Below are 53,989 nucleotides of genomic sequence, written 5' to 3'. Positions count from 1 at the left end.
AGAGGCCGGCGACCGCCCAGGTGGCGAACGCGGCTGGCGCGGCCGCCGCGAAGGCCGTCCGGGCCGAGGACGGTACGGCGACCTGCGGACGCAGGCTGCGGATCAGGCCGGGCTGAGTCGCGGTCGGGTGCAGCAGGGTGATGACGCCGACGGCCTGGAGCGCGAGCACGGCGCTGAGGCCCAGGTAGATCAGGTGCGTGGGCCAGGGCAGGTAGCTGACCGCGATGCCGGCGGTGAGTGCGCCGAGACCCGTACCGGCGAACGGCGCCGCCGAGCTGGCGATCGTCCCGTGCGACTGGTGGGCCTCGATCATCGCCGCACCGAGGGTGCCGAGGGCGGCGCCGGCGGCGAACCCCTGCAGAACCCGGCCGATGAAGAGCGGCTCGTAGGAACCAGCAGTGGCGAAGAGCAGGAGAGAAGCGATCTGGAGCGCGATCGCGGCCAGCAGGACCGGGCGACGACCGACGTGCGTGGCCGCGCTGCCGAACACGAGCAGGCCGCCGAGCACGGCGATCGCGTAGACGCCGAAGGCCTCGGTGGTGGTCAGCGCGGTGCCGTGCCAGACGAGGTCGTAGTGCTGGTAGAGCGGTGTGGGCGCGGCGCTCGCGGCGAGGAAGGAGATCGCGATCGAGGCGAGCAGCGCGAGACGTACGAGTGAGCCGGGCGCGGGTGCCTCGTGGGCGGCGCTCGACCGGATGGTGCCGGGTGCCGCAGCGGTGGTGACGGACATCGGAGCCTCCGAAATGATAGACAGACCTGTCTGTTCGCAACCGGTGAACAGATCTGTCTATTCCAAGGAAGATTCGCAACCTCGCAGACGTTGTGGAAGATGTGACTGTGACCAGAGTTGAGCCCGTCCGAGAGAGCGCCCGCGAGCGCCTCCTCGACACCGCCGAGCGGCTGTTCTACGCCGAGGGCGTGCACACCGTCGGCATCGACCGGGTGCTGGCCGAATCGGGCGTCGCCAAGGCGACGCTCTACAAGAACTTCGGCAACAAGGACGGCCTCGTCACGGCTTACCTCGATCGTCGCCACGAGCGGCAGGTCGCGCGCATCACCGCCGCGCTCGACGCGGTCGCCGAGGGCAGCCCGCGCGAGCGGATCCTGGCCGTCTTCGACTCCCAGCGGATCCTCTTCGCCCGCCCGGACTACCGCGGCTGCGCGTTCGCGGCCGCCACGGCGGAGGGCCCCCACGGCGGCCCGTACGAGGAGTCGAGCAGGACCTACCGCAACTACGTCCGCACGGTCTTCGCCGAGATCCTGGCGGCGGCGGGCGTCGCTGAGGCCGAGCGGATCGCCTCGCAGCTCCACCTGATCTACGACGGCGCCCAGATGGCGGCCCGGATGGACAGCGACCCGACCAACCCGGAGCTCGCCGCGAACACCCGGATGCTCGCCGAGTCGGTGCTGAGCGCCGCCGGCCTCTGAGCGCGCCTAGGATCGTTACTCGTGTCGCCACTCACCGAGCCTCAGATCCGGACGGCGTTCGTGAACCTCACGGGCGGCGAGGCCAAGCGGGCGAACCTGCCGCTCGACCTCGCGACCCAGGACTGGGAGGGCCTCGACTACCTCGGCTGGCGTGATCCCAGGTCGCCGCAGCGCGCGTATCTCGTCGCGGAGCACGACGGCGTCCTGCGTGGCATCGGGATGCGGCTGGCCACCAACACCGCCGGCCCCCGCAAGACGATGTGCTCGCTGTGCATGACCGTCGGTGACGTGTCGCTGATGGTGGCGCCGCGGGCCGGCCGCGCGGGCCAGGCCGGCAACACCGTGGGCACGTACATCTGCTCCGATCTGGTCTGCTCGCTCTATGCGCGCGACAAGATGCGGCCGCGGGGCGAGATCGCGCGCGAGACGCTGGGCGTGGAGCAGAAGATCCAACGTCTGCGCGCCAACCTCGACGACTTCATCGTCCGGGTGCTGAAGCCGGTCTGAGGCCGACGCCGGCCCTCAGGGCTGGATGAGCTCGAGGTCCGCGAGCAGCGTGCCGTGGGTGGGCTCCCAGCCGAGCGTCTCGCGGGTGTGCGTGCTCGTGGAGGGCTGGTCCATCGCGAAGATCGCCCCGACCGGCCCGTACGACTCCGCCGGGACCGCCTCGACCGGAAGGCCGAGGCGACGGCCGATCACCGTGGCGATGTCGCGGACCTGGTCGCCCTCGTCGGTGACCGCGTGCCATGACGTGCCGGCCGGCGCCTTCTCCAGGGCGAGCCGGAAGAGCGAGGCGGCGTCGGCCGAGTGCACCGCGGGCCAGCGCTGGGTGCCGTCGCCCGGGTAGCCCGAGACCCCGCGCTGGCGCGCGATCTGGGTGAGGATCCCGGCGAAGCCGCCGTCGCCGTTCTGATGGACGGTCCGCGGGAGCCGTACGGCCGAGGTCCGCACGCCCTGCGAGGCCAGCTCGAGGGTGCGGGTGACCGTGACGGCGCGACCGCCGACCGGCCCCTCCGTGGGCAGCGGGTCGGACTCGGTCGACGCCCGGCCGGGGATCCACGGCGTGCCGGAGCAGACCACGAAGGGCTTGTCGCTGCCGATCAGCGCCTCGCCGATCGCGGCGATGGCGGCGGTCTCCTCCGCCACGCCGGCGGCGAGCGCCTCGGGGCTGGAGAAGTCGTTGCTGAAGGCGAGGTGGATGACGCCGTCGGCGGCGCGTGCCGCCGCGCGGATGACGTCGAGGTCGGCGAGGCCTCCGCGTACGGCATCCGCGCCGGCCGCCCTGAGCTTGCTGACCGATGCGTCGGAGCGGGCGAGGCCGGTGACCGTGTGGTCGTGGGCGAGGAGCTCGGCGACGACCGCCGACCCGATGTTGCCGGTGGCGCCGGTGACGAAGACCTGCATGATGGACTCCTTGGAAGTGATGCGACCTTTGTCCCATCACCGTAGCAGGTGATGGGACAAAGGTGCCATCACTATGATGGGCGCATGGCACGCTGGGAACCCGGAGCACGCGAGCGGATGGTCGTCGCGGCCGTCGAGCTCTTCGCCGAGCAGGGGTACGACGCGACCACCGTCGCCGAGATCGCCGAGCGTGCCGGCGTCACCAAGAGCACCTTCTTCCGGCACTTCCCCGACAAGCGCGAGCTGCTCGCCGCCGGCCAGGGGGCACTGAGCGAGCTGCTCGCCGAGGGGATCGCGAGCGCGCCCGCCGACGCGACCCCGCTCGGCGCCGTGAGGAACGGGTTGGAGCGCGCCGGTGAGATGTTCGGCCTGGTGAACCGCGAGATGGCGCCCCAGATGAAGGCGGCGATCGCCTCCAGCACCGAGCTGCAGGAGCGCGAGGCGCTCAAGCGGATCGGTCTCGCGGTGGCGATGACCGACGCGCTCATCGCGCGCGGCGTCGCGGAGCCGGTCGCCCACCTCGCCGCTGAGATGGGCGTGCTCGCGTTCAAGCAGGGGTACGCCGCCTGGACCGACGCCGAGGACGCGACCGGCTTCGGCCCGTACGCCGTGGCCGCGCTCGACGCGCTGCGCGAGGCGAGCGCCGCACTGTGAGAGGCCCCGGTGGAGGCGCGGTGAAACCGCGCTGAAACCCGGCTGAAGGCGGCAGGCCCGAAGGTAGCCTCACCGCCGATCAGAGGAGCCGCCGATGAGCACCGCCACCCCGGAAGTCACCGCACCGACCACCGCCGCCACCCGCACGTACGCCTCGCTGGGCGCCGCCTGGATCCCGATGCTCGCGCTGTGCATGGCGTTCTTCGTGGAGATGGTGGACAACACCCTGCTCTCGATCGCGATCCCCACGATCGGGCGCGACCTGCACGGCACCACGACCTCGCTGCAGTGGATCACCGGCGCGTACTCCCTGACCTTCGGCGGGCTGCTGCTCACCGCCGGCTCGCTGGCCGACCGCTTCGGCCGCCGCCGCGTGCTCCAGATCGGGCTGGCGATCTTCGGGTCGCTGAGCCTGCTGGTGGTGTTCGTGGACCGTACGAACGAGCTCATCGCGCTGCGCGCCGCACTGGGCGTCGCCGCCGCGATGATGGCACCGATCACCAACTCGCTGGTCTTCCGGCTCTTCGACGACGACAAGCTCCGGATGCGCGCCATGACGGTGATGATCATCGTCGGGATGAGCGGCTTCATCCTCGGACCGCTGCTCGGAGGCAGCGCGCTCGCACACTTCAGCTGGGAGTGGCTGCTCGTGGTCAACGCCCCGATCGCGCTCATCGCCTTCATCGGCGTGCGGGTCGGCGTGGCCCCCGACGAGGCCGACGGCCTCACCAACGACAGGCTCGACCTGCCCGGCGCGGTGCTCAGCATCAGCACCATCGGGCTGGCCTCCTATGCCCTGACCAGCGGCGTCGAGCACGGCTGGACCGCGCTGCTCACCCTCGGCTGCGCCGTCGGCGCGGTGCTCGCGGCATCGATCTTCGTGTGGCACGAGCGCCGTACGGCCGAGCCGATGCTCGACCTGTCGCTGTTCACCGGCCGTCATGGTGGCACCGTGCGCGGCGCCACCATCGCCCAGCTCGGCACCGCGATCGCGATGGCCGGCGTGATGTTCGGGCTCATCCTGCACTTCCAGTACGCGTACGGCTGGAGCCCGATGCGCGCGGGCCTGGCCAACCTCCCGCTGATCGTCACCATGATCCTGGCGACGCCGGTCTCCGAGGGCCTCGGCAAGCGCTTCGGCCACCGGATCGCCTGCCTGATCGGCGCAGGCTTCCTCGCCGCCTCGCTCGCCGGGATGGCCTGGGGCGTGCACCACGGCTACGCCGTGATCGCGGTCTGCATGGTGCTGATGACGGTCGGCCTGCGCACCGTCATGACGATCTGCGCGGTGGCCCTGGTCGCGGCGATGCCGGAGAATCGCACCTCGCTCGGCGCCGCGCTCAACGACACCGCCCAGGAGGTCGGCACCAGCATCGGCACCGCCGTGATCGGCACCCTGATCGCCGCCCGGGTGACGGTCAACCTCCCGGCCGGGGCCTGGAGCAGTGACCTCGTCCAGTCCTTCTTCGACGGCGAGCGCGTGGCGTACGGCGTCCTGGCCGTGGTCGTCGGTCTGATCGCCGGACTGGGCGCGCTCACGCTCAGCAACTCGCGCGATGTCGAGGAAGTGCACTGACCCCACCGGCCTGGTGCGGGGGATGATCGGATCATGGCGAGCATCGAGGACGTCCTGCCGCTGGGCAGCGAGCTCGAGCGCTCCTATCCCGTCCACGTCCGCGGCCGGCTGAAGTTCCGGGTCAAGCAGATCGTGTACGTCGCCTTCTCCCTCGACGAGCGGGTGATGGGCTTCGCCTACCCCAAGGAGGAGCGAGCCGCCCTGGTCGCGAGCGATCCAGGGCGGTTCGCCATGCCGGCGGCGTCCGACCTGCGCTTCAACTGGGTCCCCGCGAGCTCGTCGTGGACGCGTGGCGGATGGTGGTGCCGCAGAAGCTCAGCCGCGCGTACGACCTGCTGCACCCGCACGGACCCGGGGCCGCAGGGCGGTGACCGCGGCGAGAGCGAGGGTGCTGCCCGCCAGCCAGACGAGGCTGTGCTCGAAGGCCACGTCGATGCCGCGCTCGCTCGCGCCGTAGAACACCAGGCCGATCAGTGCCACGCCGAGGGCGTTGCCGAGCTGCTGGACCATCGAGAGGGTGCCGCTGACGGTCGCGGCGTGCTGCGGCTCGACGCCCGCCATCACCGAGCCGACCAGCGAGCTGAGGCACACGCCCATGCCCAGGCCGGAGACCGCCAGACCAGGGGCGAGCCACCAGACGGAGCCGGTCACGCCGATCTCGCCGACCGCGGCCAGCACGAGCAGGTGGCCGAGGGTGAACACCAGCGCGGCGCCGGGCACGACCCGCGTGCCGAAGCGGACGGCGAGACCCGCCGCGCGCCGGGTGCCGACCATGTAGCTCGACGCCATCACGGTGAAGACCAGTCCCGAGCGCAACGGGCCCAGGCCGTGGCCGATCTGCAGGTAGAGGGCCAGCACCAGGAAGTACGACGCCATCCCGCAGAACAGCAGCGCCTGGGCGATCAGGGCGCGGCGTACGGCCGGAGCGTGGAGGGCGGCGGGGTCGAGGATCGGCGCGCGGCCGGAGGTGGCGCGGGACAGGGTGCGGCGGACGAGTCCCGCGGCGAGCGCGAGGCCGAGGCCGAGGCTGGCCCAGGTCCACTCCGGCCAGCCGAGCCGGCGACCCTCGAGCAGCGGGAGCAGGACCGCGGTCGTGCTGACGACCACCAGCAGGAGGCCGGCGACGTCGAGGGGAGCGCGCTGACGCAGCGCCGGGGCGGGGAGCAGCCGGCGGGCGGTCAGGAGGATCGCGACGCCGACCGGGATGTTCACCAGGAAGACGGTGCGCCAGCCCAGGCCGTCGATGTCGGCGCGGATGAGGATCCCGCCGATGAGCTGGCCCAGGGCGGCGGCGACGCCCATCACGGTGGCGTATCCGCTCATCGCCTTGAGCCGGGCCGGCCCCTCGTACACGTCGCCGATCAGGGCGAGCACCATCGGCGCGAGCAGCGCGGCGCCCACGCCCTGCGCCAGTCGCGCCGCGATCAGCGTCCCCACGTCGGGCGCGATCCCGCACAGCGTGGACGCGAGCACGAAGACGAGCACGCCGAGGACGTAGGTGCGGCGCCGGCCCCACCGCTGGCTGAGTGGACCGGCTGCCATCAGCAGGCCGCCGAAGGTGAGGCCGTACCCGGCGACCAGCCACTCGACGGCGGAGTCGCCGGCGCCGAGGTCGCGCTGGATCGAGGGCAGCGCCACGTTGACGATGAAGAAGTCGAGCACCACCAGGAAGGTGCCGCTCAGCAGGGCGGCGAGGGGGAGCCAGCCCGGTGCGGTGCGCGCTGCGGTCGGCAGCGCTCGGGGAGTGGAGAGAGTGGTCATGTGACTGTTCTCGAGCCTCCGGCAACGGGAGAGTCAACAGCCGATATCTCCCATTGACCCTCCCCCTGGGGGAGACAGCAGACTGACCGGCATGGACGGCCTGCTCACCATCGGCGACTTCTCCCGGATGACGTTCCTGTCGGTGAAGACCCTGCGGCACTATCACGACGTCGGGCTGCTCGCGCCGGCCTACATCGACGACGCCACGAGCTATCGCTACTACCGCGCCGATCAGGTCGGCACCGCGCAGCTGATCCGGCGCTTCCGCTCGCTCGACCTGCCCGTCGAGCAGGTCAAGCAGGTGCTGGCCGCGCCCGACGAGGAGTCGCGCAACCGGGTCATCGTGGAGCACCTCGAGCGGATGAGCGCCCAGCTGCGCGAGACGCAGGAGACCGTCAGCTCGCTGCAGCGGATGCTGACCTCCCCGCTGCGGCTGCCGGTGAGCTATCGCGACGAGGCCCCGATGACCGTGCTCGCGATCACCGAGACGGTCGACGCCTCGGAGTGGATGGCCTGGTGGCTGGGCGCCTTCACCGAGCTGCACGCGGTCCTGCGCGCCTCCGGGCTCGAGCGGGCCGGCGCCGACGGCGCGATCTTCCCCACCGAGGCCTTCGCCGACGAGCGGGGCGAGCTGGTGGCGTTCGTGCCGATCCCCCGTGGCACCGCCGCCAAGCTGGGCGGCCGCGTGGAGATCACCTCACTGCCCGGCGCCCGGTACGCGGTCACCACGTACGACGGGCCGCTGATCGACCTGGACCAGGCCTACAGCGCCGTCGGCACCTGGGTGTGGGAGCAGGCGCGCTCGTCCGACGGCCCGGTCCGCGAGCGCTACCTGCCGACCGGCGCGGCCGACGACCTGCTCGCCCACGTGACCGAGGTGTGCTGGCCGGTCGGCTGAGTCGCTCGGGTCAGTCGGCCCGGTCGCCGAGCAGGATGAGGACCCGTACGAACGCCTCGCGATCCGCCGGCGTGATCCCCGCAAGGAGGTCGTCCTCCATCGCCCGGATGTCCTTGCGGCACCGTGCCAGCACGCGCCGGCCCGTCGGGGTCAGGCTGACGACCTTGTTGCGCCGGTCCGCGGGATCGGGCGCCCGGGCGACGAGCCCCGTGGCCTCGAGGCGGTCGAGGTTGCCGATCAGCCGGGTCTTGTCACGCCCGGAGGCAGCGGCGAGGTCGCGCTGGGTCGCGGCGTCGCCCTCGCTCAGCGCGACGAGGATGACGTAGTCCCACATCTCCAGTCCGGCGCGCTCCAGGATCGGCGCCTCGCGGCGGATGACCTCTCGCACCAGGGCGGCGGTCAGCTTGCCGAGATCGGGGCGCTCCATGGGCGCGATCCTACGGCGTTGCAAATAATCTACGTACGCGTACGATCTACTCATGATGACTTCGATGCAGGCATGCTTCGAGGAGGCGCTGGACGACGCCGACGGACTGGTCCGCCGCGCGGCGGAGGCGTCGCTGGGGTTGGCGACGCCGTGTGAGGGCTGGGATCTGGGCGCGCTGCTCGGCCACATGATCGGACAGAACCGGGGCTTCGCGATCGCCGTGCGCGCCGGGGATGCACCCCTCGCCGCGTACGCCGCACCCGTGCTGACGCCGGGCGAGGTGCTGCCACGTTGGAGCGACTCGGCCTCCCGGCTGCGCGAGGCGTTCCGGACGGCACCGGCGGATCGGACCGTACGGCTGGCGGAGTTCGCCGGGCGGGAGGTGCCGGTCGAGGTGGCACTCGGGATGCAGGTCGTCGACTGCGCCGTGCACGCGTGGGACGCGGCGACCGCTCTCGGACAGGCCTACCGGCCGAGTGCGGCGGTCGTCGAGGTGGTGCTCGCCAGTGCGCGGATGATCGCCGCTCGCCCGGGCGGAACGCCGGGGGTCTTCGCGCCGCCGCGTGAGGTCGCGGGCGACGACCCATGGGCCGAGGCGCTCGCCCTCCTCGGCCGCTGAGCGCGGACGGTCCGGGGCGTGCTGGCTGTCCTCGGGTCCCCCGACCCACCAGCACGTCCCGGACCATCGCGAGATCAGGCCAGGGCGTCCTTCAAGAAGGCGACGGCCTGGGCGACGGCGGCCTTCGCGGCGTACGTGTCGTGCAGGGAGTTCACCATCACGAAGTCGTGCACGATGCCCTGGTAGCGGACAGCGGTGACCGGGACGCCGGCCTGGCGCAGCTTGGCGGCGTACGCCTCGCCCTCGTCGCGCAGGACGTCGGCCTCGCCGGTGATGACCAGCGCCTGCGGCAGGCCCGAGAGCTGCTCCACGGTGGCGCGCAGCGGCGAGGCGGTGATCTGGGCCCGGTCCTCCGCCGAGGTGGTGTACTGGTCCCAGAACCACTTCATGCCATCGCGGGTGACGAAGTAGCCGTCGGCGAACTCGTGGTAGCTGGCGGTGTCGAACGACGCGTCGGTGAGCGGGTAGAAGAGCACCTGGCCGGTGAACGTCACGTCGCCGCGCTCCTTGGCCAGCAGCGTCAGGGCCGCCGACATGTTGCCACCGACCGAGTCGCCCGCGACCGCGATCCGCGAGGGGTCGAGATCCTTGTCTCCGCCCTTCGCGGTGACCCACTGGGCGACCGCGTAGGCCTGCTCGATGGCGTGGGGGTAGCGGACCTCCGGCGAGCGGTCGTACTCGGGGAAGACCACCGCGGCGCCGGCGCCGACCGGCTTCACGATCTTGACCCTGACGGTGCCGCTGGGGCCGCCCGCGACCTCGATCCACTCCTCGTCGACCCCGGGCTTGAAGATATCGGCGTCCTGGACGCCGTCCACTGCGGCGCGGCCCTCGGCGACGGGGAGCTGGTAGAGGTACGGCGGCCCACTGGTGGCGTCGACGAACGCCTGGGCGGCGGGCTCGAGGGCGATGTTGCGCGGGTTGCCGGTCATGTTCTGTATGTGTGGGGGAGGGCGTCTAGAGAACGTACGTTCTCCAGACGATCGAAACAGTAGGGAACGCTCGTTCTCCTTATCAAGTAGGATGTCTCCCATGACTGAGGAAGCCCGGTCCCGGATCGTCGACGCCGCCGATGCGCTCTTCTACGCGCGCGGGTTCGGGCAGGTCGGGATGGACGCCGTCCGCGATGCCGCCGGCGTGTCGCTCAAGGCGATCTACAAGCAGTTCCCGTCCAAGGAGGACCTCATCATCGCGGTGCTGGAGAAGCGCCACGGGATGTGGACCTCGGGCGTGGAGGGCCGCGTCAACGCGATCGCCGACCCCGTCGAGCGCCTCATCGCGGTCTACGACTTCCTGGCCGACTGGTTCTGCGAGGCCGACTTCCGCGGGTGCGGCTTCATCAACGCGTTCGGCGAGCTCGGTGCCGCCAGCCCGCGGGTCGCCGAGGCCGTCCGGGTGCACAAGGCCGGCTTCCAGGCGTACGTCGCGCGACTGGCCGAGGAGGCCGGGGCACCCGCGAGCCTCGCGCCGCAGCTCGCGATCCTCGCCGAGGGTGCGCAGGTCACCGCCGCGATCGCCGGCACCTCCGAGGCGGCTGCCCAGGCGCGCGCCGCCGCAGAATATCTGATTGCGGGAGCACTCGCCGCGGCCCGAGGCTTGCCCGCATGAGCATCGTGGAGCGCACCGTCGGGATCCTCGCCTTCGACGACATGGAGGTCCTGGACTACGCCGGCCCGTACGAGGTCTTCAACGTCGCCGGCGAGGTGTCGGGAGGCGCGTTCCGGACGTACGCGATCGGCGTCGATGCCGGGTCGCAGGTCGGGCGCGGCGGGTTCACGGTGGTGCCGCCGGCCTCGATCGCGGACACCGAGCTGCCGACCATCCTGGTCGTGCCCGGTGGGGCGGGGACGCGGCCGCTGTTGCGCCGTCCGGAGGTGCTCGCCTGGGTCACACGGGCCGCCGAGCACGCGGAGCTGGTGCTCTCGGTGTGCACCGGGGCGCTCGTGCTCGCCGGGGCCGGCGTCCTCGCCGCCACCCGCGCGACCACCCACCACGGCGCCTTCGATGAGCTCGGCGCACTGATGCCCGAGGTCGAGGTCGTGAGCGGCGAGCGCTTCGTGCAGAACAGCCAGCGGGTGTGGACCTCCGGTGGCATCTCGGCCGGCATCGACCTGTCCCTCCACATCGTCGGCCTGCTCGCGGGCGAGGACACCAGGGCCGCGGTCGTCGAGGAGATGGAATGGCTCTGGTGAGCCGCTGACCCGAGCACGGCTCAGCGCCAGGCCGCGACGGTCGCCTTCGTGCCGACCTCCAGGGGCGTCGGGGCGAGACCGAGGCGGGCCTCGCTGGCGCTCGAGTCGAGCACGTACGGCCGCTCGAACTGGTAGGTCATCTCCGCCAGCTCGCGGGTGCCGCGGTGGACGACGCCGATGGCGCGCATCAGCCAGCCCGGGATCCCGCCGATCTTCGGCGCTGCGAGTCCGGCGGCCTCGGCGAAGAGCCCGGCCATCTCCCGCTGGGTGGCGGGCGCGGCGGTCGGCGCGTGCAGCACGGTGTTCCACAGCGACTCGTCATCGGCGGCGCGGATCATCGCCGCCGCCAGGTCGGGGACGTAGGTCCAGGAGTGGGGCAGGTCAACCCTGCCGATGGTGTTCACCCGCTTCCCCGCCAGGATCGGATCGAGCATGGTGTCGCCGGCGATCGCGGTGTGCGCGCCGGGGCCGTAGAAGTCGGCGGCGATCACGCTGACGGTCGGGGTGCCGGATGCTGCGCGCGCGGCGAGGAGCTCGGTGCGGACGGCGGGCTTGCCGAAGGACGCGGCGCGCGGCAGGTCCTCGGTCATCGCGCCGTGGACCGGGCCGTAGGAGTAGACGCTCTCGGGGAAGACCACGACCGCGCCCACGTGGCCGGCGGCCTCGAGGACCGCGGCCTCGGCCGGGATCAGCTCGCGGCGCCAGACCTTCGCGTCGTAGGCGCTGGCATGCATGCAGTCGAAGACCGCGGCCGCGCCGGAGAAGACCTCCGCGAGGACGGAGGCGTCGCAGGCGTCGCCGCTGACGCGCTCGACGAGGGCGTGCTCGGGGCCGCTGCCGGAGCGGGTGAGGAGCCGGACGGGGCGTCCGGCGTCGGCGAGCCGGCGGGCGATGGTGGTGCCGACCGGGCCGGCGCCGATGATGACGCTGGTGGAGTGCTGGGGCTGCTGGTTCATGACCTGTCCTTCGATCGCGGGTGATCGAGAGCAGTGCTCTCTGTTAGGAGTGTGGGCCGCGTCGGGAGCAAATGCAAGAGCAGTGCTCACATTTGTTTCCAGCGCTCTCCGAACGTGCGATGATCGGACCATGGCCGGCACCCCTCGAGACCGCGCCCGCGCCCGGACGATGGCCGACATCGTGCGGATCGGGCGTCAGCACCTCGCCACCGACGGCGCCGCGGCGCTCTCCCTCCGCGCCGTCGCTCGCGACCTCGGCGTCGTGTCCTCGGCGGTCTACCGTTACGTGAAAAGCCGCGATGAGCTGCTCACCCTGCTCGTCGTCGACGGGTACGACGAGCTCGGTGATGCCGTCGATCGGGCGCTCGACGAGGTCGCGGCCGACGACTTCGTCGGTCGGCAGAGCGCGATCGCCCGCGCGGTCCGGGCGTGGGGCCTGGCTGAGCCGGCCACGTACGCGCTGCTCTTCGGTGGTCCTGTCCCGGGCTACCGGGCTCCGGCCGAGCAGACCACCGTGCCCGGCACGCGCGTCGTGCTTGCGCTCGTAAGGGTGTGGAGCGAGGCGTACGCCGCCGGCCGGCTCGCGCCCCCGCCGGCGGAGGTCGCCTCGCCCGGGCTGCTGGCCGGCTTCGCGGCGGTGCGCGAGGAGATCGGCGCTGACGTCCCCGACGACGTCGTCGCCGCTGCGCTCTTCGCCTGGGCCGCGCTCTTCGGCTGCATCAGCTGGGAGATCTTCGGCCAGTACGGACCCGATGGGGTCGGGGATCCGGAGGCGCTCTTCGAGCTCCACCTCGTGCGCCTCTCCGCGGCCGTCGGCCTCATCGACTGAGGCAGGCGGACGCACCGCCCCTCTGCTCCCGGCAGTGCCAGGGCGCGCCTCGTCGTCGTGGCGTCAGTCGGTCAGACCGCTGAGGCCGTCGATCTGGAACGCGCGGTCACCGACCAGGCGCGCGAGGTCGGCGTGCAGCCGGTCGAGGTGTGCGACGCCGATCGCCTCGGCCCACTCGGCCTGGATGTCGTCGAAGAGCGCGGCGCTGCGGCGCAGCATGTCCCGGCCGTGCTCGGTCGGGGTGGCGATCTTGCGCCGCGCGTCGGCCGGATCCGGCTCCTGGGTGACGTAGCCGAGCTCGACCAGGCGCTCGATGGTCTTGGCGGCCGCCTGCTTGCTCACGCCGAGGCGCCGTCCCACGTCGGTGGCCGTGGCGCCGACGCCGATCGCCTGCATCGCGAAGCCGTGCGCCGGGCGCGCTTCAGGGTGGCCGAGTGCAGCCAGGCGGCGATGGGTCTCGTCGACGATCTCGCGGAACCCCGCGAGCAGCAGCAGGGGCAGCTCGAAGCCGGGTCGGGCAGCCACGGCACCTCCAGTTCGTCAACGTACTTGACGGTCAAGGACGTTGTCCGTAGTGTAGCCGGAGGAATAGACAACCCTATTGACGATAGGACGACAGATGACCTTCCCGCTGCACACCCTGGAGACCGCGCCGGTCGATGCCCGGCCGGCGATGGCCGCCGTCCGTACGAAGTTCGGCGCCGTCCCGGAGGCCGTCGCCAAGATGGCCACCTCGCCCGCCCTGCTCAACGGCTTCCTCGGCACGAGCGCCGCCTTCGAGCAGACGACGCTGTCCGCGCCCGTGCGGGAGGTCGTGGTGATGACCGTCGCGGTGCGTAACGACTGCCGGACCTGCATCGGCATCCACAGCGCCGTGCTCCGGCGGCTCGGCCGCGAGGACCTCGTCGCGCCCCTGCGCGACGACCGGCAGCTGGCGGACCCCGAGCTCGAGGCGGTGCGGCTCCTCGTCCACCGGATCATGGATCACGCCGGCGAGGTGCCCGAGAAGGACATCGCGGAGTTCCTGGCGGCCGGCTTCACCCCGCAGAACGCGCTGGAGATCGTCTTCGGCATCGGCGTCTACACGATGTCGACGTACGCGAACCGCCTGCTGCGCGCCTGAGCACCGGCCTCCCTGCTAGGCGAGCACGCCGATCGGCTTCACCGTGTGCCCGGGGAAGAGCGCGCTCAGGCTGCGACCCGGGAAGCGCTTGGCGACCAGCTCGCCGATGACGTCGCGGTAGTCGGTGGTCACGGCCAGGTCGTCGTCGACGTACGGATTGCTCGCGGTGAGGCCGGGCCAGGTGCCGTGGTACTGCCCGCCCTTCACGCCCGCGCCGAGGAGCAGCATCATGTTGCCCCACCCGTGGTCGAGTCCGCCGGCGCCGTTCTCCGTCAGCCGCCGCCCGAACTCGCTGATCGTCAGCACCGTCACGCGGCTCAGGTCGGGCCCGAGGTCGGTGAGGAAGGCCGCGATGCTCGAGGCGAGTGCGCCGACCATGGTCGTCATCCGACCGCCGTCGGCGCTGCCATAGTCGGCGTGGTGGTCCCAGGAGCCGAAGTCGATCGAGACCACCTCGGTGCCGACGTCGGCGCGGATCAGCTTGGCGGTGTCCTGCAGCGCGGCGGCCAGGTCGGTGGCCGGCCACGAGGTCGGGTACGAGGCGCCGTTGCGCGGCTGGTCGCTCACCACCGATGACCGCGCGAGCTGGTCGGTGACGGCCAGCGCGCTGCGAGCGGCCTCACCGAGGGGTCCGGGCGTACCGCTCCACGCGGTCGCGACGCTCTGCCGTCGCCGGCTCCGCCACTCGGCGTCGTCCTGACGTGGGTTGGCGCCGATGAGGGAGACGTCCTGGATCCGGTCTGCGGCCAGCATCGGGGCGGGGCCGCTCAGCAGGGTCGGCGCCATCGGCGAGGACAGGTGGACCGCCTCGGTCGGGCTGGTGGTGCTGTCGAGCCCGATCATCCGGTTGACCCACCCGCGCCGCATCGAGCTGGACGGGTCGGCCTCCTCGATCTCCTCCATCGCGGAGAAGTGCGACCGGTTGGGCATCGGCAGCCCGACCGCCTGCACCGCCGCGAACTGACCGCGCTGCCACCACGGCAGCAGCGGGGCCATCGCGGGATGCAGGCCGAACATCGAGTCGGCCGCCACCAGCGTCGAGGCCGGGATCGCGATGTGCGGCCGTGCCGGCGCGTACGCCGGGTCGCCGTGCGGCACGACCACGCCGAGACCGTCGATCGCCCCGCGCAGGGAGAGGACGACCAGCACGTTCTGCGGCGCGGTCGCGGCGAGCGGGTCGACGGTGGGGTCGGGCTCGGCGTACGCCACCTGACGGACCGCGTCCCCGAAGACGCTGAGCGCGATGCCGCCGAGCGAGGCGGCGCCGAGGCCGGCGAGGAAGCCGCGTCGCGAGAGCGTGGCGGCGCGGTGCTCGGAGCAGCAGGGGTCGGTCATCGGCGGTCCATGGTGGTCGTCATCGGGTCAGGTGGCGAGGGTGGTCGAGGACCGTGCCGAGGGCGCGGACCCCGAGCCAATCGGACAGCATCCGGCGCAGGTCACGGCCCTCGGGCGTGGCGGGGTCGACGACCCGGGTGGCCGGGTAGCCGAGGGCCTGGGCGACGGCCCGGGTGGTGGTGGCGTCGGCGCCGGTGTGGTGCACGAGCCGGGACAGGTGGTCGGCGTACTGGGCGATGGTGAACCGCCCGGCCGGCATGAAGGCGCTCGGCTGCCGGTACGTGACGCCGCGGGTCGGCCAGTAGCCGCCGGCGAGGTCCCAGTGCATGATGAAGCTCTGCAGCATCCGGCCCGCGGAGGCGTACGCGCCGGCCGTGTCGGGCGGGCCGTCCGGGCGCGGCCAGGTGTACGGCTGCACGCCGCCGTGCGTGTAGACGATCGTGTGCGCGGCGCTGTCGCGGTCGATCGGGGGCTGGACGTCGACGCCCAGCACCCGCATGGTCGCGACCAGGTCGGCGACGGGCGTACGGACCTTCCGCTTCGCGGCGGCCGCGAACTCGGGGTGGCGGACCAGCGCGCGCAGCACCGGGCGGATGTCGGTGTCGTTGGCCAGGTAGACCTTCGCCAGCGAGCTGACCAGCCCGGACGAGGGCGTGTCGCTGACGAAGCGGGTGGCCAGCTTGGTGGCGATGCGCTGCGCGGTGGCGGGATGGTGCGCCAGGTAGGTCAGGTAGTCCTTCGCGGTCTGGCCGCCGCGGCCGTCGCCGTTGCTGCTGAAGCCGAGCACCGTCGCGGGGGCGGTGGCGTGCCGCTTGGGGTTGTACCAGCCGGCCCAGGTGGCGATCTCGGGGTGCGAGGTGTCCCAGGGCCACTTCACGGTCCAGCCCGACAGGATCCGCGCGGAGGCCTTGACCTCGTCCTCGCCGTAGTGGCCGCGGCCGACGGTGTGCAGCTCGAGCAGCTCGCGGGCCTGGTTCTCGTCCGGGTGCGCGGCGGTCGACTCGGCGTTGTTGAGGAAGACCAGCATCGCCGGATGCAGCGACGCCTCGACCAGGAGGGTGGAGAACTTCCCGAGTGCGCGGGTCCGGATGAGGCTGTCGTACTGCTGACGCCAGTACCAGCCGTCGGAGCCGGTCGGGACGTGCAGGTGGTCGGACCAGAACTCCACCATCGACTCGAGCACACCACGCTCGCTGTGCACCCGGCGCAGGATCGTCCACGCGGCGAGATCGATGCCGTGCTCCCAGGAACCGCCGGTCATCGCGCGCTGGGAGTCCCACCGCTGCTGCGGGGTGTGCGCGAGCAGCGGGAACCATGACCACAGGGCGGCGGCCCGGGCGCTCTCGGGCACCGATGCGGGAGCCAGCTGCTTGTCGAACCACGCCAGCGCGCCGCCGGCACGGACGATCGCCGCGCCCTGGGCGGCGGTGTAGCCGCCGGTGAAGCGGTCGGCGAGATGGACGATCCCGGGGTCGGCCGGCTTAGCGTTCGCGACATGCCGCTTCTTGTGGTGGTGCTTCTTGTGGTGGTGCCTCTTCTTGTGGTGGTGCCGCTTCGGGCGCGCGCGGGCCCGGGCGAGCGGGAGCAGCGGCACCGAGAGCATGTCTACCGATCGGCCGGATCAGAGCTCGACTGAGGCGGTCTGTCGATCCTGACGTGCTGTGTCGGCGTGGGCGTGGGCCGGCGCCGGACCACGCGTCGTGAGCTCGCCGCCGCGGGCGCGCGCTGCGAGGAGCAGCACGACGAGGCCGGCGGCGGTGACGGCTGCGCCGGCCCACAGCGGCGAGGTGTAGCCCAGGCCGGCGGCGAGGGTGAGGCCGCCGAGCCAGGCGCCGAAGGCGTTGCCGACGTTGAATGCGGCGATGTTGGCTCCTGAGGCCAGTGTCGGGGCGTGGTCCGCGTACGCCAACGGCCGACGCCGCCGGTGACCGACGTTCCGGCGTTCTGTCAGGCCGACGTCACCCCCACCCACGACGGCACCGACCGCGAGCTCATCCAGACCTGACTGCCGAAGACGGGGTGGACCGGTCGCTTCGAGGCCCTCGGCGGCAGCGGCTACCTGGCCGGCGGCGGCGACCAGCTCATCCGGTCGCCGACACGATCGAGTACTACGGCCAGGTGAAGCAGGAGCTCGGCAACGTCGACGTGTGCTGCGTCTCCTGCGTCAGTGTCGCTAATGTCTAGCGACAGACATAGTTATAGGGATGGTGGCGCGGGTCGTCCACAATGGGTCCGTGAGCCCAGAGTCGGAGCGAGCACCCGAGCCCACCCGCACACTGATCGCCGTCGCTGCCGAGGAGCGCCCGCGGCGCGTACGACGTACGGCCCGCGTCCTGCTCGTCGACGACCGGGACCGGCTGCTGCTCTTCCGCGACACCGACCCGGGGCTGGATGACGCCTACTGGTGGATCACCCCGGGCGGCGGCATCGACCCCGGCGAGACCGATCGGGCCGCCGCCGTGCGCGAGCTCTTCGAGGAGTCCGGCGTCGTGGTCGCCGAGGCGGATCTGCTCGGACCGGTGATGACGCGGCGCGTCGTGCACGGCTACACCGACGTGGTCATCGACCAGGAGGACGTGTTCTTCGCGTGCTGGGTGCCGGGCTTCGAGGTCTCGAGCGCCGGCCACACGACCGAGGAGAAGATCCTCATGACGGCGCACCGCTGGTGGACGCGCGAGGAGCTGGGGGCGACGGGGGAGATCGTCTGGCCGGCCGAGATCCTCAGCGTCTGGGAGGACGCCGACGCGCGCCGCGCCTCGGCCGAGGAGCGGGCGCCGCTGGACGGGGGAGCGGTCGAGGAGTCGACCGTCCCCGACCACCGCAGGTGATCAGACCCGGGTGAGATGGACGACCGGGATCACCCGGATGCCCTCGGTCTTCTCCTCGTACTCCGCGAAGCCCGGCATCCGCGTGACCTGCTCGGCGTAGAGCGCGTCGCGCTCGGCACCGGTCACCTCGGCGACCTCGACCTCGAAGGTCTCGGTACCGACCTCCACGGTGGCCCGGCCCGCCGCGGTGAGGTTGCGGTACCAGTCCGGATCGGTGGGGGCGCCCGCCTTGGAGGCGAAGACGTACAGCTCGTCGGACGACATACCGGGCAGATAGACCAGCGGCGTCACCCGCTCGGTGCCGCTCTTGCGCCCGACGTGGTGCAGCAGCACCATCGGCGCGCCCTCGAAGGGTCCGCCGACGCGACCCTCGTTGGCACGGAACTCCTCGATGATGCCTGCGTTCCAGTCGCTCATGCCTGCCATCCTGGCACTCTGGAGCCATGTCCGCATCAGCCACCGGCCCGCGGGTCCAGGACGTCGAGGATCTCGTCCGCCGCTGGCTCCGGATCGCCGCCGATCAGCCGACCCACCCATCAGCCCGTCGGCTGGCCGGCGTGTTGTCCGATCCCGCCGGTCTGCCCTTCACCGTGGGCTTCGTAGACGGGGTGATCCGGCCCGAGGACGTCCGGGTGGCCGCGCGCCGCCTGCGGGAGCTGGCCGTGCCTCCACCGCGCTTCCTGCCATGGCACCAGCGGCTCGGGCTGCGCCTCGCCGCCGCGGCGGCCGCGATCGCGCCGGGCCCGGTCATCGGGGCCGTGCGCCTCGTTCTCCGCCACCTTGTCGGCCACCTGCTCATCGACGCCGGCGATCGCCGCCTGGCCCGGTCGCTGCGCCGGCTGCGGGCCGACGGCGTACGGCTCAACGTCAACCTGCTCGGCGAGGCCGTCCTCGGCGAGCGCGAGGCCGCACGCCGCCTCGCCGGGGTGCGTCGTCTCGTCGAGCGCCCCGACGTCGACTACGTGTCGGTGAAGGTCTCCGCGATGGTCGCGCCGCACGCGCCGTGGGCCTTCGACGAGGCGGTCGACGACATCGAGGAGCGGCTGGCTCCGCTCTTCGCCCTCGCCCGCGAGCGCCGCACCTTCCTCAACCTCGACATGGAGGAGTACCGCGACCTCGACCTCACCGTCGCCGTCTTCACTCGGCTCCTGGATCGCCCCGAGCTGCTCGACTACGAGGCCGGGATCGTGCTCCAGGCCTATCTGCCTGACGCCCTGCCCGTGCTGCGACGGCTCGAGGCATGGGCAGCCGCCCGCCACGAGCGGGGCGGCGCCGGGATCAAGGTGCGGCTGGTCAAGGGCGCCAACCTGCCGATGGAGCGGGTCGACGCCGAGCTGCACGGCTGGCCCCAGGCGCCCTGGCCGACGAAGCAGGAGACCGACGCCCACTACAAGCGGATCCTGCGCCACGCGCTCACCCCCGAGGGCACCCGGCACATCCGGTACGGCATCGCGGGGCACAACCTCTTCGACGTCGCGTACGCCTGGCTACTCGGCGGGGAGCACGGCGTCCGCGACCGGATCGAGCTCGAGATGCTGCTCGGCATGGCCACCGGCCAGGCGGCCGCCGTCCGCGAGACGATCGGGGCCGAGGGCGTCGGGCTGCTGCTCTACGTGCCGGTCGTGCACCCGCGCGAGTTCGACGTCGCCATCGCCTACCTCGTCCGCCGGCTCGAGGAGGGCGCCAGTCAGGAGAACTTCCTCTCCGCCCTCACCGGTCTGGCGGACGACGGGGCGCTCTTCGCCCGCGAGCGCGACCGCTTCGCCGCCTCCTTGGCGCTGCTCGAGGACGACGCCGACGTGTCGCCGCGGCGGCACCAGGACCGCGGGACCGACGAGCCCGAGGCGCCCGTACGGGGCTTCGGCAACGCCCCCGACACCGACCCGTCGCTGGGCGCCAACCGCGCCTGGGCGGCCGGTGTCCTCGCCCGTGTCCCCGGCTCGAGCCTCGGCCGGGACCTGGTCGAGGCCCACACCGTCACCTCCGCCGAGCGCCTCGAGGAGGTGGTCGCCGGTGCTGTCGCCACCACCCACTGGGGGGCGCGCGGCGGCGTCGGGCGCGCGGCGGTCCTGCGGGCGGCCGCCGCCGAGCTGGAGCGCCGGCGCGGCGAGCTGATCGAGGTGATGGCCGCCGAGTGCGGCAAGACCCTGGACCAGGCCGACCCGGAGGTCTCCGAGGCGATCGACTTCGCCGCCTACTACGCCGAGCGGGCCGAGGAGCTCGACGACCTCGACGCCGTCGCCCGCCCGGTGCGCCTCACCGTCGTCACACCGCCGTGGAACTTCCCGGTCGCCATCGCGGCCGGCTCCACCCTCGCCGCGCTCGCGGCCGGCTCCCCGGTGATCATCAAGCCCGCACCGCAGGCGGCCCGTTGCGGCTCGGTGATGGTGGCCGCGCTCTGGGCGGCCGGGGTGCCGCGCGATGCGCTGCAGCTCGTGCACTGCGCCGAGGACGACCTCGGCCGCCGCCTGGTCGCGCACCCCGCGGTCGAACGGCTCATCCTCACCGGCGCGTACGAGACCGCCGAGCTCTTCCGCAGCTTCCGGCCCGACCTGCCGCTGCTCGCTGAGACCAGCGGCAAGAACGCCCTGGTCATCACGCCCAGCGCCGACGTCGACCTGGCGGTGCGGGACCTGGTCGCCAGCGCCTTCGGCCATGCCGGACAGAAGTGCTCCGCCGCCTCGCTGGCGATCCTGGTCGGCCCGGTCGCACGCTCGCGCCGGTTGCGCGATCAGCTCGTCGACGCGGTCGCCTCGCTGGTCGTCGGGCCGCCGCACGATCCGCGTTCGCAGGTCGGCCCGCTCATCGAGCCGGCGCACGGCAAGCTGCTCGACGCGCTCACCCGGCTTCAGCCCGGCGAGGAGTGGCTGGTCGAGCCGCGGCGCCTCGACGCCGGGGGCCGGCTCTGGCGACCCGGCGTCAAGACCGGGGTCCGCCCCGGGTCTGCGTACCACCGCACGGAGTGCTTCGGACCGGTCCTCGGGCTGATGACCGCGGCGACGCTGGACGAGGCGATCGCGCTGCAGAACGGCGTCGACTTCGGTCTCACCGCCGGCCTCCACAGCCTCGACCAGGACGAGATCCGGCACTGGATCGCCCGGGTCGAGGCCGGCAACCTCTACGTCAACCGGGGGATCACCGGCGCGATCGTGCAGCGCCAGCCCTTCGGCGGCTGGAAGCGCTCGGTCGTCGGCCCCGGGACGAAGGCCGGCGGCCCCAGCTACCTGCTGGGCCTCACCGACTGGGCGCCGGCCGAGCCCGACGAGCGCTTCCTCGAGCGGGCGGAGCGCTCGGACGCTGAGGCCTGGGAGCGTCTGTACGGCACGCCGCGCGATCGGTCCGCTCTGGCCGCGGAGCGCAACTGGCTGCGTCACCTGCCGGTGCCGGTGACGGTGCGGTGGGAGGGTGGCGACGCGGGTCCCGGCGCGGTGCTGCTGCGCCGCGTGCTGCTGGCCGGGCGCCGGGCCGGCGCGCCCGTGACGCTGTCCACGGCGCGCGACCTCGACCCCGGAACGAGGCCGCTCGCGGCGCTCGCCGGCGCGCACGTCGTCGAGGACGCTCCCGCCTGGGAGCGGCGGCTCCGGGGTCCGGAGGCGCCCGAGCGAGTGCGGCTCGTCGGTGGGGATCGCGCGGCGTTCGCCGCCGCCTCCGGCGGTCGCGCCGACATCGCCCTGTACGACCAGCCGGTGACCGCGTCGGGTCGTCTCGAGCTGCTGCCGTTCCTGCGCGAGCAGGCCGTCTCGGCGACCGCCCACCGATTCGGCTCACAGGTCGATCTCAAGGACCTCCTCTAGGGTCGGTCGACATGTCGCGCCTTCATGCTGCCCTCCTCGGACTGACGCTGGCGGCGTCGCTGCTCACGCCCGCGAGCGCGCTCGCGGCCGGCGGCGATCCGGCACCCGCGTCCGCGCACGCCCGCACGGGCCTGCCGTCGAAGGCTCAGTGGCTCGCCGACGTGGGCGTCGCCCTGCACGGCGCCAACCGCTACCTCGACGCCCGGGCCGCGAAGGCCGACCCGCGCACGCTGGCGATCGTCCTGGACATCGACAACACGTCGATCCAGACGCACTACGACTGGGCCAGGCCGGTCTACCGGACCCGCCGGGTCGCGGCCCACGCCGCGGCCCTGGGCATGCACGTCTTCTTCGTGACCGGCCGTTTCAAGCGCGATCTCGCCATGATCGACCCCGTCCTCCGCAAGGGCGGCTTCCGCTACGACAAGGTGTTCGGCCGCCGGGCGGGGGAGGGCCTGGTGCACGAGAAGTCGCGGCACCGCACCCGGATCACCCGCACGCTCGGCCTGACGATCGTCGCCGACATCGGCAACAACACCAGCGACCTCACGGGCCCGTACACCGGTCGGACGTACAAGCTGCCTGACTATGGCGGTCGGCTGGCCTGATCAGGCTCGCGGCGCCAGCAGCGCGCTGACCGCGTCACTGGCCGCCTCGACGAGCGTCTCGGGCTCGCGACCCTCCTCGAGCGCGGTCGCGATCAGCTCGCGCAGACCACCGAAGACGATGATGCCGAGCTCGCGGGTCGGCGGTCGTACGCCCGCGCGCTGCAGGTCGGGCGTGTCCGCGAGTGCCTGCATCAGGTCGACGAAGACCGCCATCCCGGCCCGGACGAGCTCACGGCCCTCGTCGCCCAGCGCGGGCACGGCGCGGAACCAGTTGAGGAACAGGTGCGGCTCGGCCTGCACCAGGCTCAGCAGCGCGCCGACGCCCTGGCGGATCTGGTCCTGCCACGGCGCCGCGGGGTCGACGGCTGCCGCGATGCTGCTGCTCAGCTCCTCGTTGGAGAGCCGCAGCAGCGCGACGAAGCAGTCGTGCTTGTCGGCGAACTGCTCGTAGAAGGTCCGCTTGGACGTGTGCGCGTGCCGGACCACGTCGGCGACCGTCAGCTCCGCGTACGAGCGCTCGCGCAGTGCCTCCGACAGCCCGGCGAGGAGCCGGGTCCGGTTGTCGACTGCGGTGACGGTCACGCGCTCACCTTAGGCGGCGCAAGCCCAGGCCGCCGAGCCTGAACCGGCGTGCCGAGCGAGCAGGCCGGGAGCGCGCAGCGTGCAGGCGGGTCGTCTTCGCGCGCACCCCTGGCCAGATCCCCACGAGGGGGGTAGTTTCGACAGAAGCACTGGTACGGCCGCGTACCACCCCTCAGGAGGAGCCACCATGTCTCTGCTCGATCCCGTCGTGAAGCCGGTCGTGGACCGGGTGAAGAAGCCGGTGCGCTGGGGCGCCGGCCACGTGCTGCCGCGGGCGTACTTCCGCTCCGCCGCCAAGCGGGGCGACCTCCAGGGCATCCTCATCGCCAAGGCGCCCGGCGCGCACACCTTCGAGCTGCTCGACCTCTTCGAGGAGGCCCGTGCGCACGGCCCGATCTATCGCGGCCGGCTCACCCAGATGGCGGTCGACCACGCGGCGGTCAAGGAGGTCCTGACCAGCGCCGACTTCCACACCGGCATGCCGAGCGCGGCCGCCGGCGCGCTGGCGAAGATCGCGCGCTGGTCCGCGATCGAGGTGATCAGCCCGGTCGAACCGCCCTCGCTGCTGGTCACCGACCCGCCGGACCACACCCGCTACCGCAAGCTCGTCACCCGGGTCTTCTCGGTGAAGGCCGTGCAGCGCCTCACCAGCCGCACCGAGGAGATCGCTGCCGGCCTGCTCGACGACCTGGAGAAACGACTCGCCGACACTCCCGGCGGCGAGCCGATCGACCTGGTCGAGACGTACTGCGCGCTCCTGCCGGTCACCGTCATCGCCGAGATCCTCGGCGTGCCGATGGAGGACCGCACCAAGGTCCTCGAGTTCGGCACCGCAGCCGCGCCGAGCCTCGACCTGGGCCTCGACTGGCGGACGTTCTCCCAGGTGGAGGACGGGTTGAAGGAGTTCGACGCCTGGCTCACCGACCACCTGGAGAAGCTGCGGCTCAACCCCGAGGACAACCTGCTCAGCGAGCTGCTCGCCGCCCAGGAGGACGGTGTCGGCCTCACGCCGCACGAGCTCAAGTCGACCGCCGGCCTCGTGCTCGCTGCCGGCTTCGAGACCACCGTGAACCTGCTCGGCAACGGCATCAAGCTGCTGCACGACCACCCCGACCAGCTCGCGATGGTGCGCCAGGACCCGACGCTGTGGGCCAACGCCACCGACGAGATCCTGCGCTTCGACCCGCCGGTTCTGCTCACCGGCCGGATCGCCTCGGTCGACACCGAGGTCGCGGGCACCAGGGTCGCGGCCGGCGGGCTCGTCACGACCGTGCTGGCCGCGGCCAACCGCGACCCGAAGGTCTTCACCGACCCGGCGAGCTTCGACGTCACCCGCGAGAACGCCAAGGACCACGTCTCGTTCTCCGCAGGGCGGCACTACTGCCTCGGCGCCGCGCTCGCGCGGATGGAGGGCGAGGTCGGCCTGCGGATGCTCTTCGAGCGCTTCCCCGACCTGGCGATCGCGCCCGGCGCGAAGCGGCGCCCCACCCGCATCCTGCGCGGGTACGAGACGCTGCCGGCGCGGCTGCGGTGATGGGCTAGCGACCGCCGGAGATGTTCACCATCCAGGCGATCCCGAACGTGTCGGTGATCATCCCGAACTCGTCGCCCCAGGACTGGATGCCCAGCGGCATCCGGACCTCGCCGCCCTCGGAGAGCGCGGCGAAGTAGCCGCGCAGCTCGTCGGCCGACTCGGCGTCGCCCGAGATGGAGAGCGTGACCTGCGAGCCGGTCGCCAGCTCCATGGGCGCCGGGGTGTCGGCGGCGAAGATCGTGTAGCCCGACGGGGTCTGGAGCGACGCGTGCATCACGCCGTCCCCACCCTCCTCGTAGCCGGACTCGGCGAAGGTGAAGACGTTGAGCTCACCACCCAGGACCGACTGGTAGAACTCCATGGCCGCGCGGGCCTCGGAGCGGAAGGACAGATACGGGTTGAGGTTCGATCCCATGTCTCGACGCTAGCCCTCTTCACCCGAGGCTGCGGTCGGAGAACTGCTCACGCAGGGTCTTCTTGGAGAACTTGCCGACCGACGTCTTCGGGACCTCGTCGATGAACGCCACGTCGTCCGGGACCTGCCACTTGCCGACCCGCTCCGTGAGCCAGCCGAGCAGCTCCTCGCGCTCGAGGGTGGCGCCCTCCCGGACCACCACGCAGGCGAACGGCCGCTCGCCCCACTTGGGGTGCGGCAGCGCGATCACCGCGGCCTCCTTGACCGCCGGGTGGCCCATGATCTGGTTCTCCAGGTCGACCGAGGAGATCCACTCCCCACCGGACTTCACCAGGTCCTTCGTACGGTCGACGATCTTGATGTAGCCCAGCGGCGTGATCGCCGCGACGTCGCCCGTACGCAGCCAGCCGTCGGGGGAGAACGAGTCGCCGGGCTCGTCCGTCTTGTAGTACTGCCGCACCACCCAGGGGCCGGTGACCTCGAGGTCACCGGTGGCCTCGCCGTCCCACGGCTTCTCCTCGCGGGTGATGGCGTCCACGATCCGCGCCTGGACGCCGGGCGCGATCAGACCGGCGGTGGCACGGGTCTCGACCTCCTGCTCCATCGTGGCGACCTCGCTGCGCAGCTGGGTGACCGAGCCGAGCGGCGACATCTCGGTCATGCCCCAGGCCTGCGTGATCGGGACGCCGATCGCCTCGCGCCACGCCTCGCTGAGCGAGACCGGGACCGCCGACCCGCCGCAGATGACCCCCCGCAGCGTGGACAGGTCGTGGTCCTTGAGCAGCGGGATCGCACCCATCCAGATCGTCGGCACCCCGGCGGTGACGGTGACCTTCTCGGCGGCGATCAGGCTGAGGATGCTTCCCGGCGACAGGTCCGGCCCGGGCATGATCAGCGAGGCGCCGCCCATCAGCGGGGAGTGCGCGAAGCCCCAGGCGTTGGCGTGGAAGAGCGGTACGACCGGCAGCAGCCGGTCCGCGTCGGTCATCCCGAAGACGCTGCTGGCCAGCGAGGCGATCGCATGCAGCCACTGGGAGCGGTGGGTGTAGACGACGCCCTTGGGATTGCCGGTGGTGCCGGAGGTGTAGCAGATCCCCGCGGCGGTGAACTCGTCCGTGACGCGCCCGCGCAGGTCGGCGGGCTCGGCGTCGGCGAGCAGCTCCTCGTACAGCTTGATCCGCGGGTCGTCGGGAATGGGGGTCGGCACGCCGTCGTCCATCACGATGACGTGCTTGAGCGTGGTCAGCTGGGGCAGCATCGGGGCGAGCAGGCCGAGCAGCGACCGGTCGACGAAGACGGCCTCGTCCTCGGCGTGGTTGAACGTGTAGACGAGCTGCTCGGGGAAGTAGCGGATGTTGCCGGTGTGCAGCACGCGGCCGGTGCCGGGGACGGAGTAGTAGAGCGCCAGGTGGCGGAAGGTGTTCCACGCGAAGCTCGCCACCCGGCCGTCGGCGGAGATCCCGAGCCGGTCCAGGACGGTCGCCTGCCTGCGTACCTCCACGCCCAGGTCCGCGAAGGTCGCACGATGGATCCCGGTCGCGGTCCTGGTGACGATCTCGCGGGTGGCGTAGACCTTCTCGCCACGCTCGAGGATCGCGGTGGTGGTCAGCGGCGCGTCCTGCATCAGTCCCAGCATGGGCACATCGTGACGTGCTGTGCCCTGGGTCACAAGGACCGCGGACGGGTTTTAGCCGACTGATCGACGCATGAGGGCGCGTCGCAGGCGCCGGACCCAGGGCGTACGGGCGGGTGCCGCGAACTCGTGGCCGAACGCGGCCGGGTCGCCGGTGGGCCGCCAGAACTCGGACTTCGTGACCGTGCTCGCATCGGGCTTGTAGTAGGGCTCGCGGATCAGCGGGTCGGGCTCCCACCCGATGTCGCGGCGCACCACGGCTGCCGGGGAGCCGACCGCGACGACGTTGTTCGGCAGGGAGCGGGTCACCACGCTGCCGACGCCCACCACGCTGCCCTCACCGATCGTGACGCCGCCGAGCACCACGACCTGGCCGGCGAGCCACACGTGCGGGCCGATGACGATGTCGCGGCTGTGGTTGACCCGCTGGCCGGTCCGCACGTCGAAGATGGCGTGCGCGTCGTCGGCGCGGATCTCGACCTGGCTGGCGATCAGCCCGCCGCGCCCGATCCGGACCGTCGCACCCTCGGCCGCGGTGATGATCACCTTGCCCGTCGAGTTGACGTTGCGCCCGATCAGCACCCGCGCGTCCTCGCCGACCCGTACCGAGGGGCGGATGAGCCGGGGGCCCGCGCCGAGCTTGATCAGGCCGTTGTTGCTGCTGAAGGTGAAGTTCCACGCGCCGGGCGCGATCTTGGCCTTGGCGTCGACCACCAGCCTGTTGTTGCTGCCGTGGAACGTGACGGCGACGTCCGCGCGCGGTGGGCCGTCGTACTCGATGACGTTGCCGCGGTCGTCAGCCCACGGGGCCAGGTGCGTGAGGGTCACGGTTGTGGACCATAACGTGGTGGTCATGGGGAGCCGCTAGCCTCACGCCCGTGACACCGCTCGCGACCGTGCTGCGCTCCTGGGGACGCATCGGCGTGCTGGGCTTCGGTGGCCCGCCGGCGCACATCCGGATGCTGCGCGAGCTCACCGTCGAGCGGGAGGGCTGGCTCGAGGCCGACGAGTTCGAGGACGCGGTCGCGACCTGCAACCTGCTGCCCGGGCCGTCGTCCACGCAGCTCGCGATCTACACGGCCTGGCGGGTGGCCGGGGCGCGCGGAGCACTGGTCGGCGGGCTCGCGTTCATCCTGCCCGGCCTGGCGATCATCGTGGCGTTGGCCGCGGTGTTCCTCAGCGGCGAGCCGCCGCACTGGGTGCTCGCCCTGGGCGCCGGTGCCGGCGCCGCGGTCCCGGCCGTGGCGGTCGCGGCGGGCTGGTCGCTGGCGCCCTCGTCGTGGGCCCGTACGGTCTCGCGGGCCCGCTGGGTCGCGTACGCGCTCGCCGGTCTGGCCGCGACGCCGCTGATCGGCGCCTGGGTCGTCGTGGTGCTGCTGGCGTGCGGGCTGGTCGAGCTGATGGTGCAGCAGGCGCCCGCGATGCGGGCGTGGTGGGAGCGGAGCCGGCACGGCGTCGCGCCGCCGCTGGCGCTGCTGTGGCTCGGCTTCAAGGTGGGCGCCCTGTCTTACGGCGGCGGCTTCGTCATCATCCCGCTGATGCAGACCGACGCGGTCACGCGCCACGGCTGGCTGAGCGGCGAGCAGTTCCTCAACGCGGTCGCGCTCGGGCAGATCACCCCGGGCCCGGTCACCCACACCGTCGCCGTCGTCGGCTACGCGGCGGGCGGGCTCGGCGGGGCGCTGCTGGCCGACGCCGTGGCGTTCGCGCCGTCGTTCGTCTTCGTGCTCCTCGGCGGCCGGCACTTCGACCGGATCCGCGCCTGGAAGCCGGCGCGGGCCGTGCTCGACGGCGCCGGCCCGGCGGCGATCGGCGCGATCCTCGGCTCCGCGATCGTGCTCGGGCGGGCGCTGGAGCTGCACTGGCAGCTCGGCGTGCTCGCCGGCGCCTTCGTGCTGCTGCTCGCGCTGCGGCGCGGCGTGGTGACGACCCTGCTGCTCGCCGCCGCCGCGGGCCTGCTCCTCTACTGAGTCAGAGGTAGAGCCCGTTGTTGCCGCCCTGCTCGGGCTGCGCCTGCTGCTGGGCACCGGTCTGCGGCATCCCCGGGATCTCCGCGCTCATCCCGGCGGGAAGACCGCGACGGATCTGCTCGAACTGGGCCCGCGCCGCCACCTGCTGGGCGTAGATCGCGGTCTGGATGCCGTGGAAGAGACCCTCGAGCCAGCCCACCAGCTGCGCCTGTGCGATCCGCAGCTCGGCCTCGCTCGGGGTGTGGTCCTCGGTGAACGGCAGGCTGAGCCGGTCGAGCTCCTCGACCAGCTCGGGCGCCAGGCCCGACTCCAGCTCCTTGATGGAGGACTGGTGGATCTCCTTGAGCCGGTTGCGCGAGGCCTCGTCGAGCGGCGCCGACTTCACCTCCTCGAGGAGCTGGCGGATCATCGCGCCGATCCGCATCACCTTCGCGGGCTGCTCCACCAGCTCGGTGATGTCGCGAGCCTCCTGCTCAGCAGGCGTCACCGACGCCGGCTGTCCGTCGGGACCGACCACCATCACCTGCTGCTCCTCGTTCATGCGCCCCACATTAGCCAGCGGCCCGCAGCGCGCCTCACAGGGAGAGCAGGATCTTGCCGGAGTGCTCGCCGGCCTCCATCCGTCGATGCGCTTCGGCGACCTTCTCCAGCGGCAGGACCACGTCGATGACCGGCTTCACGTACCCGCCGGCGACCAGCGGCCAGACGTGCTCCACGACGGAGGCGCAGATCGCGGACTTGCCCTCGACCGGGCGCGAGCGCAGCGTCGTGCCGATGACGGCGGCGCGCTTGCGCATCAGGGCGTTGATGTCGAGCTCCGCCGTGGTGCCGCCCTGGAGGCCGATGATGACCAGCCGGCCGGAGTCGGTGAGGGCGTCGATGTTGCGGGCGAGGTACTTGGCGCCCATGTTGTCGAGGATGACGTCGACGCCGCGGCCGTCGGTGTGGTCGGCGATGACGTCCTCGAAGGTCTCCTCGCGGTAGTCGATCACCACATCCGCGCCGAGGCTCGCGCACAGCGCGCGCTTCTCCGGGGAGCCGGCGGTGGTGAAGACCCGCGACCCGAGCTGGTGGGCGAGCTGGATCGCCATCGTGCCGATGCCACCCGCGCCACCATGGACGAGGAAGGTCTCGTGCGGCTGGAGCGCGCCGACCATGAAGACGTTGGACCACACCGTGCAGGCGACCTCGGGCAGCGCGGCCGCCTCGACCAGCTCGATGCCCTCGGGGATCGGCATCACCTGACCGGCGGGCGCGACGACCTGCGAGGCGTACCCGCCGCCGGCGAGCAGCGCGCAGACCCGGTCGCCGACCTGCCACGTCGTCACACCGTCGCCCAGCGCGGCGATCGTGCCGCTGACCTCCATGCCGATCACGTCGGAGGCGCCCGGCGGGGGCGGGTAGAACCCCATCCGCTGGAGCAGGTCGGCCCGGTTGAGGCCGGCTGCGGCCACGGCGATCAGGACCTCGCCGGGTCCCGGAGAGAGGTCGGGCACCTCGGCGACGGTGAGGACCTCCGGCCCTCCGGGCTCACTGACGACGACGGCGCGCATGTCTTCACCCTAGGCGCAGCGAACGCGAGGCTCAGGCCCGCCCGGGTGACGGGACGAGGCTCACGGCCTCATTCGTCCTCGAACTCGTCACCGAAGTCGAGGTCCACCTCTTCCTCGGCCTCGTCCGCCTCGAGCAGGGCGGAGCCGCCCGGCCTGTCCCAGCGCTCGGCGAGTCCCTGGGCGAGGGCGGCGTAACGCTCGGCCCCGCCCGGATCAGCGTCGGCGCGGCCGACGGCGATGCCGAGCAGGTAGGCGGAGATCGGCGCGGCGGCGCGCACCACGTTGTCGGCAACGACCTTGGTCAGGTCGAGGATGAGGCCCTCGTCGACATCGGCGTCGATGTCGAGGACGTCGCACAGCTCGTCGATCCAGTCGTGCAGGTTCACGGGATCAAGCCTGACTCAGGTCGGTCCACGTGTCGATGTCCTCGTGCTCGCGACCTTCGGACGCGACGGGGACGAGGGTCAGCGGCTCGAGCAGCCGGCGCAGGGGGAAGTCGTGCTGCTCCTCGTACGAGGGGCGCACCTCGGTCAGGCGGGTGGTGTCGAGGGTCATCGCCAGCTGCCAGCGGCCGTCCGGCCCGACCAGCAGCGAGCCGTCGCCGCCATCGCCGGCCGCGAGCAGGCGGCGCCAGGTGCCGTGGTGGACGTACGGCATGTCGACCGCGATCACGCCGACGAGGCGCGGCACGGTGAGGAGGGAGTCGATACCGGTGAGCAGCCCGGCGACCGGACCGCCGAACCGCGGACTCTCCCGCACGAAGGTCACCGGGCGCTCCGTCGGCACCGGGTCGCCGACCACGACGACCTCACGCGCGTCGATGACGCCGTCGAGCGCCCACTCCAGCATGGTCCGCCCGCCCACCTCGACGCCGGCCTTGTCCACGCCGTCCAGCCGGCTGGAGCGGCCGCCGGCGAGGATGATCGCTGCCCAGGGTTCCCACACGGGTCCATCCTGCAACGTGTCAGGCGTGCGCGTCATGATGGTTGGCATGACGAATCCCATGGCGCCGCGCTCGTCTCCTCGGGAGGGTGTCGCATGACCTGGACCACCCTCACCGTCGCGCTCGTGCAGGAGGCGGCCGGCCTCGACCCCGTGGCCAACCGCGCGCGGCTCGGCGAGCTGACGCCGGACGGCGCCGACCTGGTCGTCTTCCCCGAGGTCTTCCAGCGAGACTTCGGGACCCCGGGCGAGCCGCTCGAGCCGTACGCCGAGCCGATCGAGGGGGTCGGGGCCGACTTCGCCCGGCAGGTCGGCGAGGCCGCCGACCAACACGGGACGACGATCGTCGCCGGGATGCTCGAGCGCTCGCCGGAGTCGTCGCTGCAGCCGTACAACACGCTGATCATGCGCGGCTCGACCTCCGGTGAGTACCGGAAGATCCATCTGTACGACTCCTTCGGCTACCGCGAGTCCGAGGTGCTCGCGCCGGGCGAGACGAAGCCGGCGGTCGTGGAGGTGATCGATCAGGACGGCAACCCGGTGCCCGTCGGCCTGATGACCTGTTACGACCTGCGCTTCCCCGAGCTCGCACGGGCGCTCGTCGAGGGCGGCGCCGAGGTGCTGGTCGTGCCGGCGGCCTGGGTGGCGGGCGAGCGGAAGGTGGACCACTGGCGGACCCTGCTGCGGGCGCGTGCCATCGAGAACACCGTGTACGTCGTGGCCTGCGGCCAGCCCGCGCCCCGCTACTGCGGGCACTCGATGGTGGTCGACCCGATGGGCGACGTGATCGCCGAGGCCGGACCTGATTCCGCCCTGATCACGGCCACATTGACGCGTTCGGAGCTGGTCACGGCGCGTCGCGTCAATCCGTCCCTGGCCAACCGGCGCATGTAGCCTCCAACCCCATGAGCAGCGCCCGGTCCCGTCGTTCCCCCCGGGAGACGCGGCCCGTCGGGCAGGTCCGCGGACGGCTCGGTCGACGCGCCCAGACTTCGCTGTGGTTCGGCGTCTGCGGCGTCGGGATGGCCAGCATCCTGGCGGCCCTGCTCGGCTTCCGCGAGGAGCTCCTCGGTGGCATCGGCGCGGTCGCGATGACGACCGCCTACGGCTATGGCCTGGCTGCTCGTACGGGTGGCCGGCCGTTCATCGCAGGCCTGCTGACGATGGCGCTCGGGGTAGCGGTCTTCGTCGTCGACTCCGACCAGATGCGGACCGGCGCGGCGGTGATGACAGCCGTGATCGCGGCCGTCTTCGCGGTGATGGGGACGACGCCCGCGGTCACCTTCCCGCGCGCGGCGCGCGAGTGCGCGATCGCCACCGCGACCGCGACGGCCGGCTCCCTGGCCGCGATCGGCTACGCGCCGGTCGTGACCGTCAACCGCTTCCAGTACGCGGCCCTGGCGTTCTCGCTGGTCGGCGTCTTCCTGCTGGTCTACCGTCTCGGCGCCGGCCTGCACGGCCTCGGCAAGCGTGGCCTCGCGACCGTGACCGGTGGCGGGGTGCTGCTGCTGGCGACGCTGCTCTACGCCGAGGCGATCCGCCGCTACGGCACACCGGGGCTGATCGGCTCGCTGCGCGACGGCGTGGTGTGGCTGCGCGATCACCTGGGCGGCTACCCGCGCCCGATCGAGGCGCTGCTCGGCATCCCCGCGCTGGCCTGGGGCACGCACATGCGGGCACGGCGCCGGCAGGGCTGGTGGGTGTGCGCGTTCGGCGTCGCCGCGACCGCCCCGATGGCCTCCACGTTCATCAACCCCGAGGTGTCGATCATCGAGGGACTGGCCTCGATCGGCTACTCGCTCGTCGTGGGTCTGCTGCTCGGCTACGCCGTCATCAGCGCCGACCTGTTCCTCACCGGCGGGGGGCGCTCGCGCCTGCGCCGCGCCGGGAAGCCGGGCAAGGGCGGTCGCCGTCGCGCCGAGCCCGTCGAGCCGGAGGTGGCGCCCACGGTGGCCGGCCGTCGGGCCGCACGCGAGGCCGAGGAGGCCGCCGCCGTACGCCCCGAGCCGCGCCGCACGCAGGCGCTGCTCTGACGCCAAAAGGTCACCGTGACGCTTTGGCGCGAGAGTGACCCTTCGTAAGGGTCACTGAGAGCGCAAAGGGTCACCGTGACGGTTTGAGTCGAGAGTGACCGTTCGTAAGGGTCACTGGGAGCGCAAAAGGTCACCGTGACCCTTTGGCGCGAGAGTGACCGTTCAAACGGTCACGGTCGGCCCCAAACGGTCACGGTGACGCTTTGGAAGCGCGGGTGGTGAGGGATTTGAACCCCCGGTGGATCGCTCCACGCTCGCTTTCAAGGCGAGTGCAATCGGCCGCTCTGCCAACCACCCCGGTGGGGGAAGGCTATCGGAGCGTGATCAGGCGAGCTCGAGGAGGACGTCGCCCTCCTGGACCACGTCGCCCGCGGCGACCTTGATGGTCCGCACGGAGCCGGCGACCTCGGCGAGCACCGGGATCTCCATCTTCATCGACTCGAGGAGCACGACGGTGTCGCCGACGGCCACGACGTCACCCACGGCGACCTCGATGCTCATCACGTTGGCAACCATCTCGGCGACGACGGGCGTCACGGTCTCGCGGGGCATGGTGACGACGCTAGGCGTTACCTCCGGGTACGGCTAACGCAACGCTCGGCGACGTCCTAGAAAGTGCCATCTCGTCCGATTTGCTGACAGATCGACCTAGGAAGAGGACGCTGGTGAGGGTGGATCCCGCCTCGCCGATCAGCTCGCTCATCCCCAGCCTGGACGCCGCGGTCCTCGAGGTGCTCGCCGGTGCGGACCGGTCGCTCGGGGTGAGTCAGATCCAGCGACTGACCCGTCGCGGCGCGCGCTCCGGGGTCCACCGCGTCCTGGACCGGCTCGTCACGCACGGGCTCGTCGAGTCGCGGCCGAGCAACGTGGGCTCGGTCTACCGCCTCAACGCCGAGCACGTGCTCGCCCCGGCGATCCTGCTCGCCGTACGGGCGTGGGCGGAGCTGCTGAGCAGACTGACCGCGGCCTGCGAGGCGCTGCGGCCGGCCATCGTGGCGGCGGCCCTCCATGGAGCCGCCGCTCGCGGAGAGGCCGGCCCGCAGAGCCCGATCGAGCTCTTCCTCGTCGTCGACGACGATCACCTGCTCAGCGCCGAGTGGGACCGTCAGCTGCGCGACCTCGACGACCAGGTCCGGGCCTGGACAGGCAATCGGCTCGAGCGCATGGTCCTCACCCGACACCATCTCCAGGAGCTGGCCGACACCGGCGAGCCGATCCTCGAGGCCTGGCGGCGGGACGCGATCGTGCTGGTGGGGCGACGGACGTTCGACTTCCCGGAGGCCCGCGCCTGACCGGTCAGCTCTCGCCGCCCACCTCCATCTCGACGTCGTCGTACGCGAGGTCGTTGAGCCGCTGCACGTGGCGGCCGATGTCGCCGATGAGGCGCCGCAGGTCGTGGCGGAGCACCTCCGGGTCGGGCGCGGTCAGCGCCGAGTCGGAGAGCAGGCTGAGCCGGGCGATGAGCGCGCCGCGCTCGCGGAAGGCCTGCCCTCCCCGGGCGGCCAGCCAGCCGTCGTCGGAGCTGGTGTTCTCGTCGACGAGCGCCTCCCGTACGCCGGCGAGACGCTGACGCACCGACCACCGCCAGTTGCCGAGGGGCACGCCGGCACGCGGCGGCACGATCGCCTGCTCGAGGCCGTGCAGCGCCTCCACCATCCCGGGACTGAGGGTCGCCATAGCGTCGAGTGTGACCTGGCTCACCGGCGGAGACAAGGTGCGGTGCCATCGAATGGGATCCGGCGAGTGTGCTCGGCGACAATCGGGACCATGACGTACTACCGCCTCGCCCCGGCCGTCGTCGCGCGCATCCTCGGCCTGGCGCTCATCCTCCTGGCCCTGATCGCGTTCGTGGCCACGATCGCCGTCGCCGTGGCGGACGGCCCGATCGACCTCGTCATCGGCATCGTCGTCGTCGGCGCGATCGCCGTGGTGATCGCCGCGTGGTGGCTGCGCACCAAGGCGTGGGTGGTGCGCTGCTCCGAGGAGGGGTACGCGGTGCGACTCGTGCGTGGCGCCGGCGTGCGTCGCGCACCGTGGACCGAGGTCCGCGACGCCGTCACCACCACGACCCGCGGCATCGCGTGCCTGGTCATCCGCCTCGGCAACGGCACCAGCACCTCGATCCCGGTCGGCCTGCTGGCGATCGACCGCGAGCAGTTCGTACGGGAGATGCAGCGCCACCTCGGCGAGGGCCAGAAGATCACGCCGCTGTGATCGTGAGACCCGATTGGGATGCAGGCCACATCGCCTTGTAGCCTTGCCGCGCTGTCCTGGAGACGTCGCATAGTCAGGTCGAGTGCGCCTCACTGCTAATGAGGTATGGGTTAACAGCCCATCGGGGGTTCAAATCCCCCCGTCTCCGCCAGTCAGTACAGAAGCCCCCGGTGAGCCTGGCTCCCGGGGGCTTCTGCCATCCCCGATCCGAGGCGGGTGCAGGGGATGGAGGGGCGTCGATTTCGGTGCTGGGCCGCCCGTCGGTTAGTGTTCTCTCGTTCCTAGCGAACGAGCGGCTGTAGCTCAGCTGGATAGAGCATCTGACTACGGATCAGAAGGTCTGGGGTTCGAATCCCTACAGCCGCGCAGAACAGGAAGCCCCCGGACGAGAGTCCGGGGGCTTCCTGCTTTCCCGGGGTCTCGCGGGCCGTCACCGCCCCGCCCCGTAGCGGGCCGAGGTCCCGCAGGCCGTACGAGGCGGTCGTCCCCAAAAAGAGGGATGGAGATCCGGAAGCCGGTTCGTGGCAGAGACGCGATTCCTACGTTCGAGGCATTCCAACTGACCGCAGAGCTCGGGCTGCACAAACCTCTGAGGTGTCTTTCATGATCGCTCCCTCGCTCACTGTCTCCCGCCGCCACCACCACGCTGACGACGGCTTCACCCTCATCGAGCTCCTGCTCGTCATCGTCATCCTCGGCGTGCTCTCCGCCATCGTCGTCTTCTCCGTCAAGGGGATCACCGACAAGGGCGACACCGCCGCCTGCAAGACCTCGATCTCGACGGTCGACACCGCGGCCGAGGCCTATGTCGCCCAGCTGACCACGACGCCCATCCCGGACGCTGCGACCGTCACGCTGACCCAGATCGCGCCGTTCCTCCACGGCGGCGTCCCGACGACCGCAGGCGGACATGCGGTCACCGGGGCCACGACCGTCGGCACCATCGACGGCTACCTCGCCACCTGCTGATCCACCGCGCTGGAGGGCGGCACCTCCCCCTTGCCGCCCTCCATCGCACCGCCCGTACGGGCACCCCGTCGCACCCGGCCCAACCCGATCCGAGGCCACCATGCATGCTCCTCTGAGCCACGTCGGCGACACCGTCGATCGGTTGCTCGAATCCCTCTGGCAGGCGCAGGGGACCGATCTCCTGCTGACCGCCGGCCTGCCGCCGATGCTCCGCGTCGACGGGGTCCTGCGGCCGGCCGCCGAGACCGGCCGGCTCACCGCCGACGACACCGACGCGCTGCTCGCCGAGGTGCTCTCCGCCGAGCAGCTCGAGGCGTGGGAGAGCCACCACGAGTACGACTTCTCCTTCTCCTGGCGTGAGCACGCCCGCATCCGCGGCAACGCCTTCACCCAACGAGGCTGCACCGCGGTCGCGCTGCGGATGATCCCGCGGGCCATCCCCAGCATCGACGAGCTCGGTCTGCCCGGCGTGCTCCGCGACCTGGCACTGAGGCACCAGGGTCTGGTCCTCGTCACGGGGCCGACCGGCTCCGGCAAGTCGACCACCCTGGCGAGCCTCATCGACCTCATCAACACCCAGCGCGGCTGCCACATCATCACCGTCGAGGACCCGATCGAGTACGTCCACGACCACAAGCGCGCGGCCGTCAACCAGCGCGAGGTCGGCACCGACACCGGTACCTTCCGCGACGCGCTGCGCTCCGTCCTGCGCGAGGACCCCGACGTCCTGCTCGTCGGCGAGATGCGCGACCTGGAGTCCATCCAGTTCGCGCTCACCGTCGCCGAGACGGGCCACCTCGTCTTCGCGACCCTGCACACCAACGACACCGCCCAGTCGCTCGGTCGGATGATCGACGTCTTCCCCGCCGAGCAGCAGGCGCAGATCCGGGTCCAGCTCGCCGCCGCTCTCAGCTGCGTGGTCTACCAGCGCCTGATCCCCAAGGCCGGGGGCGGGATGGTCGCCGCGTACGAGGTGCTGGTGGCGACGCCCGCGGTGCGGAACCTGGTCAAGGAGGGCAAGACCCATCAGCTGCGCAACTCGCTGGTGACCGGAGCCCGTGAGGGGATGTGCACCCTCGAGCACTCGCTGAGCCGCCTCGTCCAGGAGGGCGTGGTGAGCATCGAGGACGCCGCGGCGCGCAGTCTCTATCCCAAGGACATCGACGAGCGCCCGCGCTTCGTCGCGGTGGGCGGTGGCGAGCGATGAGGCTGCTCAGGCCCCGCGAGGAGAACGTCGCGCTCCCGCTCACGACGGACGACCGGCTCGGCGACGACCGACTCGAGCAGCTGCTCGTCGCCGCCGGCAAGGTCTCCGCCGAGAGGCTCGAGGACACGCGGCACAGCAGCATCGCCCCCGGCGACTCGCTCGCCGGACGGCTGGTCGCGGCCGGCCTCATCTCCACCGAGGAGCTCACCGCCACCATCGCCGCCTACTACGGCGCGGAGCGGATCGACCTCAGCCGGGTCGCACCCGCCCCCGAGGCGCTCGCGCTGCTCCGCCGTGAGCAGGCCCGGGCACTGCGGGCGGTGCCGATCGCCGTGGACCAGCAGGGCGTACGGGTCGCGGTCGTCGACCCCTCGCCCGAGCACGTCGCTCTCGTCCAGGCCGCGATCGGCCGACCGGTGCACGCGCTCGTCGCCACGCACCAGGGGATCGTGCGCGCCCTCGACGCGGAGTATCGCGTCACCGACGAGGTGGGCCGCCACGTCCAGGCCTTCGAGACCCGCGACGAGCTGCGTCGTGAGTCCGAGCAGCGCAGCACCGGGCAGGTCAACGAGGACGCCCCGGTGGTCCAGGTGGTGCAGAAGATCATCACCCAGGGCCTGCACGACCGCGCCTCCGACATCCACCTCGAGCCGGCCGGCGAGCGGGTCCGGGTCCGCTACCGCATCGACGGGGCGCTGGTCGACGTCCTCGACCTGCCCGGCTCGATCGGGCCGGCCCTGGTCAGCCGCGTGAAGATCCTCGCCGGCATGAACATCGTCGAGCGCCGCCGCCCTCAGGACGGCCAGATCTCGATGACGGTCGACCAGCGCGAGGTCGACATCCGGATCGCCAGCACCGCCGTCGTCGGCGGCGAGAAGCTGGTCCTGCGCCTGCTCGACAAGAGCCGCCCGCTGTTCCGCACCAAGCAGCTCGGCATGGCCCCCGAGACCGAGGAGAAGTACGTCGCGCTGCTGCGCCAGCCGTACGGCATGGTGGTCTGCGCCGGTCCCACCGGCGGCGGCAAGACGACCACGCTGTACGCCAGTCTCGGCGAGCTCGACACCCCCGAGCGCAACATCATGACCATCGAGGACCCGGTCGAATACACCTTCGACTCGATCAACCAGATCCAGATCAACGAGCAGGCCGGCATGACCTTCGCCGGCGGTCTCAAGTCGATCCTGCGCCAGGACCCCGACGTGATCCTGGTCGGCGAGATCCGCGATGTCGACACCGCCCGCATCGCCGTCCAGAGCGCCCTCACGGGCCACCTGGTGCTCTCCTCGCTGCACGCCACCGAGGCCGTCTCGGCGCTCTACCGCCTGCTCGACATGGGCATCGAGGCGTTCCTGATCGCCTCCTCGGTGAGCGCGGTGATGGCCCAGCGGCTGGTCCGGCGCAGCTGCACCAGCTGCCTGGAGTCGTACGTGCCCTCCGCCGAGGAACTGGCCTTCCTGCGCAGCATCGGCGGCGCCCAGCCGATCGGCGGCTTCCGGCGCGGTGCCGGGTGCCACTACTGCTCCGGCACCGGCTATCTCGAGCGGATCGGGGTCTACGAGCTGCTCGTGATCACCGACGCGATGCGCGAGCTGATCGTCGATCACGCGCCGCAGGACAGCCTGCGCAAGCTCGCTCGCTGCGAGGGGATGAGCACGCTGCAGGAGCAGGGCGCGCGCCTGGTCGCGGAGGGCATCACCACCGCCGCCGAAGTGATGCGCTCGATCTACGTGGCAGGAGTCTGAGATGCCGAAGTTCGCCTACGTCGGGGTGACGCTGCAGGGCGCGCCCACGCGCGGGATCCACCGCGCCGCCAGCCGCAACGACGCCGAGGTCGCCCTCTACGACCGGGACCTGCGCGAGCTGCGGGTCACCGAGAAGAAGAGCCTCCTGCAGTACGAGCTCTCCGGACCGCGGATCAAGCGTGAGGAGGTCATGCACCTGTCGCGCCAGATCGCCGCGTTCCTCCGCGCCGGCCTGCCGATCCTGGACGCCGTGCACGCGATCGGCGAGGAGAGCCAGAACTCCTCGATCCGCCGGATGATGAACAGCATCGAGGACGGGCTGCGCACCGGCGATCGGTTCTCCGACTGCCTCGACGCCTATCCGAAGGTGTTCCCGGCCTTCTACCGCGGCATCGTCCGCTCGGCCGAGCAGACCGGTGAGCTCGACGAGGTGCTCGCCCGGCTCTCGCACTACATCGAGCGCGACCTCGTCGCGCGCCGCAAGATCAAGTCCGCCGCCGCATACCCCCTGGTCGTGGCCGGGATGTCGGTCGTGACGGTGGGGGTGCTGGCGGTCTACGTGCTGCCGAAGTTCCGCGAGTTCTTCAGCTCGCTGGACGCCACCCTTCCGCTGCCGACGCGGATGCTGCTCGGCATGACCGGCTTCCTGCAGAGCTGGTGGTGGGCGGTGCTCGGCGGCCTCGCGGTCGTCGTCCTGGCGTACGTCGTGGCGACCCGCTTCGAGAAGGGCCGCTACGGCCGGGACGCGGTGCTGCTGAGGATCCCGGTGGTGGGGGAGACGATCCGGTACGCCCTCGTGGAGCGGTTCTGCCGGGTGCTGGGCTCCATGGTCGCGGCCGGTGTCAACCTCACCGATGCGCTCGACGTGACCACCGACGCCCTGCGCAACCGGGTCTTCGTGCGTCGGCTCGGCGACGTCACCGAGCAGATGCTCGAGGGGCAGGGGATCGCGACGCCGCTGGCCCGGACCAACCTCTTCCCCGGCACGGCCACGCAGATGCTCCGCGTCGGCGAGGAGACGGGCTCCCTGGAGACCCAGCTCAAGGTCACGGCCGACTACTACGAGACCGAGCTGGACTACAAGATCGCCAAGCTGACCGCGCTCTTCGAGCCGGCCGTGATCATCCTGATGGGCCTCATCGTCGGCTTCGTCGCCGTCGCGCTGGTCTCGGCGATGTACGGCATCTTCAACCAGGTGGATGTCTGATGTCCGGCCGCAGCGACGCCGGCGAGACCCTGGTCGAGGTGCTGGTGACGGTCGTGATCCTGGGCCTCGCCGGCGTCGCGGTCGCCGGCGGTCTGGCGCTCTCCGCCCGTGCCTCGGACATGCATCGCAAGGAGACCACCGGCGGTGCGTACGTGCGCAGCTTCGCCGAAGCGATCCAGGAGTATGTCGGCGCCGACCACTACCGTGACTGCGCGGGCGCCGACTTCTACACCGCCAAGGTGACGCTCGCCCTGCCGAGCGGCTTCACCGCGTCGCAGGACAAGGCGTTGAGCGTCGGACCGACAGGTGCGGCGGCGACCTGCACGACCGATCCGGGGATCCAGCGGGTGACGTTGCACGTCGCCAGCAGCGACGGACGCGCTACCGAGTCGCTCACCGTCCTGCTCCGCAAGCCGTGCGATCCGAGCGTGGCGGCATGCACCGCCTGACGGCGCGCCTGCGCGCTCGCGGTGCCGACGACGGCGTGACCCTGATCGAGCTGGTGGTCTGCGTCGCGATCGTCGGCGTCATCGTCGTCTCCCTGACCGGCGTGGTGATGGCGTACCTCAAGACGTCGATCAGCACCGCGGCCCGGATGACGGAGTCGCACGACGTGCAGTTCGCGGCCGCGTACTGGCAGCGCGACGTGGCGAGCATCGGTGTCCGCTCCACGACGTACGACCACGCCGACACGGTGCACTCGTACCCGCTGGAGCAGTCGGTTGGCGTCACCCCGGGGTGTGCGGGCTCCTTGCCCGCCGGCACGAGGGTCGTCACGCTCGCCTGGAGCAGCTACGATGTCGCCGATCCCGACCACCCCACGACGGTCACGGTGACGTACGTCGCCGTCGCTCACGGCGTCGGCACCGCTCTCCGGTACGAGCTGCTGCGAGTGCACTGCACCGGCGCGAGCCATGACTCGACGCTGACCGTCGCCGACAACCTGCTGGCCGTGCCGACGACCAGCTGTCCCACGGCCTGCACCGGCACCGGCCACAACGTGCCGACCGAGGTGAGCATGGCGCTCGTCGCCAACGACCCCGACGGGCACAACGCCAACTACACAGCCACCCTGTCCGGTGAGCGGAGGCAGACATGAGGTCGAGGAACGACGAGGGCGCGGTCCTGATCTTCGCGCTCATCATCACCACCACGATCGCGCTGGTGGTCGGGGCGCTCCTGACCCGTGGCGACGGCAGCCTGCGGGCGACGGTAGCGCTGCGCCAGGTCGCCGGCACCTCGTACGCCGCCGACGCGGCCGCCAATGTCGCGATCAACGATCTCCGCACCGGCAACGGATTCACCAGTGGTGGCTTCGACAACAGCCCGGGCACCCTCCTCGGGTGCTTCGGCCACACGCTGAGCTCGCTGGGCGACCCGGACGGACTGTCGTTGAACGGCTTCTATCCCGGCTCGACCGGAGCGACGGACACCTCGGCCTACGTGCAGTGCGCCGGCGAGCACGGCACCGGGCAGGACGGCTCGCCGGTGCCGATCAGCGACAAGAACCACCCCGGCTTCGCGATCATCACGCTCAACGGCGACATCGCCTCGGCGAGCAACCTCGCCGTGCACGGCGGCGTCTACTCCAACGGTGCGATCACGGGGCCGGTGGTCCTCGACGCCGGCGACGTCTGGGCCAACGGGTCGTGCACCCAGACCACGGTGACGGCGTCGGCCACGAAGCACTGCAACTCCGGATCCACCCTCCCGGATCCGAACGACTGCGGCGTCGCCACCCAGGCGGCGACCTGCCATGGCTACGACTCGGATCTCGGCGGGACGGTGCCGACGCTCCAGACCCCGCCGACGACGTGCACCGCGGGCTACCTCGCGATCTTCACTCCGGGCTACTACGACGACGCCGCCGCGATGAACGCCGCGACGAGCCGCTGCTCCACGGTGTGGTTCAAGCCCGGCGCGTACTACTTCGACTTCCACAACGACGGCTGCGCCACGGTGTGCCCCGCGAACCTGTTCCCCACCGGGAGCAGCGATCAGTGGACCATCCCCCGAGGCGTCTCCGTCGTCGGCGGCACACCCATCGACGCGGCCGGCAACGTCTTGGCCCGGCCGCCGGACAACCCGTCGATGCCCGGTGCCTGCGAGAGCCCGGTGACCAGCACGACGGCCGTCGGCGTGCAGTTCGTCTTCGGCTACAACAGCCACCTCTACCTGGCCGGTGGCGGCAGCCAGGGCGCCCACACGGAGCTGTGCGCGAGCTACCACGCCGACCGCCCCCCGATCGAGCTGTACGGGCTCAAGTCCGGCACGACCCCGGCTGCGGCGAGCGCGAACGCCCTCAAGACGAGCGCGACTCCGGCACCGACCGGGTCCGGCGCGGGGACCTGGACGAACGTCACCGCGGCGGCGCTGAGCAGCGCGGACGGCGTCGCGGCCACCTGGGCGACGACCGGGAACGGGACCAAGACCGGCACGCTCACGATGTCCGGGTTCGCACCGGTGGGCAGCATCCCGGTGGGCTCCGTGCTGACCGGGGCGACGCTCCACGTCACGCACAAGGAGGTGGACACCAACGCGAGCACCGCCACCCTGCAGGTGACGGGTGCGAGTGCGGCCACACCACCCCTCACGCTCCCGACGAGGACCACCAGCGGGACGGACAACATCGACCTGACCACCGTGCCGGCGGTCTTCAACAGCCTGCAGAAGCAGGTTCACGACTACGGCTACGCGGGCGCGCGCCTGACGTACAACGGCACCGTCAAGACCAACGGGAGCAACAGCGAGACGGTCGACGCCGTCTCGTTCGACTTGACCTACGCCGTCCCCGTGCTGCGCGGTGAGGCGGGCACGTGCGTGCAGGGCGGCGCATCGCCGTGCAAGCTCCTCGCCCTGGACCCGAGCGGCAACAACAAGATCCGGCTCTACCTGCAGGGCACCACGTACACGCCGTACGGCGACGTCGACCTCACGCTGAGCAACTTCAGTGCCGAGGTGGCCATGTTCGGGGTGGTCGCGCGCCAGGTCGAGTTCACCATCAACACCGGCAACCCGAGCTATCACGGCCCGGTGTTCCAGATCCCCGACAACTCACCGGGCTACGGGTACGAGAACAGCACCGTGGACCTCAAGGTCTACGTCTGCGCGGCGAGCCCCACCTGTGCGCCGAGCGGCACTCCCGCCCTGACGGCGCGGGTGCAGCTGTGGGACCCCTCCGGCTCCCCGGCGCCCCCCGCGAGACAGGTCACCGTCCTGAGCTGGAGCCACTCCCGATGAGGGGCGACCCGGCGATGATCACCGCGATCTGGGCGACCTGGATGGGCGCGCTGGGGCTGTGCGTCGGCTCGTTCCTCAACGTCGTCGTCCACCGCGTACCGGCCGGGCTGTCGGTGGTCAGCCCCGGCTCGGCGTGCCCGGGGTGTGCGCACGGGATCCGGGCGAGGCACAACGTGCCGGTCCTCGGGTGGCTGGCGCTGCGGGGGAGATGCTTCGACTGCGGGATGCCGATCAGCGCGCGCTACCCCCTCGTCGAGGCCGGTACGGCGGTGCTCTTCGCCGCGGTCGTGCTGCGCTTCCCCGACCAGCCGCGGCTGTGGCCGGCGCTCCTGTACGTGGCCGCGATCGGGGTCGCGCTGACCCTGATCGACCTCGACGTGCGCCGGCTCCCGGACGCGATCGTGCTGCCGTCGTACCCCGCGCTCGCGGTCCTCCTCGTCCTCGCGGGGGACGCCCCCGCGCTCACCCGGGCCCTCATCGGCGGGCTGCTCCTGGGAGCCATCTACGCGGCGATCGCGCTGGTCTCGGGCGCGATGGGCTGGGGTGACGTGAAGCTCGCCGGCCTGCTCGGCGCGGTGCTCGCGTACGTCTCGTGGGAGGCACTGATCCTCGGCGGCTACCTGGCGTTCGTCCTCGGCGCCGGAGTCGGGATCGCGCTGCTGGTCCTCGGTCGCGCCGGACGCCGTACGGCGGTGCCGTTCGGCCCGTTCATGATCGGCGCGGTCCTGCTGACCCTGCTCGCCCTCTGACCGCGCGCCGCCGACGTCCCGGCGCCGACATCCCGGCGCCGACATCCCACCGGCGCAACGACAGCGGGTCCCGACGCCGACCGGCGCCAGGACCCGCTGTCGTGGTCCGTGATGGATCAGACGAGGTTCTCCACGATCGCGTGGTGCAGCGCGGGGGCGGGGATCGCGTCGTTGTGCGGGGCCTCGCTGCGGCCGTAGCTGCGGTGCAGGGCCATGTAGATGACTCCGACGCCGACCACGACGACACCGGAGACGCCGACGATCCAGTCGTCGTACCAGGGCGCGCCGGGCGTGCGGCTCGACCAGACCATGTTGCTGATGGCGAGCACGCCGTACACCAGGGCGCCGATGTTCACGATCAGGCCCCACCGCCCGAGGCTGTACTGCCCGGACGGCACCCAGCCCTTGAGGCGGGCACGCAGGGCGGCCAGCACCACCATCTGGAAGCCGATGTAGATGCCGAGCGCGGCGAAGCTGACGATCTTGGTGACCGCGTCGGTGCTGACCTTCGAACCGATCACGATCATCGCCGGGACGATCGCCGCCAGGAGCAGGGCGTACGGCGGCACCGCCTTCGACGGGGAGAACCTCTTCAGCAGGCTGCTGCCCATGATCATGTCGTCACGACCGTAGGAGTAGGCCAGCCGGCTCGCGGCGGCCTGCAGCGACATCGCGCAGGAGAGGAACGAGATCAGCACGACGCACAGCACGATGCGCGCACCGGTGGCACCGAAGCCCTCGTGGAGGACCGTGGTGACCGGGTCAGTGTCCTCGCCCCGGATGACGGCGCCCATGTCCGGCACGGCCATGATGAAGGCGAGACAGACGAACGTCGCCGCGGCACCGCCGATGTAGATGGTGCGACGCATCGCCTTCGGGATCAGGCGACCCGGGTTCGGGACCTCCTCGGCGACGTCGCCGCAGGCCTCGAAGCCGTAGTACTGGTAGATGCCGATGAGGGCGGCGGCCAGGAACGCCTTGGTGTAGCTGCTGCCGTCGTGCGGCGCGCCGAAGGTATGGAAGATCGCCGTGATGTTCTGGTGGTGGTGGACCACGATCAGCCAGAAGCCGACGACGAGTGCGCCGATGATCTCGGCGGTGAAGCCGATGATCGCCGCCGCGGCGAGCACCTTGGTGCCCAGGAAGTTGATGACGGTCGCCAGCACGAGCAGGGCCAGCGCGCACCAGATGACGTTGGTGACGCTCGCCTGGAAGCCCAGCACCGTGGCGACGTACGGCCCGGCGCCGTAGACGACCGAGGCGATCGTGCACAACAGCGCGATCAGGTAGACCCAGCCGGTCATCCAGGCCCACTTCTTGCCCCACAGGCGCCGTGCCCACGGATAGACGCCGCCGGCGACGGGGAACTGCGCGACGACCTCGCTGAAGACGAGAGCGACCAGCAACTGGCCCAGGCCCACGATCAGCAGGCTCCAGATCATCGGCGGGCCGGCGGTCGCGAGCGCGAAGGCGAAGATGGTGTAGATCCCCACCACGGGCGAGAGGTAGGTGAACCCCAGCGAGAAGTTCGCCCACGGACTCATGTCCCGCTTGAACTCAGATTTGTAGCCCAGTGCGGCAAGCTCGTCCTCGTCGGAACGATGCATGGCGGCCTCCGTTGTGTGTCCTGGATCACGATATGGCCGAAAACATACAGACCTAGAGTTTTTAAGCGCAAGGGGTCACCGCAGGATTTTCCGGCTCCGGCTCGAGGCTTTGCCTAAACTACGCCGAGACGTGCCCCGGGCGGCCCGCCCGATGAGTGAGTCAGGAGATGGTCATCGACACCTCGGCCCTCATCGCGCCGCTCGCGGCGGCCAGTCGTGCCGAGGAGATCTCCGCGCGACTCACCGAGGCCATCCACCTGGGGCTCATCGCCGACGGCGAGCAGCTCCCGCCGGAGGTCGAGCTCGCCCAGCAGTTCGGCGTGGCCACGATGACGCTGCGCGAGTCGATCGCGTCGCTGCGCGAGCGGGGCCTCGTCGAGACCCGGCGCGGGCGCAACGGCGGCACCTTCGTCAAGCGCTCCCTCGAGCCCCCCGAGGAGCCGGACGTCGCGCGGCTCTCCGACGTCAGCGTGGGCTGGCTGCGCGATGCCGCGGACGAGCAGCTCGCCATCGCCGGCCTGGCCGCGCGACTGGCCGCGGAGCGCGCCGCGCCGCGCAGCGTGCGGTTGATCGTGGGCCTGGTCGACCAGCTGGTCGCCGCCGAGACGCGAGGTGCCCGGATCAAGGCGGACTCGCGCTTCCACATCGAGGTCGCCATCGCCACCCGCTCGGACCGGCTGGTCCGGCGCGAGGTCGCGTTGCAGGCCGAGGTCGCCGGGATGCTGTGGCTTCCGCACCTCGCGGAGGAGGACGTGGCGGCGATCGTCCGCGAGCACCACGAGATCGCGACCGCGATCGCCGCCGAGGACGGCGAGGGCGCCCAGGCAGCGTCGGAGCGGCACGTCCGAGCGAACCTGCGGCGCCTCACCGCGGCCCACCTGCACCTGCTCGAAGACAGCTCGAGGGAGAACCCCAGATGACCGCAGACGTCGTACGCAGCGCCGTCGAGCAGATCGGACGCCGCCTCGAGGACCAGCTCGCGCCGCTCCGCGGGCTGGCGGACCAGGTCGCCCACGCCGCGCAGGGGGTGGCAGTGGGTGCGCTGAGGGAGAAGGACCTCGCGCATCTGATCGCCTGGATCACCGCCGAGCTCGAGTCCGAGGCCGCGTACGTGAGCCTCGGGTTCGCCGCGGCCTCCGGCGTCATGGCCGAGCGCGATCACTACCTGCTCTGGCTGCAGCGCCGCGCCGGCGGCATCGGCCGGCTGCGCATCAACCTCTCGCAGAACGACCCCGATCTGTACGACTACTTCGACATGGAGTGGTTCTCCGGAGCCGAGCGGCGCAAGGAGCCGAGCATCTACGGGCCTTACGTCGACTACGCCGGCGCAGACTTCCTCGTGCTGACGGTCGCGGTGCCCGTCCAGGTCGGCTCTCGCTTCGTCGGCGTCGCGGGGGCCGACCTCGACCCGGACGAGCTGGAGCGGTGGCTCGTGCCGCTGCTGCGCGCGCTGCCGGGTGAGGCGCTCGTGGTCAACGGCGACCGTTCGGTGCTGGCGTCGGGCTCGGCCCGCTGGATGCCGGGCGAGCGCCTCGCGGTGCATCCGGCGGCCGCGCCGGAGGGCTGGCGCACGGTCGTCGAGCTCTCACCCTGGACCGGCTGGACGCTGGCGCTGGCTGAGCCGGAGGTCGACCGGGCCTGATCCCTGCCGCGCCTGGCGAGGCGCTCCGACCTCTTTCTCTGTGAGCCTTGACACTAATCATCTAATTATAGATGATTCAGGGGTCAAGCACTGAGGAGAGGGTTCTCGATGACCATCACGCCGACCGCTGCGGCTCCGCGCCTCGCGGTGACCGACCCGTCGTTCTCGATCACGTCGGACGAGGTCCACGCCGCTCGTGAGCAGAGCTGGTACGCCCACACCGAGTACGGCCTGGCGATCCTCCGCTACGAGGAGGTCTCCAAGCTGATGAAGCACCCCAAGCTTCGTCAGGGCAGCGCCGCCTGGCCCGCGCACAACGGCGTCACCGAGGGCCCCTTCGCCGAGTGGTTCGACAGCTGGATCCTGAACAAGGAGGGCGAGGAGCACCACCGCCTGCGGCGTCTGCTCAACCCGGCCTTCTCGCCCAAGCTGATCGGTGGTCTCGTGCCCCGGTTCCAGGCGCTGGCCGGCGAGCTCATCGACGCCTTCGCCGAGCGCGGCGAGTGCGACTTCACCGCCGAGTTCGCCGAGCCGTACGCCGCCCGCGTCATCGCGATCATGCTCGGCCTGCCGGAGTCGGAGTGGCAGATGATCGCCCGCGAGTCCGCCACCCTGGGCCTGGCGCTGGGTGTCACGCTCAAGCAGGACCTGCCGCAGATCGAGGAGGCGCTCGCGAAGCTCTACGCGTACGCCGACGGCCTGATCGCCGATCGATCCGCGAACCCGCGCGACGACTTCATGACGACCCTGGTCCAGGCGCAGCGCGACGGCGACCGGCTCTCCTCCACGGAGCTGCGCGACGCCATCGTGCTCCTGATCTTCGGCGGCTACGACACGACCCGCAACCAGCTCGGCCTGGCCATGCAGACGTTCATGCAGCACCCCGACCAGTGGGACGTGCTGGCCGCGAACCCCGCGCTCGGCGGCCAGGCGGTCGAGGAGGTCATGCGCGTCAACCCGACCGTCCGCTGGGTCACCCGGGAGGCGGTCGAGACCTTCGAGTACCAGGGCCTGCTGATCGAGGCCGGCACCACGGTCCACCTCTTCAGCGAGTCCGCCGGCACCGACCCGCGCGTGTTCGGCGAGCGCAGCTTCGACATCGAGGCCGAGCGCAAGCCGCACTACGGCTTCGGCGGCGGAGCCCACCACTGCCTCGGCCACTTCGTCGCCCGAAGCGACATGAGCGAGGCGCTGCCGCTGCTCGCCCGCCGCCTGCGCAACCCCCAGCCGCTCCCGGGCGCGACCTGGCTCGCCGACTCGGGCAACACCGGCCCGATCTCGCTGCCGATCAGCTTCACCGCCGCCCCCTGAACCCGACCCATCGCGAGGAGAACCGCCATGAAGATCACCGTCGACCTCGACAAGTGCCAGGACCACGGCCAGTGCGCCATCGCCGCGCCCGTCGCGTTCCGGATGAACGACGAGGGCAACCTCGAGTACGAGACCACCGTCGAGGACTCCTACCTCGATGAGGTCGAGGAGGCCGCCGACGTGTGCCCGGTCCAGGCGATCCTGATCGGTCAGGCCTGACCATGGCCGGTCATGTCGTCGTGGTCGGCGCCTCGCTGGGCGGCCTGCGCGCTGCCGAGCAGCTGCGGGCGGCCGGCCACGACGGTCCGATCACGATCGTGGGGGAGGAGATCCACCTCCCGTACAACCGGCCCCCACTGTCGAAGGATGTCCTGGCCGACGCCGGTGACGACGACGTCGAGCGCCTGCACGCGGGCCTGGTCTTCCGTCGCCGCGCTTCGATCGACGACGTCGAGTTCCTCCTCGGCCGCCGCGCGGTCGCCAGCGACCTGGTCGCCCGGACCGTGTCCCTCGACGACGGCACCACGCTCGCGTACGACGGACTGGTCGTCGCGACCGGTCTGCGCGCCCGACGGCTCCCGCTGCCCGGTCCCGCCGCCGGCCGGCACGTCATCCGGACCCTGGACGACGCCCTCGGCCTGCGCTCGGCGATCCGGACGACGGCGACCGCGGTCGTGATCGGGGCGGGCTTCGTCGGCTGCGAGACCGCCGCTTCGCTGCACAGGCTCGGCATCCGCGTCACGGTGGTGGACCCCTTCCCGGTCGCCTTCGAGCGGGCTCTCGGCCCCCTGCTGGGCGGGGCGATCCAGCGTCATCTGGAGACCGCCGGCGTCCGGTTCCGCACCGGCACGGGCGTCGTCTCGTACACCGGATCCCACGCGATATCCGGTGTCACGCTCGACGACGGCACCACCGTGTCCGCCGGTCTGGTCGTCGAGGCCGTCGGCTCCGCCTGCAACACCGAGTGGCTGGCCGGCAACGGCCTCGACCTCAGTGACGGCGTCCTCACCGACAACGACCTGCGGGTCCTCGGCGTCGACCGTGTGGTGGCCGTCGGCGACATCGCCCGCTTCCCCAACGCGCTCTTCGGCGGCGATCCGCGCCGCGTGGAGCACTGGTCGATGCCGACCGACACCGCCAAGCGGGCGGCGACCACGCTCGTGGCCGATCTCGCCGGCGCCCCCGTCGCGGCCGCACCCTTCGCGCCGATCCCCTCCTTCTGGAGCGACCTGCTCGACCTGCGCCTGCAGGCGTTCGGCTCACCCGCCCTCGGTGACACCGCGGTCGTGGAGTCGGGCGACCTCGACCACCTCGCCGACGGCGTCCTCGTCACCTACCTCCGCGAGGGCCGCCTCGTCGGCAACGTCGCGGTCAACCTTCCGCCGGTCCGCCAGCGCGCCTTGCGCGACGCGTTCCTCCTGCCCGTCTCCTGAAAGGTCCCCCCATGAGCAGCGCTCTCGACCAGCACCGCGAGGAGAACGCCTCCTCCGGCGTGCTCCATGACATCAAGGCCCGGATCGCGGCCGCCGGTGTGGAGAACATCTACTACCAGGCCGTCACCATCACCGGCCGCGTGGTCGGCAAGGTGGTCCCCGCCGACCACATCGACCGGATCGCCGTCCGAGGCGTCAACCAGCACCGCACGGCGATCGCCAACCTCCAGAGCACCCGCGACGGCCGACTCCTCGGAGGCGGCACGGAGGCCGCCGAGTACACCGCCATCCCGGACCTCGACACCTTCCAGGTGCTGCCGTGGGACAACAAGGTCGGCCGCTTCTTCTGCCGTCTGTACGAGCCCGACCACCGCCCCGAGAACGCCGGTGCGGCCCTCGCCACCGACACCCGTGGCCTGCTCAAGCGGATGCACGCCGAGTTCACCGCCCGCACCGGCCTCGAGCTGCGCACCGGCACCGAGCCGGAGATGACCTGGGAGGGTCCCGGGTTCGTCACCACCTCGCGCCCCGATCAGTCCCCGGCGTATCACATCGAGCATCTCGAGCGGTACCGCCCGATCTACCAGAAGGTCATCTCCTACGCGAAGGCGATGGGTCTCGACATGATCGAGGGCGACTTCGAGGACGCCGGCCAGGTCGAGCTGAACTGGATGTACGACCACGCCGACCTCACCGCCGACCGGCTCGTCACCTATCGCCAGATCGCCAAGCAGGTCGCCCGGGAGCTCGGCATCGAGTGCAGCTTCATGGCCAAGCCCGGCACCGGCTACATGGGCAACGGCTGCCACCACAACTGGAGCCTGTGGACCGCCGAGGGGGACAACGTCCTCGAGGAGAAGGGTCGCCACGACCTCCACCTGACCGACCAGGGCCAGTACGCGCTCGGCGGCCTGCTCCAGCACACGCCCGGCGCGATGCTGGTGATGGGCTCCACGGTCAACTCGTACAAGCGCTACTGGGACGCCGGCCAGTTCGCCCCGTCGCGCATCGACTGGGGCCTGGACAACAAGACCTGCACCGTACGGCTCTCGGCCAACGGCCGCCTCGAGTACAAGCTGCCGGACGCGTCGGTGAACCCGTACCTCTCCCACGCCGTCCTGCTCGCGGCCATCGACGACGGCCTGAAGAACCAGACCTCCCCGGGTGAGCCGACGGTCGGCTCGTCCTACCTGTCCACCGCACCCGAGCTCTTCGGCAAGCTGCCCCTCAGCCTCGGTGAGGCGATCGACGCCTTCCAGGGCGACTCCTACCTCCGCGACGCGCTCGGCACCGAGCTGTCCGATCTCCTGGTCGACTACAAGAGCGACGAGTGGGCACGCTTCAACAGCGCCGTCACCACCTGGGAGCGCGACATGTACTGGGCGGACCTCCCGTGAGCACAGCAGTCACCACCCCGGGCCGTCTCCGGCTGGCCTGCATGGACGCGGACGCGCCGCCGCTCTTCGGGCTCGCCTCGGCGCCCGGCGGTCGCTCGGGCTTCGAGCCGGCCATCGCCGAGCTGCTCGCCGACCAGCTCGGCCTGGAGCTGGAGTGGGCGATCATGTCCTGGGGCGACATGCTGCCCGCGGCCCAGCGGCACGAGGTCGACGCGGTGCTCTGCGGCCAGGGGATCATCCCCTCCCGACTCGAGCAGGTCGACTTCACCGCCCCGTACGGCGTCTTCCACGAGGGCGTGCTGTGTCGACGCGGTGAGGCCGTGGGCGACCCCTCCGGCCTGGTCGGCAAGCGGATCGCGGCGATCGCCGGGTCGGCCAACGAGCGTCTCGCAGACTCCTTCGAGGGCGCGACCGTGGTGCCGTTCTCAGGCGCGTCCGACGACGTGTACGCCGACATGCTCGCCGCGCTGCGGGCCGGTGAGGTCTTCGGCGTGGTCGACGACGACGTGGTCTTCGTGCCCCTGGGCGACTCCGACCCGGACTTCGAGCTCGGCTTCATCGTCCAGACGAACAACCCGTGGGGGATCGGTGTGGCCAAGGATCGGCCCGAGCTGCGCGAGCAGCTCGACGCCGCCCTGGCCGCGATCATCGCCGACGGCCGTCACCGCGCAGCCTGGCAGCAGTGGCTGCCGACGCTGGAGTACCCGTTCGCCGCGGACCGCGTCTGATGCGCCCTCTCATCGTGATCCCGGGGCGGCGCAGCCCGCAGGTGTCGGTGCTGCGCTTCTCCGGGACCATCGCCTCCGAGGCCATGTGCGAGGCCGTGTGGGCCGCCGGCGGCGAGCCGCTGATCCTGCACGGTCCCGATGCCGACCCCGCTGACGACCTCGCTGCGCGGCTGAGCCGCTTCGACGGCGTCGTCATGCCCGGCGGCGGGGACATGGACCCGGCTCGCTTCGGAGAGACCCCCGCTCCCGAAGCGGAGCCGCCGATGGCCCACGACGACGACCTCGACTTCGAGGTCGCCGCCGTGGTGCTGTCGGTCGGACTGCCCACCCTCGCGATCTGCCGAGGCCTGCAGGTGGTCAACGTCGCCCTGGGAGGCACCCTGCACCAACACCTTCCCGACGGCGAGGTCGCGCATCGCAACGCCGTCCACGACGTCGTGGCCGAGGCCGGCAGTCGACTGCGGGCCGTTGCCGGTCGCGACCGGCTCCAGGTCTCGAGCTACCACCACCAGGCCGTCGACCGCGTCGGCCGCGGGCTGACGGTCGTGGCGCGCGCGGCCGACGGCTGTGTCGAGGCCCTCGAGCACGACAGCGGCCGGCTCCTCGCGGTGCAATGGCACCCCGAGGACCTGCACGCCACCAACGACACCGACGCCGCCCTCTTCGCCGACCTGGTCGAGCGTGCCGCGAAGCACGCGGCCGACCGCTGATCCGCACCCGCCCGCCCCGCCTCAGGAGATGTGATGAGCCAGACCCCGCCCTACCAGGTCACCAACCCGGCCACCGGTGAGATCGTCGAGACGTTCCCCTTCGCCACCGACGCCGAAGTCGAGGCCGCGCTGGCGGGCTCACAGGCGGCGTACGAGAGCTGGCGAGCCGTGCCGGTGGGCGAGCGGGCCGCGATCGTGAGGCGGATCGGTGAGCTCTTCGCCGAGCGGGCCGATGAGCTGGGTGCGCTGATCACCACCGAGATGGGCAAGGCCCCGGAGGAGGCCGCCGGTGAGGCCGGCTTCTGTGCCGAGATCTTCGGCTACTACGCCGACAACGGTCCCGGGCTGCTCGCCGACCAGGAGCTTCCCGGCCACCCGGGCGGCCGTATCGAGAGCCTCCCGGTCGGCGCGATCCTGGGCGTGATGCCGTGGAACTACCCCTACTACCAGGTCGCGCGCTTCGCCGCCCCGAACCTCGTGGCCGGCAACACCGTGATCCTCAAGCACGCCGAGAACTGCCCGACCGCCGCGCTGGCCATCGCGCAGCTGTTCAGCGACGCCGGGGTGCCCGAGGGCGTCTACACGAACCTGTTCGCCACCCACGAGCAGGTGGCGGCGATGATCGCCGACAAGCGCGTACGCGGCATCTCGCTGACCGGCTCCGAGCGGGCCGGCGCCGCGGTCGCGGAGACCGCCGGGCGTCACCTGAAGAAGGTCGTCCTCGAGCTGGGTGGGTCGG

General features: G+C 71.5%; 58 protein-coding genes and 3 tRNA genes (1 of these 61 cut by a window edge). 38 read left to right on the top strand and 23 right to left on the bottom strand.

The window, feature by feature from the left end; all coding sequences use genetic code 11:
• On the bottom strand, positions 1–730 hold the 5' portion of the coding sequence (locus KSO98_RS17370) for an MFS transporter (RefSeq protein WP_225286999.1). 515 nt of this gene lie to the left of the window's left edge; only the first 730 of its 1,245 coding nucleotides appear in the window; it begins with the start codon at positions 728–730; the stop codon falls past the left edge of the window.
• Positions 731–837: 107 nt separating this feature from the next.
• Between KSO98_RS17370 and KSO98_RS17365 the strand changes: the two genes are divergently transcribed.
• Positions 838–1,428: a TetR/AcrR family transcriptional regulator gene (locus KSO98_RS17365; protein WP_225286998.1), complete on the top strand. Its 591-nt coding sequence runs from the start codon at positions 838–840 to the stop codon at positions 1,426–1,428.
• Positions 1,429–1,449: 21 nt separating this feature from the next.
• Positions 1,450–1,935, top strand: a complete 486-nt coding sequence (locus KSO98_RS17360; RefSeq protein ID WP_225286997.1) for an FBP domain-containing protein — start codon at positions 1,450–1,452, stop codon at positions 1,933–1,935.
• A gap of 15 nt (positions 1,936–1,950) precedes the next feature.
• Here KSO98_RS17360 and KSO98_RS17355 read toward each other — a convergent pair whose 3' ends face one another.
• Complete coding sequence (locus tag KSO98_RS17355) at positions 1,951–2,832, bottom strand: SDR family oxidoreductase (RefSeq protein WP_225286996.1); 882 nt, start codon at positions 2,830–2,832, stop codon at positions 1,951–1,953.
• A gap of 84 nt (positions 2,833–2,916) precedes the next feature.
• Between KSO98_RS17355 and KSO98_RS17350 the strand changes: the two genes are divergently transcribed.
• Together KSO98_RS17350 and KSO98_RS17345 are read left to right on the top strand one after the other, a co-directional pair.
• Positions 2,917–3,486 (top strand): TetR/AcrR family transcriptional regulator, encoded by a 570-nt coding sequence (locus KSO98_RS17350; RefSeq protein WP_225286995.1) that lies wholly within the window; start codon positions 2,917–2,919, stop codon positions 3,484–3,486.
• Positions 3,487–3,580: 94 nt separating this feature from the next.
• Entirely contained in the window at positions 3,581–5,062 is a 1,482-nt protein-coding gene (locus KSO98_RS17345; protein ID WP_225286993.1) for an MFS transporter, read from the top strand.
• 315 nt (positions 5,063–5,377) lie between these two features.
• On the opposite strand, the gene KSO98_RS17340 is transcribed toward KSO98_RS17345, so the two are convergent.
• Positions 5,378–6,823: an MFS transporter gene (locus KSO98_RS17340; protein ID WP_225286992.1), complete on the bottom strand. Its 1,446-nt coding sequence runs from the start codon at positions 6,821–6,823 to the stop codon at positions 5,378–5,380.
• 91 nt (positions 6,824–6,914) lie between these two features.
• On the opposite strand from KSO98_RS17340, the gene KSO98_RS17335 reads away from it, so the two are divergent.
• On the top strand, positions 6,915–7,721 hold the full coding sequence (locus KSO98_RS17335; RefSeq protein ID WP_225286991.1) for a MerR family transcriptional regulator: 807 nt from the start codon (positions 6,915–6,917) through the stop codon (positions 7,719–7,721).
• A gap of 10 nt (positions 7,722–7,731) precedes the next feature.
• Here KSO98_RS17335 and KSO98_RS17330 read toward each other — a convergent pair whose 3' ends face one another.
• A complete protein-coding gene (locus KSO98_RS17330) occupies positions 7,732–8,148 on the bottom strand; it encodes a MarR family winged helix-turn-helix transcriptional regulator (protein ID WP_225286990.1) in 417 nt (138 codons plus the stop codon).
• Positions 8,149–8,200: 52 nt separating this feature from the next.
• On the opposite strand from KSO98_RS17330, the gene KSO98_RS17325 reads away from it, so the two are divergent.
• The gene (locus tag KSO98_RS17325) at positions 8,201–8,767 is read left to right on the top strand and encodes a TIGR03086 family metal-binding protein (RefSeq protein WP_225286989.1); all 567 of its coding nucleotides are present in this window, start codon (positions 8,201–8,203) and stop codon (positions 8,765–8,767) included.
• A 74-nt stretch (positions 8,768–8,841) separates the two neighbouring features.
• Here KSO98_RS17325 and KSO98_RS17320 read toward each other — a convergent pair whose 3' ends face one another.
• Positions 8,842–9,699 (bottom strand): alpha/beta hydrolase, encoded by an 858-nt coding sequence (locus tag KSO98_RS17320; protein WP_225286988.1) that lies wholly within the window; start codon positions 9,697–9,699, stop codon positions 8,842–8,844.
• Positions 9,700–9,799: 100 nt separating this feature from the next.
• Between KSO98_RS17320 and KSO98_RS17315 the strand changes: the two genes are divergently transcribed.
• Positions 9,800–10,375 carry a TetR/AcrR family transcriptional regulator gene (locus tag KSO98_RS17315; protein WP_225286987.1) on the top strand — a complete coding sequence of 192 codons (576 nt, stop codon included), beginning with the start codon at positions 9,800–9,802 and terminating at the stop codon, positions 10,373–10,375.
• Positions 10,372–10,959: a DJ-1/PfpI family protein gene (locus KSO98_RS17310; RefSeq protein WP_225286986.1), complete on the top strand. Its 588-nt coding sequence runs from the start codon at positions 10,372–10,374 to the stop codon at positions 10,957–10,959. The genes KSO98_RS17315 and KSO98_RS17310 overlap by 4 nt, the downstream gene beginning before the upstream one ends.
• 20 nt (positions 10,960–10,979) lie before the next feature.
• Here KSO98_RS17310 and KSO98_RS17305 read toward each other — a convergent pair whose 3' ends face one another.
• Positions 10,980–11,915 carry an NAD-dependent epimerase/dehydratase family protein gene (locus tag KSO98_RS17305; protein ID WP_225286985.1) on the bottom strand — a complete coding sequence of 312 codons (936 nt, stop codon included), beginning with the start codon at positions 11,913–11,915 and terminating at the stop codon, positions 10,980–10,982.
• Positions 11,916–12,045: 130 nt separating this feature from the next.
• Here KSO98_RS17305 and KSO98_RS17300 point away from each other — a divergent pair, with 130 nt between their 5' ends.
• Complete coding sequence (locus tag KSO98_RS17300) at positions 12,046–12,744, top strand: TetR/AcrR family transcriptional regulator (protein WP_225286984.1); 699 nt, start codon at positions 12,046–12,048, stop codon at positions 12,742–12,744.
• Between the two features lie 63 nt (positions 12,745–12,807).
• On the opposite strand, the gene KSO98_RS17295 is transcribed toward KSO98_RS17300, so the two are convergent.
• On the bottom strand, positions 12,808–13,269 hold the full coding sequence (locus tag KSO98_RS17295) for a MarR family winged helix-turn-helix transcriptional regulator (protein ID WP_225286983.1): 462 nt from the start codon (positions 13,267–13,269) through the stop codon (positions 12,808–12,810).
• 94 nt (positions 13,270–13,363) lie between these two features.
• On the opposite strand from KSO98_RS17295, the gene KSO98_RS17290 reads away from it, so the two are divergent.
• The gene (locus KSO98_RS17290) at positions 13,364–13,867 is read left to right on the top strand and encodes a carboxymuconolactone decarboxylase family protein (protein WP_225286982.1); all 504 of its coding nucleotides are present in this window, start codon (positions 13,364–13,366) and stop codon (positions 13,865–13,867) included.
• A 15-nt stretch (positions 13,868–13,882) separates the two neighbouring features.
• Here the strand turns inward: KSO98_RS17290 and KSO98_RS17285 are convergent, their stop codons facing one another.
• The 3 genes from KSO98_RS17285 to KSO98_RS17275 are packed head-to-tail and all read right to left on the bottom strand — an operon-like array spanning position 13,883 to position 17,111.
• On the bottom strand, positions 13,883–15,202 hold the full coding sequence (locus KSO98_RS17285) for a DUF1501 domain-containing protein (protein WP_225286980.1): 1,320 nt from the start codon (positions 15,200–15,202) through the stop codon (positions 13,883–13,885).
• A gap of 19 nt (positions 15,203–15,221) precedes the next feature.
• Positions 15,222–16,805, bottom strand: a complete 1,584-nt coding sequence (locus KSO98_RS17280; protein WP_225286979.1) for a DUF1800 domain-containing protein — start codon at positions 16,803–16,805, stop codon at positions 15,222–15,224.
• 18 nt (positions 16,806–16,823) lie between these two features.
• Positions 16,824–17,111, bottom strand: coding sequence for a hypothetical protein (locus KSO98_RS17275; protein ID WP_225286978.1), 288 nt, complete (start codon positions 17,109–17,111; stop codon positions 16,824–16,826).
• A gap of 325 nt (positions 17,112–17,436) precedes the next feature.
• Between KSO98_RS17275 and KSO98_RS17270 the strand changes: the two genes are divergently transcribed.
• Positions 17,437–18,030, top strand: coding sequence for an NUDIX hydrolase (locus KSO98_RS17270; protein WP_225286977.1), 594 nt, complete (start codon positions 17,437–17,439; stop codon positions 18,028–18,030).
• Here the strand turns inward: KSO98_RS17270 and KSO98_RS17265 are convergent, their stop codons facing one another.
• Positions 18,031–18,447, bottom strand: a complete 417-nt coding sequence (locus tag KSO98_RS17265; RefSeq protein WP_225286976.1) for a nitroreductase family deazaflavin-dependent oxidoreductase — start codon at positions 18,445–18,447, stop codon at positions 18,031–18,033.
• Positions 18,448–18,473: 26 nt separating this feature from the next.
• Here KSO98_RS17265 and KSO98_RS17260 point away from each other — a divergent pair, with 26 nt between their 5' ends.
• Positions 18,474–21,824: a proline dehydrogenase family protein gene (locus tag KSO98_RS17260; protein WP_225286975.1), complete on the top strand. Its 3,351-nt coding sequence runs from the start codon at positions 18,474–18,476 to the stop codon at positions 21,822–21,824.
• A gap of 11 nt (positions 21,825–21,835) precedes the next feature.
• A complete protein-coding gene (locus KSO98_RS17255; protein WP_225286974.1) occupies positions 21,836–22,432 on the top strand; it encodes an HAD family acid phosphatase in 597 nt (198 codons plus the stop codon).
• On the opposite strand, the gene KSO98_RS17250 is transcribed toward KSO98_RS17255, so the two are convergent.
• Complete coding sequence (locus tag KSO98_RS17250; protein WP_225286973.1) at positions 22,433–23,014, bottom strand: TetR/AcrR family transcriptional regulator; 582 nt, start codon at positions 23,012–23,014, stop codon at positions 22,433–22,435.
• A 187-nt stretch (positions 23,015–23,201) separates the two neighbouring features.
• Between KSO98_RS17250 and KSO98_RS17245 the strand changes: the two genes are divergently transcribed.
• Positions 23,202–24,548, top strand: a complete 1,347-nt coding sequence (locus KSO98_RS17245) for a cytochrome P450 (RefSeq protein WP_225286972.1) — start codon at positions 23,202–23,204, stop codon at positions 24,546–24,548.
• A gap of 4 nt (positions 24,549–24,552) precedes the next feature.
• Here KSO98_RS17245 and KSO98_RS17240 read toward each other — a convergent pair whose 3' ends face one another.
• The 3 genes from KSO98_RS17240 to KSO98_RS17230 are packed head-to-tail and all read right to left on the bottom strand — an operon-like array spanning position 24,553 to position 27,424.
• Positions 24,553–24,963 carry a VOC family protein gene (locus tag KSO98_RS17240; RefSeq protein ID WP_225286971.1) on the bottom strand — a complete coding sequence of 137 codons (411 nt, stop codon included), beginning with the start codon at positions 24,961–24,963 and terminating at the stop codon, positions 24,553–24,555.
• 19 nt (positions 24,964–24,982) lie between these two features.
• Positions 24,983–26,599, bottom strand: coding sequence for a long-chain fatty acid--CoA ligase (locus tag KSO98_RS17235; RefSeq protein ID WP_225286969.1), 1,617 nt, complete (start codon positions 26,597–26,599; stop codon positions 24,983–24,985).
• 51 nt (positions 26,600–26,650) lie between these two features.
• Positions 26,651–27,424, bottom strand: a complete 774-nt coding sequence (locus tag KSO98_RS17230) for an acyltransferase (protein WP_225286968.1) — start codon at positions 27,422–27,424, stop codon at positions 26,651–26,653.
• Positions 27,425–27,474: 50 nt separating this feature from the next.
• Between KSO98_RS17230 and KSO98_RS17225 the strand changes: the two genes are divergently transcribed.
• A complete protein-coding gene (locus KSO98_RS17225; RefSeq protein WP_225286967.1) occupies positions 27,475–28,566 on the top strand; it encodes a chromate transporter in 1,092 nt (363 codons plus the stop codon).
• A 1-nt stretch (position 28,567) separates the two neighbouring features.
• Here the strand turns inward: KSO98_RS17225 and KSO98_RS17220 are convergent, their stop codons facing one another.
• The 4 genes from KSO98_RS17220 to mobA form a co-directional block, all read right to left on the bottom strand.
• A complete protein-coding gene (locus KSO98_RS17220; protein WP_225286966.1) occupies positions 28,568–29,107 on the bottom strand; it encodes a bacterial proteasome activator family protein in 540 nt (179 codons plus the stop codon).
• Between the two features lie 34 nt (positions 29,108–29,141).
• Positions 29,142–30,119, bottom strand: coding sequence for an NAD(P)H-quinone oxidoreductase (locus tag KSO98_RS17215; RefSeq protein WP_225286965.1), 978 nt, complete (start codon positions 30,117–30,119; stop codon positions 29,142–29,144).
• Positions 30,120–30,187: 68 nt separating this feature from the next.
• Positions 30,188–30,505 carry a DUF6457 domain-containing protein gene (locus KSO98_RS17210; RefSeq protein WP_225286964.1) on the bottom strand — a complete coding sequence of 106 codons (318 nt, stop codon included), beginning with the start codon at positions 30,503–30,505 and terminating at the stop codon, positions 30,188–30,190.
• Between the two features lie 4 nt (positions 30,506–30,509).
• Complete coding sequence (gene mobA, locus KSO98_RS17205; protein WP_225286963.1) at positions 30,510–31,064, bottom strand: molybdenum cofactor guanylyltransferase; 555 nt, start codon at positions 31,062–31,064, stop codon at positions 30,510–30,512.
• A 93-nt stretch (positions 31,065–31,157) separates the two neighbouring features.
• On the opposite strand from mobA, the gene KSO98_RS17200 reads away from it, so the two are divergent.
• Together KSO98_RS17200 and KSO98_RS17195 are read left to right on the top strand one after the other, a co-directional pair.
• Positions 31,158–31,955 carry a carbon-nitrogen hydrolase family protein gene (locus KSO98_RS17200; RefSeq protein WP_225286962.1) on the top strand — a complete coding sequence of 266 codons (798 nt, stop codon included), beginning with the start codon at positions 31,158–31,160 and terminating at the stop codon, positions 31,953–31,955.
• Positions 31,956–31,966: 11 nt separating this feature from the next.
• A complete protein-coding gene (locus KSO98_RS17195) occupies positions 31,967–33,094 on the top strand; it encodes a hypothetical protein (RefSeq protein ID WP_225286960.1) in 1,128 nt (375 codons plus the stop codon).
• 212 nt (positions 33,095–33,306) lie between these two features.
• On the opposite strand, the gene KSO98_RS17190 is transcribed toward KSO98_RS17195, so the two are convergent.
• Positions 33,307–33,391, bottom strand: a tRNA-Ser gene (locus KSO98_RS17190).
• A 27-nt stretch (positions 33,392–33,418) separates the two neighbouring features.
• Positions 33,419–33,646, bottom strand: a complete 228-nt coding sequence (locus tag KSO98_RS17185) for a biotin/lipoyl-binding carrier protein (RefSeq protein ID WP_225286958.1) — start codon at positions 33,644–33,646, stop codon at positions 33,419–33,421.
• Between the two features lie 113 nt (positions 33,647–33,759).
• Here KSO98_RS17185 and KSO98_RS17180 point away from each other — a divergent pair, with 113 nt between their 5' ends.
• On the top strand, positions 33,760–34,386 hold the full coding sequence (locus KSO98_RS17180) for a helix-turn-helix domain-containing protein (RefSeq protein WP_225286956.1): 627 nt from the start codon (positions 33,760–33,762) through the stop codon (positions 34,384–34,386).
• A 4-nt stretch (positions 34,387–34,390) separates the two neighbouring features.
• On the opposite strand, the gene KSO98_RS17175 is transcribed toward KSO98_RS17180, so the two are convergent.
• Positions 34,391–34,771, bottom strand: a complete 381-nt coding sequence (locus tag KSO98_RS17175; protein WP_225286954.1) for a hypothetical protein — start codon at positions 34,769–34,771, stop codon at positions 34,391–34,393.
• 90 nt (positions 34,772–34,861) lie between these two features.
• Here KSO98_RS17175 and KSO98_RS17170 point away from each other — a divergent pair, with 90 nt between their 5' ends.
• From KSO98_RS17170 to KSO98_RS17120, 11 genes are all read left to right on the top strand, one after another.
• Positions 34,862–35,308: a hypothetical protein gene (locus KSO98_RS17170; RefSeq protein WP_225286952.1), complete on the top strand. Its 447-nt coding sequence runs from the start codon at positions 34,862–34,864 to the stop codon at positions 35,306–35,308.
• Positions 35,309–35,366: 58 nt separating this feature from the next.
• A tRNA-Ser gene (locus KSO98_RS17165) sits at positions 35,367–35,459 on the top strand.
• Positions 35,460–35,600: 141 nt separating this feature from the next.
• Positions 35,601–35,674: transfer RNA gene (locus KSO98_RS17160), tRNA-Arg, on the top strand.
• Between the two features lie 237 nt (positions 35,675–35,911).
• Positions 35,912–36,277 carry a type II secretion system protein gene (locus tag KSO98_RS17155; RefSeq protein WP_225286950.1) on the top strand — a complete coding sequence of 122 codons (366 nt, stop codon included), beginning with the start codon at positions 35,912–35,914 and terminating at the stop codon, positions 36,275–36,277.
• 100 nt (positions 36,278–36,377) lie between these two features.
• The gene (locus KSO98_RS17150) at positions 36,378–37,484 is read left to right on the top strand and encodes a type IV pilus twitching motility protein PilT (RefSeq protein ID WP_225286949.1); all 1,107 of its coding nucleotides are present in this window, start codon (positions 36,378–36,380) and stop codon (positions 37,482–37,484) included.
• Positions 37,481–39,226, top strand: coding sequence for a GspE/PulE family protein (locus KSO98_RS17145; RefSeq protein ID WP_225286948.1), 1,746 nt, complete (start codon positions 37,481–37,483; stop codon positions 39,224–39,226). The genes KSO98_RS17150 and KSO98_RS17145 overlap by 4 nt, the downstream gene beginning before the upstream one ends.
• Position 39,227: 1 nt before the next feature.
• Positions 39,228–40,433, top strand: coding sequence for a type II secretion system F family protein (locus KSO98_RS17140; RefSeq protein ID WP_225286947.1), 1,206 nt, complete (start codon positions 39,228–39,230; stop codon positions 40,431–40,433).
• Positions 40,433–40,882, top strand: coding sequence for a prepilin-type N-terminal cleavage/methylation domain-containing protein (locus KSO98_RS17135; protein ID WP_225286946.1), 450 nt, complete (start codon positions 40,433–40,435; stop codon positions 40,880–40,882). The genes KSO98_RS17140 and KSO98_RS17135 overlap by 1 nt, the downstream gene beginning before the upstream one ends.
• Entirely contained in the window at positions 40,870–41,532 is a 663-nt protein-coding gene (locus KSO98_RS17130) for a type II secretion system protein (protein ID WP_225286945.1), read from the top strand. Before KSO98_RS17135 ends, KSO98_RS17130 begins: the two co-directional genes overlap by 13 nt.
• The gene (locus KSO98_RS17125; protein WP_225286944.1) at positions 41,529–43,673 is read left to right on the top strand and encodes a hypothetical protein; all 2,145 of its coding nucleotides are present in this window, start codon (positions 41,529–41,531) and stop codon (positions 43,671–43,673) included. The genes KSO98_RS17130 and KSO98_RS17125 overlap by 4 nt, the downstream gene beginning before the upstream one ends.
• Positions 43,670–44,422 carry a prepilin peptidase gene (locus KSO98_RS17120; protein ID WP_225286943.1) on the top strand — a complete coding sequence of 251 codons (753 nt, stop codon included), beginning with the start codon at positions 43,670–43,672 and terminating at the stop codon, positions 44,420–44,422. The genes KSO98_RS17125 and KSO98_RS17120 overlap by 4 nt, the downstream gene beginning before the upstream one ends.
• A gap of 116 nt (positions 44,423–44,538) precedes the next feature.
• Here KSO98_RS17120 and KSO98_RS17115 read toward each other — a convergent pair whose 3' ends face one another.
• Complete coding sequence (locus tag KSO98_RS17115) at positions 44,539–46,029, bottom strand: APC family permease (protein WP_225286942.1); 1,491 nt, start codon at positions 46,027–46,029, stop codon at positions 44,539–44,541.
• Between the two features lie 167 nt (positions 46,030–46,196).
• Between KSO98_RS17115 and KSO98_RS17110 the strand changes: the two genes are divergently transcribed.
• The 9 genes from KSO98_RS17110 to KSO98_RS17070 form a co-directional block, all read left to right on the top strand.
• Positions 46,197–46,949: a FadR/GntR family transcriptional regulator gene (locus KSO98_RS17110; RefSeq protein ID WP_225286941.1), complete on the top strand. Its 753-nt coding sequence runs from the start codon at positions 46,197–46,199 to the stop codon at positions 46,947–46,949.
• Positions 46,946–47,671 (top strand): cache domain-containing protein, encoded by a 726-nt coding sequence (locus tag KSO98_RS17105; RefSeq protein ID WP_225286940.1) that lies wholly within the window; start codon positions 46,946–46,948, stop codon positions 47,669–47,671. The genes KSO98_RS17110 and KSO98_RS17105 overlap by 4 nt, the downstream gene beginning before the upstream one ends.
• 108 nt (positions 47,672–47,779) lie before the next feature.
• A complete protein-coding gene (locus KSO98_RS17100) occupies positions 47,780–48,982 on the top strand; it encodes a cytochrome P450 (RefSeq protein ID WP_225286939.1) in 1,203 nt (400 codons plus the stop codon).
• A gap of 27 nt (positions 48,983–49,009) precedes the next feature.
• Positions 49,010–49,201, top strand: a complete 192-nt coding sequence (locus KSO98_RS17095) for a ferredoxin (RefSeq protein WP_225286938.1) — start codon at positions 49,010–49,012, stop codon at positions 49,199–49,201.
• Positions 49,202–49,203: 2 nt separating this feature from the next.
• Complete coding sequence (locus KSO98_RS17090) at positions 49,204–50,415, top strand: NAD(P)/FAD-dependent oxidoreductase (RefSeq protein ID WP_225286937.1); 1,212 nt, start codon at positions 49,204–49,206, stop codon at positions 50,413–50,415.
• Positions 50,416–50,426: 11 nt separating this feature from the next.
• A complete protein-coding gene (locus KSO98_RS17085; protein ID WP_225286936.1) occupies positions 50,427–51,812 on the top strand; it encodes a glutamine synthetase family protein in 1,386 nt (461 codons plus the stop codon).
• Positions 51,809–52,540, top strand: coding sequence for an ABC transporter substrate-binding protein (locus KSO98_RS17080; RefSeq protein ID WP_225286935.1), 732 nt, complete (start codon positions 51,809–51,811; stop codon positions 52,538–52,540). Before KSO98_RS17085 ends, KSO98_RS17080 begins: the two co-directional genes overlap by 4 nt.
• A complete protein-coding gene (locus KSO98_RS17075) occupies positions 52,540–53,250 on the top strand; it encodes a gamma-glutamyl-gamma-aminobutyrate hydrolase family protein (RefSeq protein WP_225286934.1) in 711 nt (236 codons plus the stop codon). Before KSO98_RS17080 ends, KSO98_RS17075 begins: the two co-directional genes overlap by 1 nt.
• 33 nt (positions 53,251–53,283) lie before the next feature.
• On the top strand, positions 53,284–53,989 hold a 706-nt coding region (locus KSO98_RS17070), incomplete at its 3' end, for an aldehyde dehydrogenase family protein (RefSeq protein WP_225286933.1).

The sequence above is a fragment of the Nocardioides nematodiphilus genome, assembly GCF_020216525.1.
GTDB lineage: Bacteria > Actinomycetota > Actinomycetes > Propionibacteriales > Nocardioidaceae > Nocardioides > Nocardioides nematodiphilus.
The sequence above is the reverse complement of the archived record's forward strand: the minus strand, read 5'-3'. Positions and strand labels throughout refer to the sequence as shown.

What these genes read in the sequence shown, in the direction of transcription:
- KSO98_RS17355 (WP_225286996.1), bottom strand. Translation starts at nt 2,832, where the DNA reads ATGCAGGTCTTCGTCACCGGCGCCACCGGCAACATCGGGTCGGCGGTC.
- KSO98_RS17350 (WP_225286995.1), top strand. Translation starts at nt 2,917, where the DNA reads ATGGCACGCTGGGAACCCGGAGCACGCGAGCGGATGGTCGTCGCGGCC.
- KSO98_RS17345 (WP_225286993.1), top strand. Translation starts at nt 3,581, where the DNA reads ATGAGCACCGCCACCCCGGAAGTCACCGCACCGACCACCGCCGCCACC.
- KSO98_RS17340 (WP_225286992.1), bottom strand. Translation starts at nt 6,823, where the DNA reads ATGACCACTCTCTCCACTCCCCGAGCGCTGCCGACCGCAGCGCGCACC.
- KSO98_RS17335 (WP_225286991.1), top strand. Translation starts at nt 6,915, where the DNA reads ATGGACGGCCTGCTCACCATCGGCGACTTCTCCCGGATGACGTTCCTG.
- KSO98_RS17330 (WP_225286990.1), bottom strand. Translation starts at nt 8,148, where the DNA reads ATGGAGCGCCCCGATCTCGGCAAGCTGACCGCCGCCCTGGTGCGAGAG.
- KSO98_RS17325 (WP_225286989.1), top strand. Translation starts at nt 8,201, where the DNA reads ATGATGACTTCGATGCAGGCATGCTTCGAGGAGGCGCTGGACGACGCC.
- KSO98_RS17320 (WP_225286988.1), bottom strand. Translation starts at nt 9,699, where the DNA reads ATGACCGGCAACCCGCGCAACATCGCCCTCGAGCCCGCCGCCCAGGCG.
- KSO98_RS17315 (WP_225286987.1), top strand. Translation starts at nt 9,800, where the DNA reads ATGACTGAGGAAGCCCGGTCCCGGATCGTCGACGCCGCCGATGCGCTC.
- KSO98_RS17310 (WP_225286986.1), top strand. Translation starts at nt 10,372, where the DNA reads ATGAGCATCGTGGAGCGCACCGTCGGGATCCTCGCCTTCGACGACATG.
- KSO98_RS17305 (WP_225286985.1), bottom strand. Translation starts at nt 11,915, where the DNA reads ATGAACCAGCAGCCCCAGCACTCCACCAGCGTCATCATCGGCGCCGGC.
- KSO98_RS17300 (WP_225286984.1), top strand. Translation starts at nt 12,046, where the DNA reads ATGGCCGGCACCCCTCGAGACCGCGCCCGCGCCCGGACGATGGCCGAC.
- KSO98_RS17290 (WP_225286982.1), top strand. Translation starts at nt 13,364, where the DNA reads ATGACCTTCCCGCTGCACACCCTGGAGACCGCGCCGGTCGATGCCCGG.
- KSO98_RS17285 (WP_225286980.1), bottom strand. Translation starts at nt 15,202, where the DNA reads ATGACCGACCCCTGCTGCTCCGAGCACCGCGCCGCCACGCTCTCGCGA.
- KSO98_RS17280 (WP_225286979.1), bottom strand. Translation starts at nt 16,805, where the DNA reads ATGCTCTCGGTGCCGCTGCTCCCGCTCGCCCGGGCCCGCGCGCGCCCG.
- KSO98_RS17265 (WP_225286976.1), bottom strand. Translation starts at nt 18,447, where the DNA reads ATGAGCGACTGGAACGCAGGCATCATCGAGGAGTTCCGTGCCAACGAG.
- KSO98_RS17260 (WP_225286975.1), top strand. Translation starts at nt 18,474, where the DNA reads ATGTCCGCATCAGCCACCGGCCCGCGGGTCCAGGACGTCGAGGATCTC.
- KSO98_RS17255 (WP_225286974.1), top strand. Translation starts at nt 21,836, where the DNA reads ATGTCGCGCCTTCATGCTGCCCTCCTCGGACTGACGCTGGCGGCGTCG.
- KSO98_RS17245 (WP_225286972.1), top strand. Translation starts at nt 23,202, where the DNA reads ATGTCTCTGCTCGATCCCGTCGTGAAGCCGGTCGTGGACCGGGTGAAG.
- KSO98_RS17240 (WP_225286971.1), bottom strand. Translation starts at nt 24,963, where the DNA reads ATGGGATCGAACCTCAACCCGTATCTGTCCTTCCGCTCCGAGGCCCGC.
- KSO98_RS17235 (WP_225286969.1), bottom strand. Translation starts at nt 26,599, where the DNA reads ATGCTGGGACTGATGCAGGACGCGCCGCTGACCACCACCGCGATCCTC.
- KSO98_RS17220 (WP_225286966.1), bottom strand. Translation starts at nt 29,107, where the DNA reads ATGAACGAGGAGCAGCAGGTGATGGTGGTCGGTCCCGACGGACAGCCG.
- KSO98_RS17215 (WP_225286965.1), bottom strand. Translation starts at nt 30,119, where the DNA reads ATGCGCGCCGTCGTCGTCAGTGAGCCCGGAGGGCCGGAGGTCCTCACC.
- KSO98_RS17200 (WP_225286962.1), top strand. Translation starts at nt 31,158, where the DNA reads ATGACCTGGACCACCCTCACCGTCGCGCTCGTGCAGGAGGCGGCCGGC.
- KSO98_RS17195 (WP_225286960.1), top strand. Translation starts at nt 31,967, where the DNA reads ATGAGCAGCGCCCGGTCCCGTCGTTCCCCCCGGGAGACGCGGCCCGTC.
- KSO98_RS17185 (WP_225286958.1), bottom strand. Translation starts at nt 33,646, where the DNA reads ATGCCCCGCGAGACCGTGACGCCCGTCGTCGCCGAGATGGTTGCCAAC.
- KSO98_RS17175 (WP_225286954.1), bottom strand. Translation starts at nt 34,771, where the DNA reads ATGGCGACCCTCAGTCCCGGGATGGTGGAGGCGCTGCACGGCCTCGAG.
- KSO98_RS17170 (WP_225286952.1), top strand. Translation starts at nt 34,862, where the DNA reads ATGACGTACTACCGCCTCGCCCCGGCCGTCGTCGCGCGCATCCTCGGC.
- KSO98_RS17155 (WP_225286950.1), top strand. Translation starts at nt 35,912, where the DNA reads ATGATCGCTCCCTCGCTCACTGTCTCCCGCCGCCACCACCACGCTGAC.
- KSO98_RS17150 (WP_225286949.1), top strand. Translation starts at nt 36,378, where the DNA reads ATGCATGCTCCTCTGAGCCACGTCGGCGACACCGTCGATCGGTTGCTC.
- KSO98_RS17145 (WP_225286948.1), top strand. Translation starts at nt 37,481, where the DNA reads ATGAGGCTGCTCAGGCCCCGCGAGGAGAACGTCGCGCTCCCGCTCACG.
- KSO98_RS17140 (WP_225286947.1), top strand. Translation starts at nt 39,228, where the DNA reads ATGCCGAAGTTCGCCTACGTCGGGGTGACGCTGCAGGGCGCGCCCACG.
- KSO98_RS17135 (WP_225286946.1), top strand. Translation starts at nt 40,433, where the DNA reads ATGTCCGGCCGCAGCGACGCCGGCGAGACCCTGGTCGAGGTGCTGGTG.
- KSO98_RS17130 (WP_225286945.1), top strand. Translation starts at nt 40,870, where the DNA reads ATGCACCGCCTGACGGCGCGCCTGCGCGCTCGCGGTGCCGACGACGGC.
- KSO98_RS17125 (WP_225286944.1), top strand. Translation starts at nt 41,529, where the DNA reads ATGAGGTCGAGGAACGACGAGGGCGCGGTCCTGATCTTCGCGCTCATC.
- KSO98_RS17120 (WP_225286943.1), top strand. Translation starts at nt 43,670, where the DNA reads ATGAGGGGCGACCCGGCGATGATCACCGCGATCTGGGCGACCTGGATG.
- KSO98_RS17115 (WP_225286942.1), bottom strand. Translation starts at nt 46,029, where the DNA reads ATGCATCGTTCCGACGAGGACGAGCTTGCCGCACTGGGCTACAAATCT.
- KSO98_RS17110 (WP_225286941.1), top strand. Translation starts at nt 46,197, where the DNA reads ATGGTCATCGACACCTCGGCCCTCATCGCGCCGCTCGCGGCGGCCAGT.
- KSO98_RS17105 (WP_225286940.1), top strand. Translation starts at nt 46,946, where the DNA reads ATGACCGCAGACGTCGTACGCAGCGCCGTCGAGCAGATCGGACGCCGC.
- KSO98_RS17100 (WP_225286939.1), top strand. Translation starts at nt 47,780, where the DNA reads ATGACCATCACGCCGACCGCTGCGGCTCCGCGCCTCGCGGTGACCGAC.
- KSO98_RS17095 (WP_225286938.1), top strand. Translation starts at nt 49,010, where the DNA reads ATGAAGATCACCGTCGACCTCGACAAGTGCCAGGACCACGGCCAGTGC.
- KSO98_RS17090 (WP_225286937.1), top strand. Translation starts at nt 49,204, where the DNA reads ATGGCCGGTCATGTCGTCGTGGTCGGCGCCTCGCTGGGCGGCCTGCGC.
- KSO98_RS17085 (WP_225286936.1), top strand. Translation starts at nt 50,427, where the DNA reads ATGAGCAGCGCTCTCGACCAGCACCGCGAGGAGAACGCCTCCTCCGGC.
- KSO98_RS17075 (WP_225286934.1), top strand. Translation starts at nt 52,540, where the DNA reads ATGCGCCCTCTCATCGTGATCCCGGGGCGGCGCAGCCCGCAGGTGTCG.